The organism is Streptomyces sp. NPDC002787 (genome assembly GCF_053592095.1).
Map to the genome: position 1 here is coordinate 284,576 of NZ_JBSFVC010000005.1, position 56,281 is coordinate 340,856.

The window sequence follows — 56,281 nt, forward strand, 5'->3', positions numbered from 1 at the left end:
AGAGCGACAACGGGAGCGACAACGCGAGCGGCAGGCGGGACATCCGTCGCGCGCTCGTCAGCGTCTACGACAAGACGGGCCTCGAGGACCTCGCGCGCGGCCTGCACGAGGCGGGCGTCGAACTCGTCTCGACCGGGTCCACCGCCGGGCGCATCGCCGCTGCCGGCGTTCCCGTCACCAAGGTCGAGGAGCTGACCGGCTTCCCCGAGTGCCTGGACGGCCGGGTCAAGACCCTGCACCCCAAGGTGCACGCCGGCATCCTCGCCGACCTCCGTCTGGAGGACCACCGGCGGCAGCTCGCCGAGCTGGGCGTGGAGCCGTTCGACCTCGTCGTCGTGAACCTCTACCCGTTCCGGGAGACCGTCGCCTCCGGCGCCACCCCCGACGAGTGCGTCGAGCAGATCGACATCGGCGGCCCCTCCATGGTCCGCGCCGCCGCCAAGAACCACCCGTCGGTCGCCGTGGTCACCAGCCCGGCGCGGTACGCCGACGTCCTGGCGGCCGTGCGGGGCGGCGGTTTCGACCTCGCCACCCGCAAGCGGCTGGCCGGTGAGGCCTTCCGGCACACGGCCGAGTACGACATCGCGGTCTCGTCCTGGTTCGCCTCCGCCTACGCGCCCGCCGACGACTCGCAGTTCCCCTCCTTCCTCGCCACCAGCCTGGAGCGCGCGCACACCCTGCGCTACGGCGAGAACCCGCACCAGCCCGCCGCGCTCTACACCGCCGGCACGGGCGGCCTGGCGTCGGCCGAGCAGCTGCACGGCAAGGAGATGTCGTTCAACAACTACACGGACACGGACGCCGCCCGCCGTGCCGCGTACGACCACGACGAGCCCGCCGTCGCGATCATCAAGCACGCCAACCCGTGCGGCATCGCGGTCGGCGCCGACGTGGCCGAGGCGCACCGCAAGGCGCACGCCTGTGACCCGCTGTCCGCGTTCGGCGGCGTCATCGCCGTGAACCGGCCGGTCAGCAAGGAGATGGCCGAGCAGGTCGCCGAGATCTTCACCGAGGTCATCGTCGCGCCCGACTACGAGGAGGGGGCCCTGGAGGCCCTCGCCAAGAAGAAGAACATCCGCGTGCTGCGCTGCCCCGACAGCCCCGCGCACCCCGTCGACGTCAAGCCGATCGACGGCGGCGCGCTCCTCCAGGTCACCGACCGGCTCCAGGCCGACGGTGACGACCCCGCCAACTGGACCCTCGCGACCGGTGACGCCCTCTCCGCCGACGAGCTGGCCGAGCTGGCCTTCGCCTGGAAGGCGTGCCGTGCGGTCAAGTCCAACGCGATCCTCCTCGCCAAGGACGGCGCCTCGGTCGGCGTTGGCATGGGGCAGGTCAACCGCGTCGACTCCTGCAAGCTGGCGGTGGAGCGGGCCGGGGCCGAGCGGGCCGAGGGCTCGTACGTCGCCTCGGACGCGTTCTTCCCCTTCCCGGACAACATCGACGTCCTGAGCGCGGCCGGCGTCAAGGCCATCGTGCAGCCCGGCGGTTCGGTCCGTGACGAGCAGGTCGTCGAGGCCGCGCAGAAGGCGGGGATCACGATGTACTTCACGGGGACGCGGCACTTCTTCCACTGAGCCGCGCCGCTGATGACGTAGGACGAAGGGCCCGTCGGACACACCGACGGGCCCTTCGCCGTACGGGTCCGACAGCCCTTCGCCGTACGGTTCCGCAGCGGGTGCTCGCTTCGTCGTGCCGCGCGGCTCGTTACGTCGTGCCGCGCAGCGCCGCCCAGGTGTTGGGGCCGACCTGACCGTCGACCTCCAGCCCCTTCGCGCTCTGGAACTGTCTGACCGCCGACTCGGTGTCCTTGCCGAACTTGCCGTCCACGCCGGAGCCGCCGACGCTGTAGCCGCGTTTGTCGAGCATGCACTGCACCTGTACGACACGTTGGCCCTCGTCGCCGCGGTCGGTGAGTTCGGTGCCGGAGTAGTAGGTGCACTGGGAGATCCAGGCCGGGGTGGCGGGCTTCGTCGCCGTCTTGGTGGGGGCGGGGGCGGGTGTCGCGGCTGTGCCAGGGTCGTCGCCGCCCGAGGAACCGCCGCCGGAGGTGGGGTCGGCCGCGCCGCTGGGGGTGGGGCCGGTGGCCCCGCGCGTGGGCTCGGCGGACGGGCTCTCCTCGCCCTCCTCGTCCTTCTTCTCCTCGCTGACGGAAGGGGACGGCGAGCCTGAGGACCCCGGAAGCGGCGACGCAGCGTCCCCGTCCGGCACCGTCGTCACCCCGCCCGTGGGCCGGGTGGCCACGGAGTCCCCGCCCGCCGGCCGCGTGGCGAAGTACGCCCCGGCAGCGACCACGCACACCGCCACCACGGCCAGCGCGGCGACCACCGCGACGTACGGCTTCCTCCGCCGAGCCTTCCCCGACACGACCGTGGGCCCATGCCCCCCGCCCGCCCCCGAGGGCAGCGCGTACGCGTCGGCCGACGCCGCGGCCGGCCCGTACATCCCGGCCGACGCGGGCACCCCGTAGGCCCCTGCGGGCGGCGGAGGCCCGTACGCCCTCGGTGGTGTGGCCGGTCCGAAGGCCTGGGGTGGGGGCGGTGGCGTGGCGCGTTGCGTGGGGATGCGGAAGTGGACCGTCTCTCGGGTGGTGGCGCGGGCCAGTAACGCGCAGGACTCCTGGCGGGCGAGGAGGCGGGAGTCGAGGGGGGTGGGCCAGGGGTGGGCGGTGCCGGGGGCTGCCTCGGCTGCTTCGGTGAGGTGGGCCGCGGTGGGGCGGCCGGTCGGGTCCTTGGCGAGGCAGGTGGTGAGGAGGGCGGCCAGGGCCGGGTCGGCGGAGGCCACTTCGGCCATCAGGGCCGGCTTGGGTTCTTCGAAGGCGACCCGGTGCATGACGTCGACGCCGGTGCCGTTGCCGAACGGGGCGTGTCCGGTGACGGCGTACACCAGTGTCCCGGCCAGGGAGAAGACGTCCGACGCGGAGTCGCAGCGGCCGTCCCGGAGGTACTCCGGTGACATGTACGCGGGCGTGCCGACCCGGCTTCCGGTGGTCGTGATCGCGCTGCTGTCCACCGCCTGCGAGATGCCGAAGTCGATGACGTGGACGCCGTCGGACGAGAGGAGGACGTTGGAGGGCTTGAGGTCGCGGTGGACCACTCCCGCGGCGGCCAGTGCCGACAACGCGCGGCCCAGTTCGCCCACCAGGCGCCAGGCCGCGGCGGGAGTCAGCGTGCCGCAGTCGCGCACCGCGTCCGCGAGGTTGAGGCCCGGGAGGTACTGCGTGGCCATCCACAGCAGTTCGTGACCGTTCTCGTCCGCGGGTTCGAGGCCGGTGCCGAGCAGGCGTGGCGCGTACGGCGTACGGACCCGGTCGTGCACGCCCGCCTCACGCTGGAACCGGCGCCGGAACTCCGTGTCCTCCGCGTACTCCGGGCGGATCACCTTCACCGCGGCCAGCCCCGGCGTCTCGTCGACCGGCCGTGCCAGATACACCCGGCCCATCCCGCCGCTGCCGAGCAGCCCGAGCGGCACGTACGGTCCGAGGCGTCCGGGGTCCGACGGTCTCAGCGGGGTCGCGCCCGTTTGCTCCAGCGCGGCGTCACCCGACGCCGGGGAGTACGGAGGCGGCTTCGGCCGCTGGTCTGACATGGGTCCCCCGGGTGGTGTTCTCTCTTGTCGTGCGCTGCCTCAACGGTCCCAGTGGCAACGCGAGTTGACGAGAGACTACCGTGCGGGCGAAGCCGGGATCGGGCCGCCGGAGAAGGTCCGGCGGGCCGATCCCGGGCCCGGGGCCGGGTCAGCGGTTGGCACCGGCTTGCGGTGGCTCTGGTCGGGATGCCGCTGGTGGTAGTACGCCGCGTACCGGCCGCCGCCGTGGCCGTCCCCCCCCCGTGCGTGTCGGCGGCCTGAACGCGCCCGAAGGGCCGTACCCCCTCCTGCGGGGGCACGGCCCTTCGGGCGCGGCGCTCGGTCGCTCAGTAGCGCGGGCGGTTGAACCACGCCTTGCCGTTGGCGTTGCCGACGAAGACGGCGATCAGGACGCCCAGCACCAGGTGGACCAGGCCGATCAGGAAGAACGGGAAGATGCCCAGGACGGCCGTGATGATGCCGAAGACCAGCGCGGCGACGCGTACGCCGTTGCCGCCGGACTTGAACTTCACGGCCAGCATGATCGCGTAGACGAGCCAGGCCACCGCGAAGATGGCGATCGCCACCATCTGGCCGGTGGGGATGTTCCCCAGTGCCTCCGCGAGAGCCGGGTCCTCGGTGCTGTCGCTGGCCGCGCTCACGCCGACCGCGCCGATGCCGTACAGCAGCACGCCGATCACCTGCAGGCCGACGATGACCCAGAGCATGATGCGGGCCGCGTTGACCGTGCTGGGCATGGTCTCGGGGGCGTTCGGGTAGCCGCCGTACCCCTGGGAGACCGGTGGGGCGGTCGGGTAGCCGTACCCCGGCTGCTGGGGCTGGCTCTGCTGCGGGTAGCCGTAGCCCTGGGCGGGCGGCTGCTGCTGGGGCTGGCCGTACGGGTTGTTCGGGTCGCCGAAGCTCATGGCGGGATTTCCTCCGTTGCCTGGTGCGGGGACGCGCGGCACGGGTCGGAGGAATGCCCTGATCTCTTGAAGTGGTCACGCCCCCCGGCAGTGCCCGCGGCACTGTGCCCCAATCGTTTTATATGTCCGCCCGGATGTCCAGGGCGATTCCCCGGTGTTGTGCAAGTGCAACACATCCGATCTTGTCGGGAACGGGGGCCGGAAGGTGAGGGGAAGGCGGTGCGAAGGGGCTGCGACGGCGGTGGGAAGGGGGTGGCGGGCGGTGGGACGTCCGTGGGAAGGCCGTGAGGAGGCGTCCGGCAGGTGACCGGATTGGAACCCGGCACCGGTCATCCGCGAAGATTGGGGCCATGAGCGCCCAGATTCTCGATGGCAAGGCCACCGCAGCCGCGATCAAGTCCGATCTGACCGCCCGCGTGGCGGTGCTGAAGGAGAAGGGCGTCACGCCCGGACTCGGCACGATCCTGGTCGGCGACGACCCCGGCAGCCAGAAGTACGTCGCGGGAAAGCACCGTGACTGCGCGCAGGTCGGCATCGCCTCCATCCAGCGTGAACTGCCCGCGACCGCCACCCAGGAGGAGATCGAGGCGGCGGTGCGGGAACTCAACGAGGACCCCGCCTGCACCGGCTACATCGTCCAGCTGCCGCTTCCCAAGGGCATCGACGAGAATCGCATCCTCGAACTGATGGACCCCGACAAGGACGCGGACGGCCTCCACCCGATGAACCTCGGGCGCCTGGTCCTCAACGAGCCCGCGCCGCTTCCGTGCACCCCCAACGGTGTCCTCACGCTCCTTCGCCAGTACGGCGTCGAGATCAAGGGCGCCGAGGTCGTGGTCGTCGGCCGCGGTGTCACCATCGGCCGCCCGATGCCCTTGCTCCTCACCCGGCGCAGCGAGAACGCGACGGTGACCCAGTGCCACACCGGTACCCGTGATCTGGCCGCGCACCTGAAGCGGGCCGACATCATCGTCGCCGCGGCCGGCTCCGCCCACCTCGTCCGGCCCGAGGACGTGAAGCCGGGCGCCGCCGTCCTCGACGTCGGTGTCTCCCGCTCCGCCGAGGGCAAGATCGTCGGCGACGTCCACCCCGGCGTCGCCGAGGTCGCCGGCTGGATCTCCCCCAACCCCGGGGGCGTCGGCCCCATGACCCGCGCCCAGCTGCTCGTCAACGTGGTCGAGGCGGCGGAGCGCAGTGTCGGCTGACGGCGAGGCGGAAGGGGCCTCGGGTCGGTGGGGCGCTTCGGGTCGGCCGGGGGCTTCCGATCAGCGGGGTGCTTCGGGCCGGCCGGGGGGTTCGGGCCGGCAGGGCACCTCTGACCGGCCGGGGGTCTCGGACCAGCCCGGGATGTCGGAGCGGACGGGATCGTCGGGCCGGGCGGGGAAGTCGGACAAGTCGGCGGCGTCGGAGAGGGCGGAAATGTCGAGGACGACGAAGACGACTGAGACGACGAAGACGACTGAGACGACTGAGACGACTGAGACGACTGAGACGACTGAGACGACTGAGACGACTGAGACGACCAGGGTGACTGAGGCGACAGGGACCGCCAGGGCGGCCGAGGCCGCTAACGCGACCGGCTCGGCTGGGGCCGTTAGTGCGACCGAGGCGACCGGCACCACTAACGCGACCGGCGCGACCGGAACCACTAACGCGACCGGGGCGGCCGGGACCGCTGACGCGCCCGGCTCGGTCGGGACCACTAAGGCGACCGAGGCGACCGGGACCGCTAACGCGACCGGGGCCGCCGGTACGGCGAACACGGCTGAGGCGACCGGCGCCACGAGGTCGGCCGGCGCGGCGGCATCGACCGGCGCCGCACGGTCGGCCGACGCGGCGGCATCGGCCCGTGCGGCAGGGGCGGCCGACGCGGTCGGGGAGATCGAGGTTCGGGATCCCATCAGTGTTCCGGACGCCGACGGCAAGCCCGTTCGGGCGACTCGGCGGTTCCCGATGTTCACCAGGGACACGGCGCGGCCCGAGGGCGGCGGCCGGGCGGCGTCGCGGGAGGCGCCCGCCCCCGTCCGGCAGTGGCCGATCCTCGCCGTGCTGAGCACCGTGGGGCTCGGGCTGCTGCTCACCGCACTGGACGTCTTCCGGGCCGGCACCATCCTGATCGGGGCCGCGCTGCTCGCCGGCGCGGTGCTGCGCTGGACCGTACCGGACGTCGGCATGCTCGCCGTCCGCTCCCGCTTCACCGACATGGTCACGTACATCGTCCTGGGCACCGCCATCGTGCTTCTCGCGCTGATGGCGCAGCCCAAGCCGCTGCTGGAGATCCCGTTCCTCAAGGACACCCTGCACTTCACCGTGGGCGACGAGGCAGGCTGATGTCCCTGGACCCGGCCCACCGGTCTTCCGTACACACGGCGGCGGCCCGTCCCCTCCCCCGAGTAAGGACGGACCGCCGTCTGCGCTCCACACTCCTGCACGGCGAACGGCCTGTTCAACACCTGTCAGCCCGCTGTGGCACGGAAGTGACCATTCCGGCAAGGTGTCCGCACCGGGCCACGACGACGGCGGGCGTCATCACCGTGCGCCGTCAGCCGCGTGACCCGACGCCCGCTTCCGCACCACCTCAACGCCGCCGTGCGCCCCCGGCCCGGCGGGAACCGGCTCGCCCACCCCCTTCGTCACCTGCTCAGACCCCCACACTGAGCACAGGAGGCAGCCGATGGGTGCCTGGCAGCCGCTGCCCGACGGACTCCCCCCGGAGGTACAGCACTTCGTGGAGCAGCTGCGCCTGCTGAAGGACCGCACGGGGCTCAGCCTCGTCGCGCTGGGCGCGCGCACCGCGTACAGCAAGTCCTCCTGGCAGCGGTACCTCAACGCGACCCAGCCACCGCCCCGCCAGGCGGTCGTCGCCCTGTGCCGGGTCGCGGGGGAGGACGCCGAACGCTTCGGGGCGCGCTGGGAACTGGCCGTACGGGCCTGGCCGCGCCCCGCGACGCAGACCGTGCCCCCGACCCCGCCGCAAGCCACCGGGAAGCCGGGTGCGGAAGCAGGCGCAGGGGCACAAACGACGGCGGGGGCAAGCACCACGGCCGGGACGGAGGCCGGCTCGGAGGCGTACGAGGACGACCCCACGCTCCCTTGGTGGGACATTCTCGCCGAGGAGCCGACGCCCCGCCCGCCCGGCCGTATCGCCCTCTACGCCGCGCTCGCCGTCCTGGTCGCCCTGGCTCTCGTCGGCGCCGCGCTGATAGGGGCCGTCACACTGTCGTGACGGCCCCCACCCAGGCATCCCGGCTGCCCAGGCACTCACCCCCGGAGCCCTTCACGCGCCCGGGGCCGCGGGCTCCCTCAGCCGCGCCACTTGTACGCGGCGAGCTTCCACTTCGAGCCGATCTTGACGTAGTACTGCCCGTCGATCCGCTTGAAGGTCACGTTGTTCACCAGGCCGGAGTAGGTGACGGTGCCGTCGCCGTTCGGGCCGTCCAGGAAGCCGTCGGCCTGCCCGAAGGTCTCCTTGCCGACGACCCCGTCGACGTCCTCCAGTTCCTCCTCCGCCTGCCAGTACTCGGTCGCCGAGCGGGTCTTCCAGCCGAAGATCCCGTCGATGTCCGACGCGGTGAACGTGTGCTGATTCCCGCTGGAGTCCTCCCACTTGGCGCCGTCGGCGTACAGCACGCTCTGCCACAGCCGCGTCGCGTTGCTCTTGGAGTGCTTCTTGACGGACAGCGTGCCCTCGTCGCCCCAGTCGTTGTACGCGGCTCCGGAGCCGTCGACGACGTGCGGTCCGGAGGCCGCGGCGAGCGGAGCGGTGGCGCCGAGCGCGAGCCCGGCCGAGGCCGTCACGGCGACGGCCGCGAGCAGCAGCCTGGTCCTGTGTGGCATGTGATCCCCCTGGTCCCCGTTGATCTTCCGACATTCACCGACGCACACGATCCGCACGAGCCCCCGCCGACCCGCTGAGGCGTTCGACGAGGTGTGCGAGTCGTGCGAGCGTACGAAGCGTGCGAGCCCTCGTTCGACTCATGTGGCTGCGCATGTGTGCTCGTTGTGTCGATGTGTTGACAGGTTCGAGGATTCGGCGTCGACTCGCTCAACACCAGGGCTAACGTGAGCATTTGGGACGGTCCGGGACGTCCCGTGCGCGGACCTGCGATTCCGCCCGGAAATCCGGGAAGCCGGTGGGACACTGGGACCACAGGCCGTTGGGGGGTGTGCAACGGCGCGCGCTCCGGCCCGAAATGCTCCCGCACGCCCCTTTCCAGGGAACTGACATCCCGGCCGGGCGCATCCCAGTGGGTAGTCCAGAACGGGGCTCCGAGAGGGCCTCGGACTCGGCCCCGGAACAGGATTCAGCGAGGGCGACATGCGACGCGGCAGCGGCACGGGGATGGCGGGCCCGGGAATAGCGGGTGCGGGGACAGCGGGCACGGGGGGAAAGTTCAGAGACGTACGGGGGGAAGAGGGGGGAAGCAATGCCTCGTTGGAGGGCCTTGCCCGATGAACTCGATCCACAGGTCAGGGAGTTCGCGGGCCAGCTGCGCCGGCTCGTCGACCGCAGTGGACTGAGCATCGCCGCGGTGGCCGACCGCACGGGCTACAGCAAGACGTCCTGGGAGCGGTATCTCAACGGCAGACTGCTCGCGCCGAAAGGCGCGATCGTCGCGTTGGCCGAGGTGACCGGTACCGATCCCGTCCATCTGACCACCATGTGGGAGCTGGCCGAGCGTGCCTGGAGCCGTTCGGAGATGCGCCACGACATGACCATGGAAGCGATCCGTATCTCCCAGGCGCGCGCCGCCCTGGGCGAGACGGGGGGCCAGTCGACCGTCAAGGGCGGCAGGAACGGCCGGGGGAGCCGGAGTGCGACCGCCACACCGGGTGTGGCCGGCCCGGCGGGCGTCTCGCCGACGATCCCGCCGCAGCCGCGCTCGCCGGGCGAGGAGCGCACCTCGCGCCCGCCGTACGGGGGCCCGGCCACCGGCGCGCCACGCGTCAGCTGGGGAGCCGCGCCGCCGTCATCGCCCGCGACGCCTGCACCGTCGCCCTCGGCGCCCGCGGGTACGGCGGGGGGCAGCCCACCGGCGTCGGCCTCCTCGTCCTCGTCGGCGTCGTCGGCCCGCGTACCGGCCGGCGGGCCCGGTCCCAACAGTGCACAGGCTTCCGGGAGGTTCCAGGCTTCCGGCGGCGCCTCGGCTCCCTCCGGTGTCTTCGGTCCACCGCCGGACGGGGGCGGCCGTCCCGACGACGGTGATTCCCAGCCGAAGCGGCGCGTGACGATGTTCCTCGCCGGAGCCGTCGGCGCGCTCGTCGTGATCGCGGCGGCCTTCTTCCTCACCAACGGTGACGGCCGGAACGATGCCGGGGGCAAGCAGTCGGTGTCCCCGTCGGTCTCGACCGGCGCCGACCCCGACCTTCCGGCCGGCGTGAAGTGCAGCGGCAAGACCTGCGACGGCAAGGACCCGGAGACCATGGGGTGCATCGGCAACCTCGTACGCACCACCGACGAGGCCACGGTGGGCACCACGAGGGTCGAGGTCCGCTACAGCAAGACCTGCCAGGCCGCCTGGGCCCGCATCACCGGCGCCGCCCAGGGGGACGAGGTCCAGGTCGCGGTCGGCACGACCAAGCAGACCGCCGCCATCGAAGCGGCCGGTGACAACATCGCCTACACCCAGATGGTCGCCGTGAAGGACGCGGGCGAAGCCACGGCATGCGCGACGCTGGCCACGGGGCAGAAGGGGTGCACGGGGTAGGGGAGTCCCACGGGGAGTCCGGGCCGTTGGCAGCATCCCGCCCGCATGACTCACCGTGATCCCTACTACCCAAAAAGTAATCCTGGTGTAAGTGGCATGCCCGCCGAACTCCGGGGCATGCGGACAGTACCCCCACGGGAGTCCGGCCCGCCCGGGAGACGACACCCCCTCCCGGCCCGGCACCCCCATATGGCGGCCGCCCTGGTCCCCCTCTCCCGGACCGGCGGCCGCCTCTTCATGTCTTCCTGCCCGGCAGCGCGACTTGTGGGGTGGGCCACACGAACCCCGGCCGTCCGGGATCCCGGATGCGCGATAGCCTGACCAACGATCTCTCTTGACGCCAAGAGATCGATCATCTGTACGTCCCACCAGGGGCAGGGACGCCCCACCGCCAGCTGTCATACGGAGAACGCCATGACCCGCACTCCCGTGAACGTCACCGTCACCGGCGCGGCCGGCCAGATCGGTTACGCCCTGCTCTTCCGCATCGCCTCCGGCCAGCTGCTCGGCGCGGACGTGCCGGTCAAGCTCCGCCTGCTGGAGATCACGCCGGCGCTGAAGGCCGCCGAGGGCACCGCCATGGAGCTCGACGACTGCGCCTTCCCGCTCCTTCAGGGCATCGACATCACGGACGACCCGAACGTGGCCTTCGACGGCGCCAACGTAGGCCTGCTCGTCGGCGCCCGCCCCCGCACCAAGGGCATGGAGCGCGGCGACCTCCTCGAGGCCAACGGCGGCATCTTCAAGCCGCAGGGCAAGGCCATCAACGACCACGCCGCGGACGACATCAAGGTCCTGGTCGTCGGCAACCCGGCCAACACCAACGCCCTCATCGCCCAGGCCGCCGCGCCGGACGTCCCGGCCGAGCGCTTCACCGCGATGACCCGCCTGGACCACAACCGCGCGCTGACCCAGCTGTCGAAGAAGACGGGCGTCCCGGTCGCCGAGATCAAGAAGCTCACGATCTGGGGCAACCACTCCGCCACCCAGTACCCGGACATCTTCCACGCCACGGTCGCCGGCAAGAACGCCGCCGAGGTCGTGAACGACGAGAAGTGGCTTGCCGAGGACTTCATCCCGACCGTCGCCAAGCGCGGCGCCGCGATCATCGAGGCCCGTGGCGCCTCGTCCGCCGCCTCCGCCGCCAACGCCGCCATCGACCACATCTACACCTGGGTCAACGGCACCGCCGAGGGCGACTGGGCCTCCATGGGCATTCCGTCCGACGGTTCCTACGGTGTGGCCGAGGGCCTCATCTCCTCCTTCCCGGTCACCGTGAAGGACGGCAAGTACGAGATCGTCCAGGGCCTGGAGATCAACGAGTTCTCCCGTGCCCGTATCGACGCCTCGGTCCAGGAGCTGGCGGAGGAGCGCGACGCGGTCCGCGCGCTCGGCCTCATCCAGTAACCCCCGGCTCGCTCACGCGGGTACACATGCACGCAGGCCCCGTCCCGGTCTCGACCGGACGGGGCCTGTTCGGCGTACACGCCTGTCGTTGCCACACGCTTGCCGCGCTACGGGCCTATCGCCGCCACGCGCTCATCGCGCTACGGGCCTATCGCCGCCATGCGCTCATCGCCGCCACGCGCTTATCGTCGGCCTCCCCGCTAGACGAGCCGCGTGTCACCGTCGAGCCGGAGCCGCTTCTCGAAGAAGTGGGCCCCGTACACGTCGTCGTTGTAACGGGGGATCTCCGTGTAGCCGCACGCCCGGTACATCGCCTGGGCCTCCGTCAGCGAGGCGTGCGTGTCGAGCCGTACGACGCCGAGACCGCGCTCGGCGGCCGCCCGCTCCAGCTCGCCGAGCAGTCGCCGGGCGAGGCCGAGCCGCCGGGCGCCGGGGTGCACCCACACATGCTTGATCTCCCCGATCCCGGCCCCGGGATCGAGCGTCCGCAGCGCACCGCAGCCCACGGCACGCTCCTCCTCGTAGGCGATGAGGAAGACCCCGGAGTCCCCCGAGACCTCATGGGCCGGCACGAGGGTGGCCGGGTCGTACCCCTCGGGAAACCGCTCGTCGATGTCGGCGGCGTAGGCGTCGAGGCAGGCGCGGGCGTCCTCCGACCCGCCGTCCACGGCCTCGACCCGGATCGCGGCGAGCCGCAGCAGCCGCCGCGCCGCCCCCAGCGCATCGGTCAACTCGCCCCGCTGTGCCGGACTCAGCCCCCGCAGCAGCCCCTCGGCCAGCGCGTCGGCCCGCCGGTTCTGCTCGTCGACCTCGGCGCGTCCCGCCGGCGTCAACCGGGCGACCCGCACGCGGCTGTCCCCACCATGCACGCCGACCCGGACCAGCCCCTGCCCCTCCAGAGCCCTGACCATCCGACTCAGATACCCGGCGTCCAGCCCGAGCCGCGCCCGCAGCTCACGCAGCGAAGCACCCTCGTCGTCTCCGCCGACCTCCCCGATCTCGAAGAGCAGCCGTGCCACCCCAAGTGGCCGGTCCTGCCCGAGGTAGTGATCGTCCAGTGCCCCGATACGACGAGTGAAGTACCGGTTGAACCGCCGCAGGCTCCGTACATCCCGCGTGGCGACCGGCTCGGACTGCTGCTTGGCCTCCATATTTCTTTGACTTTAGTCAAGGGAATCTCGGATGTCGACGGGGCGGGGCATCGCGCGCGTGGCTCGGCGGAGTGCAGGCGGCTCAGTCGGGGATCCCGCCCTGCCATTTCCTCCTCAAGCCCCCTGCCAGGGCCGTCAGCAGTTCCGCCGTCCGGCGCTGCAGGCCCGGCCCGAACGTGATCCGCGTGGCCCCCAGTTCGCCGAGCCGCCGCGGGGCCAGGCCGTCCAAGTGCGCGAACACATTGATCGGGCCCGGGATCTCAGCCCTCAGCAGCGGGAGTACGTCAGCCGGGGCGCCGATCGGGTACACGCAGTCGGCGCCGGCGGCGACGTACAGCCCGGCCCGCTCGATCGCCTGTTCCGCGGCCTCACGCACCGCTCGCTCGGGCACCGCTCGCTCGGGCGCCGCTTGCTCGGGTGCTGCTCGGTCGGGCGCCGCTCGCTCGCGTACTGCGCGGTCGGGTGCCGCCGACGGCGTGCCGTACTTGAAGACGTCCACGCGCGCGTTGACGAACAGGCTCGTGCCCGCGGCCGCCCGTACCTCCGCCAGCCGGTCGGCGTGCCGGGACGGGTCCTTGAGGACGCCGCTCTCCGAGTCCTCCAGGTTGCAGCCGACGGCGCCGGCCTCCAGCAGGCGCTCCACCAACTCCTTCGGCGGGAGCCCGTAACCGCCCTCCACGTCCGCCGACACGGGGACGTCCACCGCTCGCGCGATCCGCGCGACCGCCGCGAACATCTCGTTCGCCGGCGCGGCCCCGTCCGCGTAACCGAGCGAGGCCGAGACCCCGGCGCTCGGCGTCGCCAGCGCCGGGAAGCCGGCCTCCGCGAACACGCGTGCACTGACGACGTCCCACGGGCCGGGCAAAATCAACGGGTCGTCCTTGGCGCGCCTTTGGTGCAGTGCGCGAAAGGCGTCGACCTTGCCCGTCGTGCCCATCGCGGCCGCCTCCCGAGAGTTCGTCGCGGTCACTTGTGCGAGCCCGTCGGAACTTTGTTCCGCCCCAACAGATCGCACCTGCCACGGCCTGGGTACTCACTCATGTGCACCAGAATCGCTTGTACGCAGACAATCGCCAGCAGTCCGCAGCCCCACCGGACCACGCATGGGCAGGCGCCCTCGACGCCCTCTGCGCCGTCCTGCCCTGACCCCCCTCGAATTCCCCTCACCGCACCCGGCGTCACCGCACCCCCGTCACCGCACCTCGCGGAAGAACTCACGGAGGTCCCGGACGAGCGAATCCGGAGCCTCCATGGCCAGGAAGTGACCCCCGCGGTCGAGTTCCGTCCACCGCACGACGTCATGGTCCCGCTCCGCCCAACGCCGGATCGTCACATCGTGCGTGGAGACGAGCACGGCGGTGGGCGGAGCGGTGGGCCGGGCGGTGGGCACTTCCCCGCGCCCACCGCCCGTCTCACCGCCCCAGTCACCCCCGGCGTCCGCATCTCCACCCCAGGAACTCGCGGAGATCTCCTCGTAGTAGATCTGGGCGGCAGACGCGGCCGTGCCGGTGAACCAGTACAGCGAGACATTCGTCAGCATCCGGTCCAGGTCGACGCTGTCCTCGGGCAGCCCCTCCTCCGGATCGGTGAGCTCCTTGAACTTCTCCACGATCCAGGCCAGCTGGCCGACGGGAGAGTCCGTGAGACCGTACGCCACCGTCTGTGGCCGCTTCGCATTGCACTGGAGATAGCCGTCGTTGAAGTCCTGCATGGCCTGCCAGCGCCGCTGCTCGACCTCGCTGAGGCCGTCCAGCTCACCCTCCGCCCCGACGGGAAAGGTGATCATTCCGTTGACGTGGACCCCGATGACCCGCTCCGGCGCCTGCTTCCCCATCTCGGGAGCGATCCACGAACCGGTGTCATATCCCTGAACCCCGTAACGCCCGTACCCCAGACGGGACATCAGCTCCGTGAGCACCGTGGCCGTACGGGCCGCGCCCATGCCGGGCCCCGCCAGCGGAGTGGAGAAACCGAACCCCGGCAGCGACGGGACGACCACGTGAAACGCGTCTCCCGGGTCGCCCCCGTGTGCCCGTGGATCGGACAACGGCCCGATGACATCGAGGAAATCCACCACCGAGCCCGGCCAGCCGTGCAGCAGCAACAACGGCGTCGCCCCCGCCTCCGGCGAACGCACATGAAGGAAGTGGACGTTCTGCCTGTCGATCTCCGTCGTGTACTGGGCGTACGCGTTGACCGCGGCCTCCTGCGCCCGCCAGTCGTAGCCGGTACGCCAGTACTCGGCGAGTCCCTTGAGATAGCCCACCGGCACGCCCCGACTCCAGCCGACGCCGGGCAGTTCGTCCGGCCACCGCGTCTCGGCCAGCCGCCTGCGCAGATCGTCGAGCCGATCCTGCGGGACGTCGATCCGGAAGGGGCGAATCGGCCCGCTACCGTCGCCCATGGCACCCGGATCAAGCTGTTCGGGACGGAGGGACTGAACCGGCTGAACCGGCTGAACCGGCTGAACCGGCTGAACCGGCTGAACCGGCTGAACCGGCGGTGCCGGCGGTGCCGGCGGTGCCGGCGGTACGGGCTGAACGGGCGGTACCGGATGGACTTCAGGTGTCGGCTTCGTCATGCCCCGACGCTACGAACCGGTTAGGTCACCTACGGTCCTAACACTGCGGCACTCTCACACCCATGCTGGAGACCTCCGGGCGACTGCTGAAACTGCTCGCCCTGCTGCAGACCCACCGCGACCGCGACCGCTCCGGCGCCGAACTCGCGGAGCACCTCGGCGTCAGCCGACGGACCCTGCGCCGGGACATCGACCGACTGCGCGAACTCGGCTACCCCGTGCACGCCGCCCGAGGCGCCGCCGGCTACCGGCTCGGCGCCGGGGCGAGCCTGCCGCCCCTGCTGCTCGACGACGAGGAGGCCGTCGCGGTCGTGGTGGGGCTCCGCACCGCCGCCGACGGCACCGTCGCCGGCATGGAGGAGGCATCGCTGCGCGCCCTCACCAAGCTGGAGCAGGTGCTGCCCTCCCGGCTGCGGCACCGGGTGACCACCCTGCACACCGCCACCGTACGAGCCGGCGCGGCTCCGGCCCCCAAGGTCTCACCGGACACCCTGATGACCATCGCCGAAGCCTGCCGCCGCCACGAACGCCTCCGCTTCGACTACACCACCCCCCACCCCGCCACTCCACACCCCACGGCCCCCCACCCCGACAACCAGCTCCCCACCACGCCCGGCCAAACCAGCGCTGCCGCCCCCACAAGCCCTCCACCCGAACGCCCCCACCCCGCCCCCGCCCTCCGCACCGTCGAGCCGCACAGCCTCGTCAGCTTCGACCGCCACTGGTACCTCGTCGCCTGGGACACCGACCGCGCGGACTGGCGGACCTTCCGTGTCGACCGTCTCGTCCCGCGCACCCCGACGGGCCCGCGCTTCACCCCGCGCCGACTCCCCGACGCAGACGCGGCGACGTATCTCGCGCACCGCCTCTCCTCCCGGGCCTGGCCCTTCCGGGCCACCGTCACCCTGCACGAGTCCGCCGACTCGGCCGCCGACCGGGTATGGCCCGGCATGGGTGTCCTCGAACCCCTCGACGACCACCGCTGCCTGTTGTACCTGGGCGCCGAGACGCCCCGGGACCTCGCCTGGATGATCACCTCGGTGGACACCGACTTCACCCTCGACGACTCCGCCCCACCCGAACTCGCCGACGCCCTCCGCGCCCAGGCGATCCGCTCGCTGGAGGCGATCCGCGCGTGGGAGGCGATCACCCGTCCGTAGCCGCCCCTCCGTACCCGATTGGCCCCTCCAGAGACTCGATCACTAGTCTGAGCGCCGATAAAGCGCACATAAGACGGCGGCCGGACGTCGAGAACCGCATCGCGCGTCGTATCGCGAACCGGCCCCGGTACAGCGGGGCCTATGAGCCCGACGGGGGAGCACACATGGGAGAACAGCGCAGGCGACTGCGGTCCAGCACGGTCGTACTCGGTGGGATGGGCGTCGTCGCGGCGGCCCTCACCTCCTGCGGCTCCGATCCGGACCGCCGCTGCGTGGACCGCGACAGCTACGACTACGCCAACGGCTACAAGGTCATCGCCGACAAGAACTGCAACTCGGGTTCCAGCTCGTCGTCGTACGGCAAGAACCGCAAGAGCAACAGCAGCGGCAACAGGAGCCGGACCGACTCGGTCGACGCGGCCTGGTACTACGACGCGGACGTCAGCCGCGGCTACGCCGACTACGGCACCTTCAGCCGCAGCGAGGCCGTCGACCGCGACGGCTTCGGCTGTTCGGGCGACGGTGACGGCGACGGCTCCGGTTCCAGCGGCGGCTGACCCGGCGGACGAGGCAGAACCATGGAACGCCGCACCATCGAACCCCGGCCGGGCTGGCAGGAGACCGTCGAGGAACAGGGGCTCATCTATCCCCTGACCCGCCACCCGGACGGTTCCCTGCGCCCGTACTGGGACGAGAGCGCGTACTACGTCTTCTCGCTCCCCGAGGTCGAGGCGCTGGAGGAGGTCGTCGAGGAACTGCACGGCATGTGCCTGGCCGCGGCCGCGCACATCGTCGAGCGGGACCGCTTCGCCGACCTCGGCATCACCGATCCGCGCCTCGCCGGCCTCGTCGCCGAGGCATGGCGCCGGCGCGCCGAACTGCCCTCCGTCTACGGCCGCTTCGACCTCCGCTACGACGGGACCGGCCCGGCCAAGCTGCTGGAGTACAACGCCGACACCCCGACCTCGCTCGTCGAAGCGGCCAGCCCCCAGTGGTTCTGGATGGAGGAACGCTTCCCGGGCGCCGACCAGTGGAACTCCCTCCACGAACGCCTCGTCGCCGCCTGGAAGAAGCAGTCCCCTCTCCTCCCTCCGGGCAGCCCCCTCTACTTCGCGCACTCCGCCGGTGACGAGCTCGGCGAGGACCTGATGACGGTCGCCTATCTGAAGGAGACCGCCGAACAGGCAGGCCTCGACACCGACTGGATCTCCATGGAGGACATCGGCTGGGACCGGCTCTCCGACCGCTTCGTCGACAAGAAGCTCCGCTTCATCCGCAGCATCTTCAAGCTCTACCCCTGGGAGTGGCTCACCACCGACCGCTTCGCCCCGCACGTCCTCGCCACCCTCGACAACGGCGGCGGCACCGGGACCACGATGTGGATCGAGCCCGCCTGGAAGATGCTCCTCAGCAACAAGGCCCTCCTCGCGATCCTCTGGGAGCTCTACCCCGGCCACCCCCACCTCCTCCCGGCCTATCTCGACGGCCCCCGCGAACTGGCCGGCACCACCGGCTACGTGTCCAAGCCCCTCCTCGGCCGCGAGGGTGCCGGCGTCACCGTCCACGACCCGGGCACCGACCCCGTCCTCCGCGAAGAACCCTGCTGCTACCAGGAGTTGGCACCCCTCCCGACCTTCGACGACAACCACGTCGTCCTCGGCGCCTGGGTCGTCGAGAACGAGTCGGCGGGCCTCGGCATCCGCGAGTCCTCGGGCCTGGTCACGGACGAGTACGCCCGCTTCCTGCCGCACGTGATCCTCTGACGCGCGCCGTCTCCTCCCGTCGTTCGAATGGTGGACGTCCGGGCCCGCTGCTCCGACCCGCCCGATAGGGTTGCCGGTGGGCCGTGACTGGCGTGCTGGGATGGGATGGACCATCGGGGAGCGGCCCGGGGAAGATGAGTGCCGTGCGCCTGGGCCGTACCGTGAACGCTGAACGCAACGTCCGGAGGTCCCCATGTCGCCCGAGCCCCTCTCCAACGAGTCCACCGCCTTCCGTGCCGCCCTCGATGTGATTCGCGCCGTCGAGCCGCGCGTGGCCGACGCCATCGGCCAGGAGGTCGGCGACCAGCGCGAGATGCTCAAATTGATCGCCTCCGAGAACTACGCCTCCCCGGCCACCCTCCTCGCGATGGGCAACTGGTTCAGCGACAAGTACGCCGAGGGCACCGTCGGCCGTCGCTTCTACGCCGGCTGTCGCAACGTCGACACCGTCGAGTCCCTCGCCGCCGAGCACGCCAAGGAACTCTTCGGCGCACGCCACGCCTACGTCCAGCCGCACTCCGGTATCGACGCCAACCTCGTCGCCTTCTGGTCCGTCCTCGCCGACCGAGTCGAGGCCCCCTTCCTGGAGAAGACCGGCGCCCGCCAGGTCAACGACCTCTCCGAGGCCGACTGGGCCGAGCTGCGCCAGGCCTTCGGCAACCAGCGCATGCTCGGTATGTCCCTGGACGCCGGCGGCCACCTCACCCACGGCTTCCGCCCGAACATCTCCGGCAAGATGTTCGACCAGCGCTCCTACGGCACCGACCCCGCCACCGGCCTCATCGACTACGAGGCCCTGCGCGCCTCCGCCCGTGACTTCAAGCCGCTGATCATCGTCGCCGGCTACTCCGCCTACCCCCGTCTCGTGAACTTCCGGATCATGCGCGAGATCGCCGACGAGGTCGGCGCCACGCTCATGGTGGACATGGCGCACTTCGCGGGCCTCGTCGCCGGCAAGGTCCTCACCGGCGACTTCGACCCGGTGCCGCACGCCCAGATCGTCACCACGACCACCCACAAGTCGCTGCGCGGCCCGCGCGGCGGCATGGTCCTGTGCGACGACTCCCTCAAGGACCAGGTCGACCGCGGCTGCCCGATGGTCCTCGGCGGCCCCCTCCCGCACGTCATGGCCGCCAAGGCCGTGGCCCTCGCCGAGGCCCGGCAGCCCGCCTTCCAGGACTACGCGCAGCGCATCGTCGACAACTCCCGCGCCCTCGCCGAGGGCCTGATGCGCCGTGGCGCCACCCTGGTCACCGGCGGCACCGACAACCACCTCAACCTGATCGACGTCGCCACCTCCTACGGCCTCACCGGCCGCCAGGCCGAGGCCGCACTGCTCGACTCCGGCATCGTCACCAACCGCAACGCCATCCCGGCCGACCCGAACGGCGCCTGGTACACCTCCGGCATCCGTATCGGCACGCCCGCGCTGACCACGCGTGGTCTGGGCACCGCCGAGATGGACGAGGTCGCCGGCCTCATCGACCGTGTCCTCACCACCACCGAGGCCGGCACCACCAAGTCGGGCGCCCCCTCCAAGGCCCAGCACGTCCTCGACGCGAAGGTCGCCGACGAGATCTCCCGCCGGGCCACCGACCTCGTCGCCGGCTTCCCGCTCTACCCGGAGATCGACCTCGGCTGACCCTCGTCAGCCCTCACACGTCGATCAGCTGCCGACGTGGCTCTCGTGGCGGTCCGGACTCGCGTCGGGCCGCCACGCGGCGCAGCAGGAGCATGGCACCGGAGCCGAGGAGCACGCCCAGGACCAGGGCGGGTATCGCCCACCGGGCCCGGTCGGTCAGGTCGGGTGTGCTCGTCACGGCCCCGACGTCGGCGGGCGTCCCGTCGGTGCCGGCCGGGGCCTCGGCCGATGAGCCGGCCGACGGCAGCTCGCCCCGCGCCGGGTCGCCGGAGGACGTGCCCAGGACTCCGAGGCCGGAGAGCAGCTTCCGCAGCTGCTCCGGCTGCTTCGCCCTGTGCCAGACGCCGCTGCCCGGAGCACCCATGGCTTCCTCACCGGTGGTCAGTGTCGTATGGACCCAGACGTCCCGTGTGTCCGGCACGGCCGTGTACACCCGGTCCAGCCGCCAGGGCGACACGTCGTGCATCATCCACGTCACGCTGACCATGTCGCCGATCCCCTCTCCCCATATGTCCTCCATCCCCCACTCCGGGGTCTCCTCCCGGCTCCGGTCGAGCTCGGAGCCCGCGGGGGCGAGGAGCTTCTCCAGGCGGCCGTATTCCTCCTGTGTGCCGTACAGCGACGCCGTCCGCTGGGCGGTCGGCGAGGCCAGCAGCACGCTGGTCGGCCCTCCGGCCGCCGAGGGCGGTGCTCCCAGCAGGAGCAGGGCGAAAGCCGTCAGCAACGCGCCCATCAGCGCCGCCATGTGTCGCGGTCCACGCATCCGACACCCCCCGATCGATCCCGGTGCGGTCCTCCCGCACTCGCGGTGTCATTCCTGGTACACCGCTCGAACCGTCGGGGTTCCCACCCCGGCGGGACCGATTTCGAGGCCCGCCGACACCATCGGCACCCGCCGACACCATCGGCCCGCCGACACCGTCGGTGCGCCGAGGCGGAAGCGCCCTACTCACTCTGCTCGTCCTGCCCCAACGACTCCGCGATCTCCCGCGCCCGCGCCTTCGACTCCACGCCCTCCAGCCGCAGCGTGAACTCGTCCTCGTGCACCCACAGCAGCGTGGGCCCCGCCGTGCGCTCGGAGCGGGTGAGGCGGGTGCCGTCGGCGGAGGTCATCCAGAAGCGCAGAAGATGCGGCTCGGGGAACCACAACGCGTCGGAGGGGCCCCCGCTCAGCTCGACCCACTCCAGCGCCCGCTCACCGGCCACGAGCTTGCCGTACTCGGGTGCCAGCCGGGCCGCGTACTCGTCGAGCCGGACGGTCTCGCCGCGCTCGTCCCAGCAGAGGGTGATCACGAAGCGGTCCTTCGGCACGCGGGTCACGGACACGGCGTCCGGAGTGCCCAGCGCGCCCGGCACGAGGGGAGCGAAGCCCGCCCGCCGCCCGGCCTCGGTGAGCGAGACCGGGTCCGGGCAGCCGGGCACCCTCGCGCCGGGCGAAGGCGTCGCCGACGGGTCGTACCGCACCTCGACCCCGCCGAAGTGGAACCAGTCGGCCACCGCCGCCCGCACCGGAGGCGTGAGGACGAGGACGGTGAGGAGCCCGCACAGCGCGGCGGTCAGCGCACGCCGGCGCAGCCGGACCCAGCGGCGCAACGCCCGCAGTCGCTCCCCGGACGCCGGCGGCTCCACCACGGGCGTAGGCACCCGCTCGGCGAGTATCTGCTGCAGGACCCGCTCGACCATGGTCTCGTCCCCATCGGCCCCCGGCCGGTCCAGCGCCCGCCCGAGCGACCGCAGCTCCTCGGGCAACCGGACATCACGAGCATCACCCTCCGTGATCCCACCCTCCCGTGCCCGGTCCCGTCCCCGGTCCTCGTCCGGCTCACTCATCCCCCTCACCTCCTCCCCTCCCCATCGCATCCCCCGGCTCGAACTCCGGCAGCAACCGGCCCAGCTTGCGCAGTGCCCGGCTCAGGCGGGACTTCACCGTGCCTCGGGGCCAGCCCAGGGCGGCCGCCGTCTCCGGCTCGTCCATCTCCAGCAGATAGCGGTAGGTGACGACCAGCCGGTGCTCCTCGCTCAGCTTCTCCAGGGCAGTCAGGAGGGCGACGCGGCGCTCTATCGCCAGCGCGGCCACCGCCGGGTCGGCCGAGGGCGGTATCAGCGGCTCGGCCTCCGCCAAGGCCGCCTCGCGGTCGGCCAGGGACCGCTGACGCCCCGCTGTCCGCACTGTGTTCCTCGTCTCATTGGCCACGATCGACAAAAGCCACGGCCGGAACACGGCGCCGTCCCGGAAGCGGCCCAGGGAGCAGTACGCCTTGAAGAAGGCCTGCTGCACCACGTCCTCCGCGTCCGCACCGGCGCCGAGCGCCCGGGCCGCCCTGAGCGCGATGCCCGTGTGGGCGCGCACCAGCTCCGCGTACGCCTCCGGCTCACCGGCGCGTACGCGTGCGATCACCGCGGCCTCATCGACGATGCGGCCCCCCTCCCGCGTTCTCACAAAATGGGTACACCGCCCGGCCCGGATCGGTTCCCACCCGTGCCACATCTGTTTCCGGTCGGTTCCGGAACGGGCCGTCACACCTGAGAGAATGGTGAACATGGCCTCTGATCGACCCCGTGTGCTCTCCGGCATCCAGCCCACCGCCGGCTCGTTCCACCTCGGCAACTACCTCGGCGCCGTCCGCCAGTGGGTGGCCCTGCAGGAGTCCCACGACGCGTTCTACGTGGTCGTCGACCTGCACGCGATCACCCTCCCGCAGGACCCGGCTGACCTGCGCGCCAACACCCGGCTCGCCGCCGCCCAGCTGCTCGCCGCCGGTCTCGACCCCGAGCGGTGCACGCTCTTCGTGCAGAGCCACGTCCCCGAGCACTCCCAGCTCGCCTGGGTCATGAACTGCCTCACCGGCTTCGGCGAGGCCTCCCGCATGACCCAGTTCAAGGACAAGTCCACCAAGCACGGCGCCGACCGCGCGAGCGTCGGCCTCTTCACGTACCCGATCCTCCAGGTCGCGGACATCCTGCTGTACCAGGCGAACGAGGTCCCGGTCGGCGAGGACCAGCGGCAGCACATCGAGCTCACCCGTGACCTCGCCGAGCGCTTCAACGGCCGCTTCGGCGAGACCTTCACGATCCCGAAGCCGTACATCCTCAAGGAGACGGCGAAGATCTACGACCTCCAGGACCCGGCGATCAAGATGAGCAAGTCGGCGTCGACCCCGAAGGGGTTGATCAACCTGCTCGACGACCCGAAGGCCACCGCCAAGAAGGTCAAGAGCGCGGTCACCGACACCGACACGGTGATCCGCTTCGACACCGCCGAGAAGCCGGGCGTCAGCAACCTGCTGTCCATCTACTCGACCCTCACCGGGGCGGGTATCGCGGAACTGGAGCAGAAGTACGTCGGCAAGGGCTACGGTGCGCTCAAGACGGACCTCGCCGAGGTCGTGGTCGAGTTCGTGACGCCCTTCCGGGAGCGCACCCAGCAGTATCTGGACGACCCGGAGACGCTCGACTCGATCCTGGCCAAGGGAGCCGAGAAGGCGCGCGCCGTCGCCGCGGAGACGCTCTCCCAGGCGTACGACAAGGTGGGCTTCCTGCCCGCCAAGCACTGAACCGCGCCCCCCTGGGCACCCGAGCGCCGATCGCACCACCGTTCGCACCACCGACAGCGCCGCACATCACTCCCGCTGCGCCTGCCCGGAACACCGCCGTGGCCGTACAGTCGATAGCCGGTGCGACGGACGCGACCAACAAGGACATACGACGACTCGCATGACACGACGACAGGAGACGACGTGGGGACCGTAACGATCGGTGTGTCGATCGCGGTCCCGGAGCCCCACGGCAGCCAGCTCCAGGAGCGGCGCGCGGGCTTCGGCGACGCCGCGGCTCACGGCATCCCCACGCATGTCACGCTGCTGCCGCCGACGGAGGTCGAGGACACCGACCTGCCGGCGATCGAGGCCCACCTCATCGAAGTCGCGGCGGCCGGACGGCCCTTCCCGATGCGACTGTGCGGCACGGGCACCTTCCGCCCGCTGTCGCCCGTCGTGTTCGTTCAGGTCGTCGAGGGGGCCGAGGCCTGTACCTGGCTGCAGAAGCAGGTCCGGGACGCCTCGGGTCCGGTCGCCCGCGAGCTGAACTTCCCCTACCACCCGCATGTCACGGTGGCGCACGGCATCGCCGAGGAGGCGATGGACCGGGCGTTCGAGGAGCTCGCCGACTACGAGGCCCAGTGGCCCTGCACCGGCTTCGCGCTCTACGAGCAGGGCGCCGACGGGGTCTGGCGCAAGCTGTGCGAGTTCGCGTTCGGGGGGTCCGTCGTTCCGCCGCAGGCGGGGCCGCCGGCGGGGGACACGGTGACGTTGCCGCTGGGCGGGCCGGGCGCCTGACAGCTCGGGGGTTCGGACTGTTCGGCGGGTGCGGACAGGTGGGGGTCTCTCACGCAGTTCCCCGCGCTTCAAAGAGAGGTGCCCGGCCCTCCTACAGCGGCAGGCGGCGGAAGACCGACCTCGGTACGTGCCTCAGGGCGCTCATCACCAGGCGCAGCGAACCCGGTACCCACACCGTCTCCGAGCGTCGGCGCAGGCCCAGTTCGATGGCGGCCGCCACCGCCTCCGGGGTCGTCGCGAGAGGGGTCTCCGGCAGGCCGGCGGTCATGCTCGTACGGACGAAACCGGGGCGTACGAGCATGACGTGGACGCCGGTGCCGTGGAGGGCGTCGCCGAGGCCCTGGGTGAAGGTGTCGAGGCCCGCCTTGCTGGAGCCGTAGATGAAGTCGGAGCGGCGGGCGCGCTCGGCGGCGACGGAGGACAGGACGACCAGGGAGCCGTGGCCCTGCGTCTGGAGCGCCCGGGCGCAGACCAGGGCGGACGAGACGGCGCCCGTGTAGTTGGTCTGGGCGACGCGCGCGGCGGACACCGGGTCGCGTTCGTCGTTCGCCTGGTCGCCGAGTACGCCGAAGGCGAGGAGGACCATGTTGATGTCGCCCTCGGCGAAGACCTTGCCGAGGATCGCCTCGTGGGACGTGGGGTCGAGCGCGTCGAAGGCGATCGTGTGGGTCTCGGCGCCGAGGCGGCGCAGGTGGACGGCCGCCTTCTCCAGATCGGGCGAGGGGCGGCCCGCCAGCCACACCGTCCGGGTGCGGCGGACGATCAGGCGGCGCGCGGTGGCGAGCGCGATGTCCGACGTACCGCCGAGGATCAGCAGGGACTGGGGGGTGCCGAAGGCGTCCTTCATGACAGCTCCTGAGTGTGGTGGGGGGAGGGGGGCTCCATGGCGCTCACAGGGCCCAGGCGGCGGGCCAGGCCGGACACGAAGACCCGCCTGGGTCCAACTCCCGCTGCGCCGCGTCCCCGTACGCCCGCCCCGGCCCCCGGGCGACCGCGCCGCGCGACCCGCACGCCCGTACGGCGGCCGCGACCTCCTCGTACGTACGCGGGCGGATCAGCCGGGCGGCGGTCGGGGCGGTGCGGCCCCAGCTGGTGACGGGGGTGGTGCGGCCGGGGGACGGGGACGGGAGAGGAGGAGCGGGGGAGGCTGATGGGGCGTCGGCGTCGGCTGGCATGCTCGCGACCGTATCGCCGCGTATGCGAAGGAGCCGGGCGCGTCGGCGCGGCTGCTCTGGCACCTCACCGAAATGGGTGATCAATGGGTGTCGCGCCCCTCGTCCGCACTGCCGGACGGCCGGAGAGGGGGGCAACTCCGCCGGTGCCGTGACGAGTTCCGCGTAGGCGACGGCGACGGCGACGGCGACGGCGACGGCAACGGACACGGTCACGGTCACGGCAACGGTGACGTACGAGTACGGCTCCCGGGCCGCGGTGAGGCAGGAGGGCTCGGGCACGCCGGTGACTTCGGCGGAGGGCACCGACACGCAGGGGGTGGATCTCGGCGCCCGTGTGCGGGTACGCGGTATCGGTCGGCGGCAACCGGGGCAGAGTTCGGATCATGGACTGGCTGAAAAAAATCCCCGGGGTCGGTCCCCTGGTCGAGCGCCTGATGACCACGCACGCGTGGCGCTCGTACGAGCGGCTGGAGCGGGTGAAGTGGACGCGGCTGGCCGCGGCGATGACCTTCATCAGCTTCCTGGCGCTGTTCCCGCTGCTGACCATGGCCGCCGCCATCGCGGCGGCGACCTTGGGCAAGGAGCGGCAGCAGGACCTGGAGGACCGGATCGCCGAACAGGTGCCCGGCATCTCCGACCAGCTCGACATCGCGGGTCTCGTCGACAACGCCGGCACGGTCGGGGTCATCGCCGGCGCGCTGCTGCTCTTCACCGGCATCGGCTGGGTCAGCGAGATGCGGGGCTGTCTGCGCGCGGTCTGGGAGAAGCCGGCCCCCGACGAGAACCCCGTCCTCGCCAAGGCCAAGGACACGGGCGTGCTGGTCGGCCTCGGCGGGACGGTCCTCGTCTCCCTGGCCGCCTCCACCGTCGCCTCCTCAGCCGTGGGCCGGATCGCCGACCAGCTCGGTATCGACCGGGACGGCTGGGGCGGCATCCTCCTGCGTGTCGCCGCGTTCGCCGTAGCCGTCCTCGCCGACTTCCTGCTCCTGCTCTACGCCCTCACCCTGCTGCCCGGCGTCCAGCCACCCCGCCGCCGCCTCGTCGTGGCCGCCCTCATAGGAGCCATCGGCTTCGAACTGCTCAAGCTCCTGCTCAGCGGCTACATGCAGGGCGTGGCCTCGAAGAGCATGTACGGCGCCTTCGGCGTCCCCATCGCCCTCCTCCTCTGGATCAACCTCACCACCAAGCTCCTTCTGTACTGCGCGTCATGGACAGCGGAGGGCAGCAAAGGCAGTGGCAGCTCAGACAGTGACAGCGAAGACGGTGGCAGTGAAGCCGGTGGGGATGATCTTGGTCCACCGGTCGAGGGCATCGCCCCCTAAGGGGTGCGGGGCCGTCCTCGATGTGCGGCTCCGCCGCCTACTTCCGCCGCAGAGGCCACTTCCGATTCACCAGGAACACCGCACCGGCCACCAACACCAACACGCCGCCCATGATCCCTAGCGCGACTCCGGCTCCCCCCGCCCCGCCGGAGGCGCTCGCGGCCACGGACTTGCCCCCCGCTCCACCGGAGGCGGACGCCGACGCCGTGGCCCCCGCCTGCGCGCTCGGCTCGGCGGCGTCCTCATCGGAGGTGTCCACACCCTTGGGCGGCACCAGCTCCCCCACCGGCGTGACCTTGCCCGCCGCCTTGAACCCCCAGTCGAGGAGGCTCGCCGTCTCCTTGTAGACCTGGTTGGGCTCGTCCTTCTCCGGGTGCATGACGGTGACGAGCAGCACCTTGCCGTTTCGCTCCGCGACCCCCGTGAACGTGGCGCCCGCGTTCGTCGTGTTGCCGTTCTTCACACCCGCGATGCCCTGATAGGCGTCGATACCGCCGGCACCCGTGAGCAGCCGGTTGGTGTTCTGGATCTCGAAGGACGACCGGGTCTCCTTCCCGTTCTTGCCCTTCTTGGTCTCACCCGGGAACTTCGCCCGCACGGTGGAGCAGTACTCCCGGAAGTCCTTCTTCTGCAGCCCCGACCGGGCGATCAGCGTCAGGTCGTAGGCGGACGACACCTGCCCCTTGGCGTCGTAGCCGTCCGGGCTGACCGCGTGGGTGTCGAGGGCCTGGAGCTCCTCGGCGTGGGCGTTCATGTCGGCGACGGTCTGCTTCACACCGCCGTTCTTCGCGGACAGGACGTGCACCGCGTCGTTGCCGGAGCGAAGGAAGACACCGAGCCACAGGTCGTGGACGGTGTAGGTCTCGTCCTCCTTTATCCCGACCATGCTGGAGCCCGAGCCCACGCCCGCCAGATCGGCGGGAGCGACCTTGTGCTTGTCGTCCTTGTTGAACTTCGGCAGCAGGGTGTCCGCGAACAGCATCTTCAGCGTGCTCGCCGGGGCCAGCCGCCAGTGCGCGTTGTGCGCGGCCAGCACATCACCGGTCTCGGCGTCCGCGACGATCCACGACCGCGCGCTGATGTCCTTGGGCAGCACGGGCGCCTCGCTGCCCAGACTGGCCTGTGTGCCCGGCTTGCCCAGGAGTTCGCCGCCGACGGTCGACATGGTCGCCGGGGGAGTCGCGGACGGCGTGGCGCTCGGACTCGGTGACGGCTTGGCCGCGAAGGCCGGTGCGGCCGTCAGCGTCGACAGTGACGTCAGTGAGAGGGACAACAGGGTGGCTGAGGTGACCAACAGGGGGCGCCTGGCGGTCTTCTTGGAGGCGGACACGATCGAGAAAGTACATGGCTCCGACCGGTAAATCCCACTACCGCCCCCGGTGGCGCGCTCTTCGCTGCTCACGCCCCCGCTCGCACCCCGGCGCGAGAGCCGTACCGTCGGCGGCGATACTGAACGCATGAAGCTCAGCCGCCCCCTCTCCTGGTTCCTGCTCGCCTTCGGGGTGTGGAGCTGGGTCATCTGGACCACTTTCATCAAAAACCTATGGCAGGACGGCAGCGGGCTCGCGTTCGACGACGCGGGCGATCCGACGGCGTACTTCTGGGTGCATCTGACGCTCGCCGTCGTCTCCCTGGCTCTTGGGACGGCCATCGGCGTCATCGGGTTGCGCGGAGTGCGTGCCCTTCGCCGGACCGCGTGACCTGGAGTACGACGTGATGATCATCGTCTTCGTCCTTGTCGCCCTGCTGGTGCTGGGCGCCTTCGGGGCCCTGCACTGGTACGCGTGGCGCCGCCTGGTGCGCGACACGACACGCGGGCCGGGTCTCGCCAGACGCGCGGGCACGGTGGTGTTCATCGCCGGGCCCGTGCTGATGTTCGCCGGCTTCGCGGCCGAGCGCGGTGGCGCCCCCTTCTGGCTGCAGCAGACGCTGACCTGGCCGGGCTTCATGTGGCTCGCCCTCTCGCTGTACCTGCTGCTGGCCCTGCTGGCGGGGGAGCTCGTACGTCCCGTCGTACGCCGTCTGGTCGAGCGGCGTGCCCCGGCGCCCGCACGGCAGCCGGAGCCGGTGGTCCGCGAGCCCGAGCCCGAGCCGGAGCCGGAGCCGGTCCCGGCAGGTGCTCAGCCCGCCGAGGCCGCGCAGCCGACGCTGCCCGCCACGCCGGAAGTACCCACCGCGCCGGGAGGGCCCACCGCGCCGGACGCGTCCGGCGGGTCGGAACCCCCCGCATCAACCCCGGCCGGCCCCTCCCGCCGCCTCTTCGTCTCCCGTGTGGTCGGCGGTGCCGCCGCCGCGGCGGCGCTCGGCACCGTCGGCTACGGCACCTACGGCGTCGTACGCGGGCCCAAGGTCAAGCGCGTCACCGTGCCGCTGGCGAAGCTCCCCCGCGCGGCCCACGGTTTCCGGATCGCGGTGGTCAGCGACATCCACCTCGGGCCGCTGCTCGGCCGGGGCTTCGCGCAGAAGGTCGTCGACACGATCAACTCGACCCAGCCCGACCTGATCGCGGTGGTCGGCGACCTCGTCGACGGCAGCGTGGCGGACCTGGGCCCGGCGGCGGCACCGCTCGCGGGCCTGAAGGCGCGGCACGGCAGCTACTTCGTCACCGGCAACCACGAGTACTTCTCCGGCGCCGAGCAGTGGGTGGAGGAGGTACGGCGACTGGGCATGACCCCCCTGGAGAACGCCCGCCGCGAGCTGCCGTACCTCGATCTCGCCGGGGTCAACGACGTGTCGGGCGAGGACGAGGGCATGGGCCCCGACTACGCCAAGGCGCTCGGCGACCGGGACACCTCGCGGGCCGTCGTCCTCCTCGCCCACCAGCCCGTCCAGATCCACGACGCCGTCGACCACGGCGTCGACCTCCAGCTCTCCGGCCACACACACGGCGGCCAGATGTGGCCCATGACCTACGTCGCCGCCGCCGCCAACCCCACCCTCGCGGGCCTGGAGCGCTACGGCGACACCCAGCTCTACGTCAGCCGGGGTGCGGGCGCGTGGGGGCCGCCCGTGCGGGTGGGCGCGCCGTCGGACATCACGGTCGTGGAACTGGCGTCGAAACAGGCATGACAGGGCGTCAGAAACCTTTCGGACACCCGCCGAAACACGTTTGCCGAGTTCTTTCTCAAGTCAACAAAACCTGTCTTCCGTCAACACAGGCGACTGTGGTTAGGTGATCCGCGCCACCGAGGAACCACTGTGCGTAGTGGGCCGGGTGGGGTCCTTGGAAGGGGCGCCGATGCGGTCGGTTCGCTGGCGGATACTCGCGTCGCTGCTGGTGCTGGCGACGGCGGCGATGGGTGGCTGGCAGTTGCTGCCGGCCCAGCGGGACGAGAACAGGACGATCACCGTCGGGACGACCGACACGGTCAGCTCGCTCGACCCGGCGGGGGCGTACGACGCCGGGTCCTGGGCTTTGTTCGGCAATGTGTTCCAGTCGCTGCTGACCTTCCCGCCGGGTGGTGCCGCACCCGTCCCGGACGCCGCCCGGAGCTGTGAGTTCGTCGGGAACGCGCTCACCGTCTACCGCTGCACGCTGCGCCCGGGCCTGACGTTCCCCAGCGGGCGCGCGATGGACGGGAGGGACGTGAAGTTCTCGTTCGACCGGGTCAGGCGCATCAACGCGGACGTCGGCCCCGCCGCGCTGCTCGACACCCTCCAGTCGGTGAGCGCGAGCGGGCTCAACGTCAGCTTCCGCCTCTCCGCGCCGGACGCCACCTTCCCGTTCAAGGTGGCCACCGGCGTCGGGGCGATCGTCGACCGCACGGCGTACCCGACGGACCGGCTGCGCACCGACGGCGGCGCCGACGGCACCGGGCCGTACCTGCTGACCTCGTACACCGCCGAGCAGGCCCGCCTGAGACCGAACGACGACTACCAGGGGGCCGGTCAGGACACCGGCAGCCCCGTCCTCATGCGCTACTACAAGGACTCGGCGGCGCTGGAGCAGGCGTGGCAGGCGCGCCAGGTCGACGTCGTCACGCGCGCGCTGTCGCCCTCGGCGCTCGCCGGGCTGTCGCCCGGCGACCCGGACCAGCGGGTCACGGAGGCCGACAGCACCGAGACCCGCAACCTCGTCCTCAACGTGCGCGCGAACTCCCCCTTCCACGACCGCCGGGTACGGCAGGCGCTGGCCGCGCTGGTCAACCGCGAGAAGCTGGTCGCCGAGGTCCACCAGGGCACCACCGACCCGCTCTACTCGCTCATCCCGGCCGGCGTCACCGGCCACACCACCTCGTTCTTCGACACGTACCCCAAGCCCGACCCGCTGCGGGCCCGCGCACTCCTCGACGAGGCGGGCGTGAGCATGCCCGTGCGCTTCACCTACGGGTACGCCGAGGGCCGGGGCTCCTCCGCCGCCGAGGCCGCCGAGCTGAAGCAGCAGCTGGAGGCGAGCGGGCTGTTCTATGTGACGACCAAGGCGTACGAGTGGACCGCCTTCCAACGGCGGTACTCCGACGGCAAGCTGGACGCGTACGGGGTCGGCTGGGTCGCCGACTACCCCGACCCGGACACCTTCGGCGGGCCCCTCGTCGGCACCGGCGGCTCCCTGAACAACGGCTACAGCAGCGAGCAGGCCGACCGTCTCGTCCAGGAGAGCCGGCGCTACGAGGACCGCAGCCGGGCCGTCGCGGACTTCAAGGAACTGCAGGAGGTCGTGGCCCGGGACATTCCGGTGATCCCCCTGTGGCAGCGCAAGGAGTACGTGCTCAGCACCGACGAGGTCGGCGGGGCACAGTACCTGTCCGACGGGACCGGTGTCTTCCGGCTGTGGCAGCTGGAATGGATATGACAGACGCCGCGTGACAGCTGACGCGAACTGGCGGGCTGGATCTTCGCGGAAGTGACAGGACGCGCTCGCACCACGCATCTTCTTGTGTCGGGGAGGTGTTCGGGGTGAGGAGCAAACGTGTTGAGACGCAACTCCTTCCGGCTTCCCCGCCACCCGGCGTCCGTGGGGCTCGCCCGGCGGCGCGTACGGGAACATCTGGTCGACTGGGGGCACGGGGAGGACTCACCGGCCCTGGAGGACGTCGTGCTCGTCGTCTCCGAGCTCGCGACCAATGCCGTACGCCACGGGCCCCTGCTGGAGCGGGAGTTCGAGGTCGCGGTGACCGCGTTGGCGGACGGGTCCTGCTTCATCGAGGTGTCGGACGAGGGGATGGCCGTGCCTCGGCTCAGGGAGGCGGGGGAGTGGGAGGAGACGGGGCGGGGGCTGTGGCTCGTGGAGCACGTCGCGGCGGCGTGGGGGGTGTGGAGCCGGGGGCGGCACGGGAAGACGGTCTGGGCATCGGTGGGCGCTTGATGACGCGGTCCGAGAGGGCGTGCTCCTGGGTCGGCGGCTGCGGGTTCGTCGTGATTGCTCGCGCCCGCGCGGCCGTAGCCGCATGCTCAGTGCTGCCCCGCGCCCTTCGGGTTCCCCGGTGTGACCGTCACTTTCAAGCCATCACCCAGGGCCGTGGTCACCCCCGCCCCGCGACGGCCCACTGCCGCGGACATCCCGTGCCTCCTGTGGGCTGGTGTCGAGACCATCGTTGTAGGCAGGAGCGGAGCCAGGTGTCCCGTTCGATCCCGTTCACCCGAAAGTGATCACCCGGCGGCCCGCCCTCTGACCCTCGGATCCGGTACGCCCTTCGTCATCCCCGGCAGAAAGTCGACGAACAGCTCGTGCACCTCGCGGACGAGCGGCCGCAGCGCCCGGAAGCGGGCGAGCGAGACGCCTCGGGCGGTCAGCCGGGCACCGCGCTCGGCGAGCCGGTAGCTGCGCGCGCGCCCCTCGCTCCGGTCGAAGACCCAGTACATGACGAGCCCCATCAGGGAGAGCCACATCAGCTCGGGGAGGGCTTCCCGGAGCTCCTCCGGAACCTTGGCCCTCGACCCGGCCAGCACCTCGCGATGGATGGCCATGGACTCCTCGCGCGGCCCCTCCGACTCGGGGGAGAAGGGGCTGAGCGGGCTGTCCGGATCGGCCGCGTTCTTGAAGAACTGCGCCGCGAACTCGTGGTACGGCTCCGCCACGTCCAGCCACGCCTTCAGCACCCCGGCGATCCGCGCCTCCAGCTCCGTCTCCCGCTCCAGCACCGGCCGCACCGCCGCCAGGTGCTCCGCGCCGATCCGGTCGTAGAACCCCTGGATCAGGTGCTCCTTGCCGGCGAAGTAGTAGTACGCGTTCCCGACGGAGACCCCGGCCTCCGTGGCGATCGCCCGCATCGTCGTCCGGTCGTACCCCCGCTCCCGGAACAGCCGCAACGCGGTCTCCAGGATCAGCGCCCGGGTCTGCTCGGACTTGGCGGTGCTCTTGGACCCGGGCTGGTCCGCCCCCGGCGAGGACGCTGGGCTGGTGGGGGTGTCGTCGTTCTCTGCGGGCACGGGCAGAGCCTAACGAGTCATCCGGTGCGCCCCAGCTCCGGCCGCCTGCTGTAGTCCGTGAGGCCGATGACGTTGCCCCAGGGGTCCGTGAACTCGACGGTCCACCCGGTGGCGACGGAGAACGGTGCGTCGAGGGGTGGCAACCCCGCCGCCGAGAGGGCCCGCGCGGCGGCTCGCGCGTCCCGCACCTCCAGCCACACCCGGGCCGACCCCCACACGGGCGGCCGGTGCCGCAGCTCCTCCTCCACGCGGAGCAGCAGCCCGGGCGTCTCCTTGCCGACCTTCAGCCCCGCGATCCCGGCCTCGTCCAGCCGGAAGGCCACGTCGAACCCGGCCCGCTCGTAGAAGGAGACGGCCTCGCCGAGGTCGCCGACCGGGAGGAGTACGTTGTCGAAGCCGAGCAGTTCGTACGATCCATTGTCTGACATGTCGTCAGATTAAGGCCGGGAGGGCTCGGGGTGCGGGAGCCTCGAAGGGGGCGTCTGGTGGTGGCGGGGCGCGGCGCTCGGGCAGGCTGTCCAGTATCGAACAAACGTCCCGTGATCTGGTCGCTCGTCAAGCCGACGGCGCCGCGATTCCCGCTGGGTACGCTGAGAGAAGAGGCGAGACTCCGCCCCATGGGAGCAATCATGTGCGCCGCATCCAACGACGATCTGGACGGTCGACACGACGACGAGCCGGAGTACCGCTGGCCGATTCCGCCCGCCGAGGGCTGGACCGCGGACGACCTCGACCGGATTCCGGGCCTCCCGCCCCACACGGAGTTGATCGACGGAAGTCTCGTCTTCCTGAGTCCGCAGACCCGGTTCCATTTCCGATGCCTGCGTCTGCTGGAGTACAGCTTGCTGGGCCAGGCCCCGGAACATCTGGAAGTAGACCGCGAATTCACTGTCAAACTGGATGACAGGAACAGACCCGAACCGGATCTCCTCGTTACGCGCGCGGCGGCTGACTCAGGACCCGACCAGACCTGGCACAGGCCCGAGGACGTCCTCCTGGCCGTGGAAGTGGTGTTGCCCGACTCACGCGAGCGAGACCGAGAGGTGAAGCCGCGTAAATACGCCGCCGCGGGTGTCCGGCACTTCTGGCGGGTGGAGAAGGACGACGACAACGGGCTGCCGGTGATCTACGTCTACGAACTCGACCCGGCTACCAAGTCGTACGGCCTCACGGGCATTCATCACGACCACCTCAAGATCACCGTGCCCTTCGACATCGAAATCGACCTGACCGCCATCAACAAACGCCCGGGCGCCTCCCAGGGCGACCGCCAGAGGTGACAGGCGAGGGGGCCGACCGCAGCCCCTCCTGCGGTCGGCCCCCTCATCGACGGCGCTGTCAGCCGATGGCGATCCGGGTCTTCCAATAGCTCGCGGGAGCCACGATCTCCGTGCCCGAGCCCGCCAGGACGGTCTTGCCGCCGGCGTAGAAGCGGACCGAACCGTCCGAACGCACCGTCCAGACGTCGGGAATGGCGTCCCCGTTCGCGTCCGGGGTCCCGATCAGCAGCGGGATGTTGGCGTTGGACCAGCCGGCGGAACCGTATTCGAGGTCGGTGCCACCGGAGGAGTCGGCGCCGGAGGACAGGGAGTCCAGGTCGGTGCCGCCGCCGCTCGCGGCCTTGCCCTTGCGGAGCATGAGCTGGGCGTGGACGTCCGTGCGGTACACCATGTCCGTCACACCGTCGCCGGTGATGTCCAGGACGGTGACGATGTCGCGCTCGGTCCAGGCGGAGCCCGACAGACGGATCGCCTGGTCGATGGTGGCGCCGTGGTAGCCGGTGAGAGCCCAGAGTTCGTCGCCCGCGGTGGCGAAGAAGTCGGTACGGCCGTCGCCGGTGGCGTCACCCGTGGACACGATCTGCGTCAGCGAGGCGGGGGTCGGGGCCCCCTCGGGCAGCAGGATCTCCACGCGTTTGTCGATGTTGACGGCGCCGTAGCCGTCGCCGGGGTACACCCACAGCCTGCCGCCGACGCGCACCACCAGGTCCTGGAGACCGTCACCGCCGTAGATGTCCCCGTTGTGGGTGATCAGGGCGCCCTTGAAGTGACCGGAGGGCGCGGCGACATACGGCGGCAGGTCGTCGCCGTTCGGATCCTTGGCCGGGTTGGACCGGTAGGCGCCGGCCATCGAGTAGTCCAGGTCGCCGGAGCCCTTGGTGAGGTCGTCGGTGGCCTGGGAGGGGTAGAGGGCCAGGTTGCCCGCGTCGGTGACGACCATCAAATCCGGAAGCTTGTCCCCGGTGAAGTCACCGGGTGAGTCGGCCTGGTCGCGGGGGCTGACGTAGAAGAAGTACTTCGACGGCTGCGACACGTTGCCCGCGCCGTCCACGGTTCGCACGTAGAGGACGTTGGGACCGGCGGTGGGCGGCTTGGCGTTCGTCAGCGTCGCGCTGACTGTGGTTGCGGTACCGGCCTTCCGGTCCAGGCGGAAGGGGTAGTTGGGCGCGTTGAACCCGTATTCGTACCGCACGACATCCGAGTTGAGAGCACGCACGGTGAAGGTGCCCGCCGTACCGAACTTCTTGGTGCTCCACTTCGAGTCGTCGGCACCACTGCCGAAGCCGTTCTCGTCGGTGTCGGCGTTGGGGAAGTCGGTGGAGCTGACCTTGGGCGACTTCGGCGCGGCCGTGTCGAGGACGAAGCGGCACGGTGTCTTGGCCGGGGAGAACCGGGAGGACGCCTCCGCGTCGTCCCAGGCGCGCACCCGCCAGGAGTAGAGGGTGCCGTTGGTCAGTTTGCTGGTGGAGAACTCCTTCGTCGTCCTGAGCGCCGTGTCCTTGTCCGATCCCACGGACACTTTGCCGGTCGCGCCGAGAAGATCACCCGTCGTCGCCCACTTGCCGTGCGGCCACAGGTCGAAGTCGAGGAAATCGAGGTTCTTGTCCTTGTCGGACGCCTTCGCGGTGAACGTCAGACCTCCCGATCCCATCCGGGCGTAGGGCTGGGTGGTGGTGCATTTGGCGTCGGGGCCGAGGTCGAGAGAAGTGGGAGCGGTGGGCTTGCGGTTGTAGACGAGTTCGAGCGCAGGCGGGTGTTGGCCGTTGGCCTGGAACTTCTTCCATGCGTACTGGGAGTTCTCGTCCCGGGCACGCATTCCGAACGTGATGGTGTCCCGGCCTTCGTCAGCCTTCTTCTGTGCCGCCTTACGGACGTTGAAGCCTTCCCACGCGTCCCGGCAACCGGACTTGTAGCCGTGCGCGAAGCTCTTGGTGGTGATCTTGTTGCCGTCGTGCAACTTCGGCGCGTTCTTCCAGTTGGTGCGTCCGTTGACCTTGCCGGTGAGGTGCACGCTCATCGAGCGGGCGCTGCACGACCAGGAGTACGTCTCCAGCATGTACAGCGTCGCCGACTCGATCTTCGTGCCCTTGAGGTCCTTGTCGAAGTCCATGTTGAAGTACGAGCGCGAGGTGCCCCAGGTGTCCGACTCGAACCCGACCCGGGCCTCGTGCGTACCGCCCTTGTTGAAGCCCCGGCCGTTGTAGAACGTGGCGTTGGGGTGCCGGCTGTACGCGGTGGTCCAGTCCTGAATGTCCTTCGTGACCGACGGGTCGATGAAGACCGGGTACGTGGTGGCCGAGTCGCGGAGGAAGTCCTGGTCGGGAGTGAGGAGCCAGTCCGCTCCGGACAGGTCGGCCTCGACCAGCTCGCCGCGGGAGTCGGGGGAGGGGCCGTCGAGACCGGGCAGGCTGAGGGTGGCGGCCGAGCCGGTCCGGGTGGGTTCGGGCGTCGGCTCGGCCGGCGCGGACGGTGGCGGGGAGGCCGAAGGGGTGGGCGCGGGGCCGTCGGTGGCGACCGGGAGTTCTTCCGGGTCGGGGTCGATCTGCTCGTCCGTCTCGACGAGTTCTTCCTCGGTGGGACTTGCGTCGTCGCTCGGCGTGGGGCTGGACGAGTCGACGGGATCCGGGCTCTCGTCGTCGGTCGGCTGGGCGGAGGCGCCGACCGAGCCGTCGGTGACCGCCGGAGTGCCGCTGCTGTCCCACATCAGCGGTGTCGGCGACAGCGCGACCTCCTCGCCGTCCGCGTCCTCGGCGGCGAGGATGCCCGTGACCGGGTTCAGCCGGAACGACAGGTCCGCCGAAGTGATCCCGTAGGTGAGCTGCTTGGCGCGCGGGTCGGCCGCGGCCTGCCGGTTCTTGAGGACGAGCAACTGCGCGAAGCCGTCGTCGTCGGCCGTGAGGACCAGATCGGCACCCGGGAAGATCTCCGGGTACAGGGCGCGGGAGCCGTCGATGATCGGTGCGGGTACCGCGCCGGGCCAGGTGAGGTGGATGTCGTGTCCGTCGACGGTGAGGGTGACGAGGGTGCTCGACTCGGCGGCAGCCGCTTTGAGTCCCTTGAGCAGGGAGACCCGGTGCACGGTGGACCGGGAGGCGCGCTGCTTGCCGTCGCGCGTCGCCCCGGAACCGGCCGAGAACACCATCTCGGTGTTGGTGGCCTTCGGTTCCCAGCCCTTGTCGGTGCGGTGGAGGTCGTAGTCGATGTCCTTCCACTCACCGTCCACCTTGGCCCGGATGGGAGAGGCGTAGAGCTTCTTGGCCATCTTGCCGTCGGGGCGTGCCCAGGTGGTGGACCGCGTGGTGCGCAGTGCCGTGACCTCGACGGACTTCCCGGTCTTCGTGGCCCGCGTGAGCGCGGTGGCTTCGGTGACCGGCTTCGCCTTCCGGCTGTCGGTCGACTTGCCACGTGAACCGGGTTCGTCGAGGCCCAGTCCGACGAACGTGATGCCGGTGGCCGCGAGCACCGTGGTGAGTACGGCGGCGGTCGTCCGTCCGCCGGGCACGCGACTCCGGTTCCGCTCCTTGCGCGTCATCGGGCGAGTTCCCCTTCCCCCCTTGGAACCGGCGCGGGACAGAGCTCGGCCGGGCCAGCCGATGATGGCTCAACAGAAGGCTGCCGTCACGCTTCGCAAGCGGAGGGGATCGATTGAGTCGGGCAAAGCGAGGACACGTAAAGGTGGTTGAAAGCTGGAGACCGTAACTGCCTTTTGGATATGCCCTATTGGGATAAAGGGCAGCAGATCGCGCATCAACTATCATGCATAGGTGCGTATTTGCGAGGGGAGCCGGTGAATTGCGCGCTTCATGGTAGAGGGGTGACGGATTCCGGTACCTCAGGTAAATGAAGATTGAAACTTCACCTACCGTTACGTTGCGCTACGTACCGTGTCGATCATCACATCCACACAGACGATCTAGCGGAACTCCACAAGGCCGACACAGAATCTCCCGCATCTGATACGCCATCACGCGTGGTCCGTTCCTGGTCCCGCCTCGAATGGTCCGGGGGGACCTCGCCGTGTTCGGTCGCTTCTTGCCTGTCCGCTCGCGTCGGCTGCGCCGGGTGCGCGCAGCCCTGGTGCCCACTCTCGGGGCGGCGCTGCTCGTAGGCCTTCTACCGGCGCAGTCGTTCGCGTTGCCACCCGACCCGGCCACCGCAGAGAAGGGCCGCGAGACCCTCGATCTGGAGACCCTCGACCAGGAAGAGACCGTCGCCGGGGCAACCTCCGAGCCCGACCTGGAGACCCTGAAGGTCGACGTCCCCCCGGACCAGCAGCAGGCCCCGACGGGCACGGTCACCACACCGGACGCGGGCACGGGGGCGGTCGACTTCGGCTCGGCCGCGAGCACGGCCCCCGCATCGGCCCGTACGACCACGGCCGCCCGACAGGTCGCCCTGACCCCTGTCGCGAACCTTCCCGTCAGCCTCGGGCAGGCTCCGGAACAGGCCGCCCCCACCGGTACCTGGCAGGTGCAGGTCTACGACCGCGCGGCCGCCGTGTCACAGGGCGTCGACGGCACGGTCGTGAAGGTACAGGCGCCGGCCACCGGCTCCGTGCCGATCGCGGTCAAGCTCGACTACGCGAAGTTCAAGAACCTCTACGGCGCCGACTGGGCCTCTCGCCTGCGCTTCGTCCAGTTTCCCGAGTGCTACCTGACCACGCCCGACGACGAGGCCTGCCAGGAGTACGAGGAACTGGAGACGACCAACGACATCCAGTCCCAGTCGATCACCGCCACGGTCGACACGGCGGCGGACGGAACCGTCACCGGCACCCCGGCTTCGGCGAAGACGACGCCGAGCGACGGACCGTCGATCGCCCAGGCGGCCTATCGCACTTCGGGCGCCGGGGTCACTCCGGTCGCCGCGACCGGCGACTCGGCGGTCGTCGGGGCGGTCGACTCCGGCGGCGGTGCCGGTGGCACGTTCAAGGCCACGCCGCTGGCCTCCAGCGGCAAGTGGTCGGCGGGCGGCTCGTCCGGCGCGTTCACCTGGACGTACCCGCTGACGGTCCCGGCGGCCCCCGCCGGCCCGGCTCCGAACATCGAGTTCACCTACAACTCCCAGAGCGTGGACGGCCGTACCGCCGTCGCCTCTCCCCAGGCCTCCTGGATCGGCGAGGGCTGGGACTACGACGCCGGTCACATCGAGCGCCGTTACCGCGCCTGCCAGGACGACCGCAAGAAGATGAAGTCCGGCACCGCCAACAACACCGCCAAGAAGGACAAGACGTCCGACCTGTGCTGGGTGTCGCACAACGCGGTGATGACCCTGGGCGGCAAGACGACCGAGCTGGTGCGGGACGCCGCCTCCGGCAGCAACCCGGAGACAGACACCGAGATCTACCGCTCCGAGAGCGACGACGGCACCCGGATCGAGCACCGCGTCGGCGGCACCAACGGCGACAACAACGGCGAGTACTGGATCGTCACGACCACGGACGGCACCAAGTACTACTACGGCCTCAACCAGGTCGGCGGCGGCCACGCCGACACCGACTCCGTCTCCACCGTCCCCGTCTTCGGCAACCACCCGGGCGAGCCGTGCCACGCCACCTCCTTCGCCGACTCCCGCTGTGGCACGGGCAAGAAGCAGGCCTGGCGCTGGGGCCTGGACAAGGTCGTCGACGTGCACGGCAACACCCTGGTCGTCACCTGGAAGCAGGAGAGCAACTACTACGCCGTCAAGAAGAAGTTCAAGTCGCCTGAGCAGTACGACCGTTACGCATACCCGAAGACCATCGAGTACGGCATGCGCTCGGACCTCTCCAAGCCGTCGGCGACCGTCGAGTTCGGCGTGGCGCAGCGCTGCCTGAAGTCGGCCACGGCCTGCGACGCGGCGAACTTCGCCAAGACGTCCGACCCGGGCGCGTACCGCCCCTGGTGGGACACCCCCGGCAACCTCAACTGCAAGTCGACGTCGAAGCTGTGCCCGGCCTTCCCGTCCTTCTGGACCCAGCTGCGCCTCGACTCGGTGACGACGAAGGCGGCACGCGCCGGCCAGACCGGGCTGGGCAAGGTGGACACGTACGAACTCCACCAGTCCTTCCCCGCCGACTGGTACTACTCGTCCCCAGGCCTCTGGCTGAACTCGATCACCCGTCGCGGCTTCGCTCCCGGTGACACCACCGGCACCCTCCAGCACAAGGACGGCGTCAGCTTCGGCGAGTACACGGTCGGCTCCTCCTCGCCCCTGCGGAACCGCCTCAAGGACCGCCAGCTCCCCAACCTGGTCGCGAGCGGCCCGAAGGATCAACGCCCACCCTTCACCCGCCCCCGCATCGGCACGGTCGCCACCGAACACGGCGGTGACATCGAGATCGAGTACAAGGGCGGCTGCGCGAGCGAGCCGTCGGAGGACAAGGGCAAGAGCAACGGAACCTGCTACCCGCTCCGTTGGTCCCCGGACGGGGACGAGAAGAAGCCCGCGAAGTCCTGGTTCAACAAGTACGTCGTGGACTCCGTGACCGAGAACGACAAGGTCACCCCGCGGGGCAAGCTCATCCGTACCACGTACGACTACACGGACCCGGCCTGGGCGAAGTCCGACGACGAGTTCACCCGCCCGTCGCTGCGTACGTACAACGTCTGGCGCGGCTACCGCCAGGTGGCGGTCACCAAGGGCAGCAAGACCACCTCCTCCACAGGAGCGACGCCGCAGGCACAGTCGTACTCCGAGACGCGCTACTTCCAGGGCGTCGGCGGCGAGGTCAAGGACTCCACGGGCAAGTACACGCTCGTCTCCGACGACGAGCCGCAGTACGCGGGCCTGACGGCGGAGAGCCTCACCTACCTCAACTCGGACAAGGGGACGCCGAAGAAACGCACCCTCAACTACCCCTGGTCGAAGCAGACCGCGTCCCGGTTCCGTGAGGCTGAGGACGGCGCGGACATGGATCCGCTCCTGGCCCACCGCAGTGGTGTGAAGCGCACCGACGAGATCCAGACGGTCGGCGACAGTTGGCAGACCGTCCGAACCCTGACGACCGTCGACGACACCTACGGCATCCCGATCCAGGTCGAGACGGCGGTGGTCAAGCCTGACGGACCCGGCGAGACCCTCTCCGACCAGATCTGCACGAAGACGTCGTACGTGCACAACACAACGGCCTGGCTCATCGGCCTGCCCAAGCAACAGCGCACCACGGGCACCACCTGCGCGGCCCATGACATCGCCGACCCGGCCACGAAGCTGATCAGCGCGACCCGCACCACCTACGACAACCAGTCGTACGGTGACGCTCCGACGAAGGGGCTGGTGACGGCCGCTGCCGGTGTGGACGGCGCCGGGACCTCGTACTCGGTCGTCACGAAGACGACGTACGACCCGCTGGGCCGGGTCCGTACCGTCGCGAAGCCGGGCGCGGGCACGACGGAGATGCAGTACACCCCCGGGGACACGGGTGGCCCCGTCACGTCCGTGACGGCGATCAACGCAAAGGGCCACTCCGTCATCACGACCTTCGACCCGGGCCGCAGCCTCGCGCTGACGGTCACCGACCCCAACCGCCGGGTCATCCGGAACGAGTACGACGCACTCGGCCGATTCGTGAAGGGCTGGTCCCCGTCCCGCTCCTCGGGCGGCAAGTCACCGAACGTCGAGATCGAGTACCAGCCGGCTATCGCCACCTCGGACGAGTCCCGACCCGCCGCCGTCACCACCAAGACGCTGAAGGACGACGGCACTTACAGCCGTCAGGTGACGATCTACGACGGCCTGATGCGCCAGGTCCAGACCCAGGCGGAGGCGCACGGCCCTGGCCGCGTAGTCACGGACACCACCTACAACGATCACGGCCTGGTCGACGAGCAGACCAGCGCCTACCTCGCGAAGAACGAACCGGCCGCCGAACTCTTCGCCCCCAAGTCGAAGTCGCTCGTCCCGAGCCGGGTCAAGTTCCGGTACGACGGCCTCGAACGGCCGGTGAGCGAGTCGAAATACCACGACGAGAAGGTGGTGCACGCGACCAAGACGGAGTACGGCGACACCAGCACCTACGTCGACGCGGCCGGTTCGACGTCGCCGCGGACCCGGACACACACGGACGCCCTCGGCCGAGTCAGCTCGATCGTCCACTACAAGGACGACAGCGCGACCGCCGGACGCACGACGACCTATGGGTACGACGCCCGTGGTAAGCGCACCAGCGTCAAGGATCCCGCCGGCAACGAGTGGACGTACACGTACGACGCCCGCGGGCGCGTCGTCTCCACGACCGACCCGGACGTGGGCAAGACGGAGACCTGGTACGACGAGGCCGACCGGCCGTACAAGGTCACGGACGCGAAAAAGCGGACGACATACACGGAGTACGACGAACTGGGCCGGATCAAGTTCGTCCGCGAGAACTCCGAGACCGGCACGCCGGTCAAGTCGTTCACGTACGACTCCCTCTCGGGCGCACTCGGACAGCCGGTCGCCTCGACCCGGCACACCGTGAACGGCGACTACATCAGCCGTGTCACGGGTTACGACACCGAGTACCGCCCGACGGGTACCGAGACGGTGATCCCGGCCAACACCATGACGACGGGGGTCTCCGGGACGTACGCGTACAAGTACACGTACACGCCCACCGGAAAGCCGCAGACGGTCACGCTGCCGTCCGTGGGCGGGCTGGCCCAGGAGAAGGTCGTCACCCGCTACAACAGCGACGGCCTGACCGAGTCGACCTCGGGTCTCGCCTGGTACACGTCCGACGTCACCTACTCCCCGTACGGCGAACCCCTTCGCACGGTGTCCGGCTCCCAGCCGAACCGCGTCTGGACGACCAACTTCGTCGACCCGTACACCGGCCGTCTCCAGCGCACGGTCGCGGACCGGGAGACGGCGGGCCCGCACCGTATCTCGGACAGCTACTACGCGTACGACAAGTCCGGCATCATCACGTCGAACGCCCGTCAGCTGTCGGACGCTTCGGGCGACACCTGGGACACCCAGTGCTTCACGTACGACGTGATGGGTGAGCTGGTCAACGCCTGGACGTCGAACATCGCGCCCACCGGCAACGGCACGGGCTGCAAGTCGGCGGACGGGACGACGTGGGGCCCGCGGACGGATTACGCGGCCTCGTCGGGCCCGGTGGCCGACGCCCCGGACAGCGTGACGGACGCGTCCAGCCCGGACACCTCGCTGAAGTCGACGCTGACGGCCACGGCCCCGGCGGCGAACACGGTCAGCACCGGCGCCACCGCCTACCACCAGTCCTTCACCTTCGACTGGCTGGGCAACCGGGCGACCCTGACGGAGGCCGACCCGACGGACGCGACCAAGAACGTCACGTTCACATACGGCTACAACCCCAAGCAACCGCACACGATGACGTCGATCGGCTCCAACCCGGCGGGGCAGGGGAGTACGTACACGTATGACGCGGTGGGCAACACGGATACACGTGACGTGGTGTCCGGGAACCAGGACCTGGACTGGACGACTGAGGACAAGCTCGACACGATCACAGTCGGCGGCAAGAAGACGACGTACATCTACGACGCCGCAGGTAACCGCCTCCTGGAGAACTCGCCCACGGGCTCGACGCTTTACCTGGGAGAGACGGAGGTGACGACGGATTCCGTGGGCCTGATCACTCGGGCCTCCCGTACGTACGCGCAGTCGGCTGCTCCGGCGGTGGTGCGTACGACGGCAACCAGCGCCACGACCGGCCACAAGCTCACCGCTCTCCTGGTCGACCACCTCGGCACGGCGGACACCTCGGTGGAGTTGTCGAGTGGTCAGCCGGTGACTCGCCGCGCCCTCAAGCCATACGGCGAACTTCGCGGACCGAAGCCGGCGTCGTGGCCCAACAAACGTGGCTACCTGGGCGTGGGCATCGACGACTCGGCCACGGGCCTGACTCACATCGGCGCTCGGGAGTACGACCAGAACTCCGGCCGCTTCGTTTCCGCGGACCCGCTCATGGACATCGCGGATCCGCTGCAGATGAACGGCTACGCGTACAGCAACAACAGCCCTGTGAGCAAGAGCGACCCGACCGGGTTGATGAACGCGGATGTGGGGAGCTCGGGGCCAGCGTCGGAGAAGGTAGTCACCAGTGTCATCTACAACTACGAGAAGAGCCAGGGCACGGACCCATACAGGGCCTATCAGATAGGCCTTGGCTACTGGAACTCGATTAAACCGAAACAGCAGGTCAAGAACGTCATCACGATCTTCCCTGGCCTGACCATCAAGAAGAACTACCCCGGAGCCGAGGAATACGCGAGGTTCATCCGACAGGATGCCGATGACCGGAATCTCTTCTACACCCCGCCCACCGAGGACCACATCGGTAATCCGGCCTACACCAAGGCTCTGACCGGCCTGCACTTGAGAGCCTGCATAGAAACCGGGATTTGCCCCGACGGCAAGGCAAAAGCGATCGCCCGGGATGGGGCGGCCACCGTGGCCTTTGGAGTCACTGGGGGAGTCAGTGCTGCACGAGGGCTTAAGAAGCTGAACGGCGATTGTACCAAGTGCTTTTTGGCGGGCACGGATGTCCTCATGGCTGACGGTACAACCAAGGACATCGAGGACGTCGAACCCGGTGACGAAGTGGAGGCCACCAACCCAGTGTCGGGTGAGTCCGGCCCCCGCAAGGTCACTCGCCTCATCATCACCGATGACGACAAGCGGTTCAACGAGCTGTCCATAGCCACGCCGGATGGCATTGAGAAGCTGACGGCCACCCATGAGCATCCGTTTTGGTCCCCATCAGAAGGCCACTGGGTCGAGGCGTCCGATCTTAAATCAGGCATGACCCTGCTCGCCAACACGGGTGACACGGTCATCGTCACAGGGAATCGCGCCTTCACGAGGCGAGCTCGCACATACAACCTCTCGGTTGCCGACGTGCACACGTACTATGTGCAGGCGGGGGGCACACCAGTCCTGGTTCACAACTGCGATGGCGACGTCAATTGGGTCAATGAGAACGCAAATATGAGTTCCATGGCGCGGGCTTATGATGCTGGGGCGGTGGGTTCTAGGGCTGGTGTGGCTCCGGCGCTGCAGTATTACAAGGCTGACGGAAAGAGCCTTTCTCAGATCAAGTTCGATGGGTTTGATGCGGCCAGCGGCGTGATGATTGACCGAAAGGTGAGCGTCACAACCTTCAATAAGACCTACCGGCAAGCTATGAATCAATCTCTAGCGCTTCAACAGAACGGTTACAGCGGCCGGTGGGAAGTCCCCACTGCGGCTGAGGCCGCGCGGGCTCGCAAAGTCCTCGGCGGCCTCCTGATCACCAACATTCGAGTGAGGGTCGTACCCTGATGGATGTCAACAAGGTCCTGGTTCGCGCATTTGTAAGCGTCGTCGTTTCGATCGATTTGACGGACGATGAAGATATCGATCCGGATATCGCAACAGACATTCTTGAGCCTGCTGTCGCCCTGTTTCGTGATCTCTCGGAAGAGGGGCGTCGGAAAGTTACTTCCCTGATTCTTGAGTGCGCCGAACTGGAAGAGAATCCGGAGCGCAGGAGGGCAATTCTGGGGCTTCCGGAAGCTATTGGTCTTCTCGGTGAAGACTGATCAGTGGGAAGTGAGGCAAGGCTTCGGCGTAGTCGGGTGCTGTCCGGTTCACGCTGATTTGCCACACCTCGCGGTGCTCCGAGAGTGGATGGGGGCATGGCCTTGACCAGCGACAATGATCCTCATGGACATTGTCGTTGAGATCCATGTGCCCCTCAGGGAAGCCCCGGGCGCTCCGGAAGGTTCCTATCCCTTCCCGTGATTGACCAATCGAGGACTTCCTCGTTGAGCAGGACGCAGCGGAGGTGTATGACGATGGCGAGGAGTACGACGGGGTGTACGTCTTCTTCATCACCGGGGCCACTGAGGAGGTTCTCCTGGCTGTGGCGTCTGGCACGGCTGGGCTTGCGGGCATCCCGAGCGGAGTGTTCGCGATGGTCACGAACGATGAGGCGGAGGAGATCGGCCTCGGACGACGTGTCGAACTGCCACTCGGTTAGGCCCTCTGCAGAACCGACGGGCGACCAGGGAATCCTCGCTCTGCCGGTTTGACGGCTCCTGGCGAATAGGACAGGCACGGCTTCCAAGATCATGGAGTTCTCTACGCCCTGTGACCTGCCTGGAAGACCGTGCCTGCCGACGCATCATCGCTGATACCACCTGCCCTTGAGCTCCGCGAGCGGCCCCAGGTTGACCAGGGGAGGTGCCGGGTCTGCTGGAACGGCTGGCCGACGTGCCAGATCCTCGCGATCCGCGCGGGGTTCGGCACGCCCTGGCCGTCGTGCTCGCGCTGGCCGCGTGTGCGGTGTTGGCCGGGGCCACCTCACTGCTCGCGGTCGGCGAGTGGATCGCGGACGCACCACCGCAGTGCTGGAACAGCTCGGCGTGCAGCCTGATCCGGTACTGCCGCGGCGGCTGGTGCCAGCAGAGGCGACGGTCCGCCGGCTGCTGACCCGCATCGACGGCGACGCGCTGGACCGGGCCGTGGGCAGCTGGCTCGCCGACCGCCGCCCCGAGAGCGCCGGACTGCGCGGGCTGTCAGTGGACGGGAAGAGCCTGCGCGGCGCGGCCAAGGCCCGCGGCCGCAAGGTCCATCTGCTCGCCGCTCTGGAGCACACGTCCGGCTTGGTCCTGGCCCAGCTCGACGTGGGCGAGAAGACCGGCGAGACCACCTGCTTCCAGCCGCTGTTGGACACTGTCGCCGACCTGGCCGGAACCGTGGTCACCAGCCACGCGCTCCGCACCCAGCGCGAGCAGGCCGGATATTCCTGGGCTGCCGGGCCCACTACATCGCGATCGTCAAGGGCAACCAGAAGAAGCTGCGCAAGCCGCTCAAGTCCTCGCCCTGGCAGGAGATTCCGCTCCAGGGCCGCACCCGGGGCAGCGGCCACGGCCGCTCCGAGATCCGCCGGATCAAGGTCGCCACCGTCAGTAACCTGCTCTTCCCCGGGGGCCTGCCAGGCGGTCCAGATCAAGCGCCGCCGCCCCGACCGCAAGACCGGCAAGGTCACCATCGCCACCGTCTGGCGTCGACGACCAGCAACTCGTCAACGCCCAGGTCTGGGGCATCAACGCCTACGCCGCCCCCGTATGGCATCTACGCCGACACGAGACAGGCAGCATGTTCGACACCTACGCCGAGAGCTTCGACGCTGCGTGGACGACGGCAACCCCCGTACGAGAGGAGGGCTGACCGTGGCGCAAACCGAGTAGTACGACGAGCCGAATGCGCCCAAGCCGAACAGCATGGTCGTCGCCGCCTCCGCCGTCGTTACCGATGACCACGACCACGGGCGCATCCTTCTCCAGTGCCGCCGCGACGACGACCTGTGGGCCCTGACCGGAGGCGGCATGAACCACTCCGACTCCCTGCCTTGGCACGGCCGTCCGTGAGGTCAAAAAGGAGGCCCGACCTCGACGTGGAGATCACGGCCCTGGTCGGCACTTACACCAACCCGAAACACATCATCGCCTACAACGACGGTGAGGTCCGGTGCCAGTTCAACGTCTGCTTCATCGCCAGCATCACCGGGGGCCGGCTGGAGATCTCCGACGAGTTCGCCGAACTCCGGTTCGTGCCGCCGGAAGAGATCGATAAGCCTGGAACAGCATGAGAAGCCGCACCTGAGAGCTGTCCCGCAAATGGTCGGTGGGGCGCCTCACCAGGTGGTGAGCGGATACTCGCGAGACTCCGACGTGGCATCTGTGGCAGCCTGCGGACATGCCAGAGCTGCGCGTTCATGCAGGCCGCCACTACGCCATTCAGTTCCACTACGCCTTGCCGGACGACGCCTGGTGCGTGGAGCTGAGCGAGGCCGTACCGGCGCCGGCTGCGTGGGCTGACATTCCTAATGCAGAGACTCACCTCCCCGGAACTGCTTTCGCGGTGGCCGTGATACCCGACGAGGACCCAAGCCAGGAGCCGGCCGTCCACATCCACAGCCACGACGAGCACGTCATCCCCTACGCGATCATGAGCTGGTTCATGGAACAGGTGGCCGAGCAGGTTGAACGCTGCCGTCTCGCGTTCGAGCAGGGAGCACCTGAAGCCGTGGAATGATCAGGCAAGTGACTGGCGTGATCACGGCGTCGGAGCCCTCCTGAGTGGCCCCGATCAGCGGACTGAGCCCGCGGCAGTTCGGCACGCTGATCACTGCGTTACGACGCGAGGGCGCAGACCCCGTTTTCAAGGGACGGCCATGGAACCTGCCACTGGAGATATGCCTCTCCGCGTCGTGTGCAGCAGGGCGGTGAGTTCCCGGGGCTGGAAGGTCAGAGCGACAGTGGGGTCGTCGGACTCGCGGAGGTGGATGGCTCCGTCGTTGCTGGTGGCCAGTTCGAGGCAGTTGTTTCCCTCGCTGCTGTAGGACGACTTCTGCCAGTGGAGGGTGGGCACTTCGGAGCCTTTCAGAGGTTGTTGATGATCTCGCGGATCAGGTCTCGGGAGGCGGACTCCTTGAGGGCGACCGCCTCGAAGCGGGTCATGAACGTGCGGTACTTCTCCAGCTGGAGGTCGGCGTGGAGGAATACGGACCCATGTTCGGCGTCGAGTTGCACGGTGTCCAGCTGTGGGACAGGGCCGTCGGCGTACAGGACGGTCTGCCCGGCACCGGGGAAGATGCCGGCGGCGTACGGGATGGCCAGCACGGTCACATGGTTCAGCTCGCTCATTTTGATGACGTGTTCCAACTGTTCGCTCGTCACGTCTCGGTCGCCGAATCTCATGCGCAGAGCTGCCTCGTGGATGACTGCGATGTACGGGGTCGGGTTGGCCGCAAAGAGGATGCCCTGGCGCTTGATGCGGTGGGAGACGCGGTACTCGATCTCTGGTGGGGACAGTTGCGGGATGGACTGCCGGAAGATCAGGCGCGCGTAGTCGACGGTCTGGAACAGGCCTGGGATGTGGGCAACTTGGGCGGTGCGGATCGCCGTCGCGTGGTGTTCGAGCTCGGCCAGGTCGAGCAGGCCGGACGGGAGGGTGTCGCGGTACTCGTCCCACCAGTTGCGGGCCCGGCCTGCGGTCATTGCAGCCAGGGCCTCAATGTATGTCTCGTCCGAGCAGCCGTAGCTGTGGGCGAACATGCGGACCCGGTCCGCGCTGACCCCGAAGCGCCCTGCTTCGATGGAGCTGATGCGCGCCGCGTTGACGTTGAGCAACTCGCCTGCCTCGCGGGAGTTCAGGCCGGCACGTTGCCTCAGTTTGCGCAGCTCAGCGCCTAGACGCTGCTGTCGTTCGGTCGCTGCTGCCCTTGGCGGCATGCTGCCCGCCTTTCACTCATTGGGGTAATGGTTTTCCGAAGTAGGTAGTAACCCTACTCCTGAGCCTCTACTTTCAGTGTTGCGGCAGCTACTTAACGTGGCGATGGGTTTCAGGAAGTGCACCGCCTTGCCCGCGCCGAGCGCAGCGTATGGCGGCAGAGCCACCGCCCACGTCACCCGAGTCATCCGTCCATCTCGGCCCGCTTGTGCCCCCTCCGTACATGTCATTCATCCCCTTCGTACCTCACAGAGGAGTTGCATCCATGACCGAACTCGCCCGCAGGGCACCCTTCGTAGGCGCCCCATTGGCCAACGACTGGGAGTACGCCCTCCGAATCCCCCACACGCCTCTCGGCCCTGGCATCGTCCGCGCCCATGTGCGAGCCGTACTCACCCGCTACCAAGCCGACCTCACCGTCCTCGACAACGCCCAACTCGTCGCCTCCGAGTTGGTCACGAACTCCCTTGCTCATACGGGGGATTCGGTCGCTGTACGGCTTCTACGCGCCGATGGGCGGCTACGGCTGAGCGTGTGGGACAGCAGCCCGTATCTGCCGCGAGAGAGGCCGGGACCGGGGCTCGATGCCGAAAGCGGACGGGGGCTGTGGCTGTCGCGGGCTTGCGCCGACGAGTGGGGGCACCACCTCGTCGTCAACGGGCGGACTAGCGGCGGTGGCAAGGAGGTGTGGGCGGAGTGGCGTTTCCCGGGCGTATAGGTGAGCGGGGCCGTCAGTTCGCGGAGAACGGGCGGCCCCCTTGGGGGCGGCTTCGGCTTCGAGGACAGCAGAAGCGTGGTGCGGCCCTCTCGTTCAGGCCTTGCAGCCGCCCACGCGGTGGCTGCTCACCGCGATGTCGTCCATGCGCATCTCGAACGCCGGCGGAGCAGGGTTCGCCTGGTACAGCTGCCAGCCCAGCTTCAGCTTGTCGAAGGTGGGAAAGGCGAAGTCGTCCGCCGTGCCTCCGTGGTTCTTGGTGGAGACGGTCAGGTCGCGCTGTTCGGTGCCGTCCAGGTAGACCGTGACCCGGTTGTCTGTGGCGTCCAGGTGGAACTCCACGCAACTCCACTTCCCGGCCACCGCCGGGGCCGACGTCTTCCAGTTCGTCCAGTCGCCCGTCGGGCCCAGGTCCGAGCCGACGCCCCAGAAGTTGCCCTTGTCGGTGGGGGCGTACTGGCCGCCGAGGGGGCGGACCAGGGTGGGGGAGTCGGGGCCCGAGGCTTCGGCCAGGGTCCAGTGGGCCCAGTCGGGGGCCGTGGGGAACTCGGTCACGCGCAGCCGCATCCGGGCCCAGAAGCTGTTGCCGCGCGGGGCGAGGTCGGACAGGACCATGAAGGCGCGGCCGTTGCCCTCGGTGCGGAGGTGGAGTTCCCGGCCGTGGCCGTCGGCGCTGGATGCGACGGTCATAGTGCCGTCGGAGGTATCCGTGGTCCAACCCCGGCCACGCGTCACCGGGCCGAGGGGGAGGCGGTCGAAGTTCTCCCGGACGAGTGTGCCGCCGTATGCGCCGCCGTATGTGCGGTCGGACGTGTCGTGCGGGGCGGGCGTCGCCGAGGCTGTGGGGGGTGTCGCGATCAGGATCGCGGCCGCGGCCGTAAAGGCGGCCGCGGCTTTCCTCAGGAGGTTCATGGGGTCAGTGTGTGATCAACCGCCCCATCCGTCACGGGAGTTGGGCGCGATCCAGCCAAGGGGCGCCGCTTGGCGCCTGCTGGGCCGGTGCTACTGCGGGAAGCTCGGGTGCAGGCTCGACTCCGTCACCCCGTCGGTCGTGATCCCCGACGCGCTCGCCCGGAGGAACACGCTCGTGGCGCCGTTCACGCTCGCGGCCAGGAGGTCCTTGTCTCCGTCGCCGTCGAGGTCGCGCAGGCGGATCGCGGAGCCGAACATCTCGTACTCCCGGGGGTTGCCCGGAACTCCCGCAGTGGCCCGGCTGAACCACTTGGAGTCGGTGCCGGTCACGCCCTTTTTGCCGCCGCGCAGGACGTGGACGCCGCCCGCGTCCCCCGCGGAGCCGACCTTCTCCCCGCAGACTCCGACCGCGAGATCCGGGTAACCGTCCCGGTCGGTGTCGCCGGCGGAGAGGGCGTACCCGAAGCAGTCACCCTTCGACGCGGCCGTGGCGACTCCCGAAGTGGCCTGCGTGAGGCGGTACTTGGTGGTGGGGCCGGTCTTGCCGCCGCGTACGACGACCACCGAGCCCGCACCCTTGTTGTACGACGTGTCGCCGACCGCCAGGTCCCCGTAACCGTCCCTGTCGAAGTCGGCGATGATGCCGCTCGGGTCGTAGTCCGGCTCCGTGTCGTTGATCGCGACCAGCTTGCTGCTCCACGTGACCGTCTTGCCGCCGCGCAGCAACCAGGCGTCCTGGGTCATCTTGTTCTTGCGGTATCCCTGGCCGAGGACGTACAGGTCGGTGGCCTTGTCCTTGGTGACCTTTCCGGCGACGAGCCCGGTGGGTTCGAGGGTGCGGGCGTGGTTCGAGCGGGTGTGCCTCGTGACCTTGCCTGTCTTGCCTGTCTTGGTGAAACCTTCTCGGTAGACGTAGACGGTGTCGAGGCCGTCGGCGACCGCCAGGTCCGCCTTGCCGTCGCCGTCGAAGTCGCCGGTCTCCAGCTCGTTGCCGAAGCTCAGGTGGGACTTGGCCTTGAGGGGGAGCCTGGTCGCCTTGGTCCCGAGACCGGACTTGGCTCCCCACATGATGGTGACCGCGCCCGCGCTGACCTTCCCGCCCACCTTCTCGCTGCGGTCGGCGACCGCCAGGTCGGCGTAGCCGTCGCGGTTGAGATCGGCGGCGGCGAGATCCTCGCCGAAACCGTCCACGTAGCCGCCGGCGTCACCGGACTTGCCCGGCACGCCCGCGCTGTTCTGGGTGAACCTCTTGGTCCGGGTGCCGGGACCGGTCGCCGTCCCGTACGTCACCGTGAACGACCCCCAGTCGGTGGTCGCGTAGTCCCGGTACCCGTCGCCGTTGAAGTCGTCGGCGTACTTCGCGGGGGCGGCGCTCGAGGCGCCTGCCGAGAGGCTGAGCAGTCCGCCGGTCAGTGACACGGCCGCGGCCGTCCCGAGAACCAGGCGGGATTTCCTGCGCGTGAACATGCGTCTCCTGCGGTGTGCACCGGGGCCTGCTGGACGGCCCCGCGCTGCTGTGGGTGCCTTGCCCGGTATCTGCACACAGGTGCACGCGTCCGCGAGGTGACGCCGAGAGGAACGGCCCTATCGCGATGCGCCGAACAGGCGTACGGAGAAGACCTGTTGGGTGTCGTGAGGGTTGTACGCACGGGGGAGGAATCTTTTTTGATTGTTCCAGGTCACCGCCCTGTGTCGTACAGTACGCGGACATGTCAGGCCCCAGGGGGTTCGAGGCGAGGGCGACGGATGTCGAGGGAGGGGAGCCGCGCAGGCTGTGATCCGGCCCTTCGGTGAACGGGGAAGGGGCGTGCGTCGATGGTGGGTACGCGGAGAAGACGGATGACGGCCGTGGTGGCCGTCGCTGCTCTACGCCAACCAGCCGGAGGAGATCGTCGACGGCTTCACCGACGCGTATCTGCTCGAACTCGCCGCCGAGGTGAAGGGGCTGCGCGGTCCGGCGTTCGACTCCGCCGTCAGGACCATGAAGTACCGCGACTTCGTGGCGAGGTCCCAGAAGGCCTTCGATCGTGTGGCCTCCGGCACGCCCACCGCCGACATCAACGGGAACCGCGCCCGTGAGGCCTACTCCGGCGTCCTCTACGAGGAGGTGGCGTTCGGCCGGCTGCTCGACGCCGTGGAGAAGGACCTGGAGGGGTGGGAGGAGTACGGGCCCATGTCGGAGGACCTGGACTGACCGTCGGTCCGGAAGCGCGGCCTGACTGTCGTCCGGAGGCGCCGCCTGACTGTCGTCCGGCGTTGCGGGCTGACTGTCGGTCCGGCCGTGCGCTGCTGGAGCGGTTCGTGCCGCGGCTCGCGATCGGCGACCGGTGCACGCCGGAAGGGCGGTTCCTCCAGGTCGAGGGCCAACTGCACACGTATCGGATCCATCTCGGGTCCGGCAACATCTCGATGTCCCCGAACGACCGCTATCTGTGCGTCGTTCCCAAGTCGGCCGTCACCGACGGGAACGGAACCACGCAGACCGGCTATCTCCCCTTCGAGGGCGACCGTATGCTCGCAGTCATCCTCAGCAAGGCGATGCTGCTCGCCAAGGACACGGAGATCACGGACCACACGATCTTCAGCCAACTGTGATCGCAGGGCTGTGACTCCGCCCACATGCGGGAGTCGGGTGGGGGCCGGTCGAAGTAACAACTTCTCTCCGGGCCCTTCCCTCCTGCAATATGACGGACAGCCCATATTCAGCTATTCAGCCGCTCAAGCAATCAACACGCAGGAGTCAGCACCGTGACCGAGCAGCCTCAGCAGCCCGCTCAGCCCCCGCAGCCGCCGCAGCCCGGATACGGCTACCCCAACCAGGCTCCGGGGCAGGCGCCGGGCGCCAACCCGTACGGCGCCTCGAAGGCCGGCGACCCCTACGGCGCCCCGCAGGGCGGCTACCAGCAGCCGGGTGCGGGCCAGCCCGGTTACGGCTACCCGCAGCAGGGCGGCTACCCGCAGGGCGGATACCAGGTGCCCCCGACGCCGGGCGGCGCGTACACGGGCGACCCCAACGCCCCGTACGGGTACGACCCGTACGGCCGCCCGTACTCCGACAAGTCGAAGATCGTCGCGGGCATCCTCTCGCTGTTCCTGGGGTCCTTCGGCGTCGGCCGGTTCTACATCGGTCACGTCGGCCTCGGCCTCGCGCAGCTCTTCACCTGCGGCGGCCTCGGAATCTGGGCCCTGGTCGACGGCATCATCCTGCTGACGAGCAGCAACACCACGGACTCCAACGGACGTGTCCTGCGTGGCTGAGCGCGGCCTCCACGCCCTCCGGCACCCGGCGGCGGCCCCCCTCGCGGTGGCCGCCGCCGGCCTGGCGGGCGCCGCGTACCTGTACGGCACCAACCCGCACGAGCCCGGCCATGTGCTGCCCCAGTGCCCGTTCCGCTATGTCACGGGGCTGCTCTGCCCCGCCTGCGGTGGCACCCGCATGGCGTACGACCTGATGCACGGCCAGTTCAACGCGGCCTGGCACGACAACCGCGTCCTGCTGCTCGCCGCGCCCTTCGCGCTGGCACTGCTGGGCCGCTGGTTCGTCGAGGGCCTGCGGGGCCGCCGCTGGCGCCCCCGACTGAAGCCCCGCACCCAGGCCTTGATCCTGGGCATCGCCGTGACATGGACGATCGTCCGTAACCTCCGCTGAGCCGCCTTCACGGCGCCGGCGCAGCCGAATCCTGGGTTCTTCCCTCTCCGGGCCCCCGTAAATCCCTTACGCCCGCTTTATGTTGCCCAGTTGTCGCAAGTTGGCTGGAATCGGATCACGGAATCGGAACGATCGCTTGGCCCCCCTCCCGCCCGTCCCCTGAGTCTCACTAGGCTGCAACGGCGACAGGGGGGATGACGGGGGATTACGTCGTGTCTCGATCGTTGGCCGGTATTCGCCGTGCCCGATTGCTGCCGGTATTGGCCGCGCCTTCTCTCCTGCGATTCCCCCCGGAGCATCCGCTTCGGTTTTTCAGTCAGTACATCCAGGAGTTACTTCCATGACCGTCCCCACCCCTGACGCTCCCTTCGGCCACGACCCGCAGGGTCGCCCGTACTCCGACAAGTCGAAGATCGTCGCCGGCATTCTGCAGCTCTTCCTCGGCACGCTCGGCATCGGTCGGTTCTACGTCGGTTCCGTCGGCGTGGGCGTCGCCCAGCTCCTCACCTGCGGTGGTCTCGGCTTCTGGTCCCTGATCGACGGCATCCTGTTCCTCACGAGCAACGACCGCACCGACGCGCAGGGCCGTGTCCTGCGCGGCTGACGTCGCTCCGGTTCCATCACGCTGAGGGCCCCGCTCCGATCCCGGAGCGGGGCCCTCAGCGTCGTACGGCCCGGAAGCCTAGAAGCGGCGCGTGATGAGCGCCCGCTTCACCTCCTGGATCGCCTTGGTGACCTCGATACCGCGCGGGCAGGCGTCCGTGCAGTTGAACGTCGTACGGCAACGCCACACGCCGTCCCGGTCGTTGAGGATCTCCAGGCGCGTCTCACCGGCCTCGTCACGCGAGTCGAAGATGAAACGGTGGGCGTTGACGATCGCGGCCGGACCGAAGTACTGGCCGTCGTTCCAGAACACCGGGCACGAGGACGTGCACGCGGCGCAGAGGATGCACTTCGTGGTGTCGTCGAAGCGCTCGCGGTCCTCGGCGGTCTGGAAGCGCTCACGCGTCGGCTCGTTGGTGTCCTTCGTGATCAGGAAGGGCATCACGTCCCGGTACGCCTGGAAGAACGGCTCCATGTCCACGACCAGGTCCTTGAGGACCGTGAGGCCCTTTATGGGCTCGACCGTGATCGGCTTCTCGGGGTTGATGTCCTTGATCAGCGTCTTGCAGGCCAGACGGTTCTTGCCGTTGATCCGCATGGCGTCCGAGCCGCAGATGCCGTGCGCGCAGGAGCGGCGGAAGGTCAGGGTGCCGTCCACGTCCCACTTGATCTTGTGCAGACCGTCGAGGACGCGCTCCTTGGGGTCGATCTCCAGCTGGAAGTCTTCCCAGGTCGCCTCGGCCGAGACTTCGGAGTTGAAGCGACGGATACGGAAGGTGACCGTGATGT

General features: G+C 69.6%; 50 protein-coding genes, 4 pseudogenes and 1 riboswitch (2 of these 55 cut by a window edge). Of the genes and pseudogenes, 32 read left to right on the forward strand and 22 right to left on the reverse strand.

Annotation, left to right across the window (positions count from 1 at the left end; all coding sequences use genetic code 11):
• A protein-coding gene (gene purH / locus ACWD26_RS09270) for a bifunctional phosphoribosylaminoimidazolecarboxamide formyltransferase/IMP cyclohydrolase (RefSeq protein ID WP_451267824.1) crosses the window boundary here: on the forward strand, window positions 1-1,577 show its 3' portion. It extends 28 nt beyond the left edge of the window; the window shows 1,577 of its 1,605 coding nt (coding positions 29-1,605); its start codon lies beyond the left edge, outside the window; it ends in the stop codon at window positions 1,575-1,577.
• Window positions 1,578-1,707: 130 nt separating this feature from the next.
• Here purH and ACWD26_RS09275 read toward each other — a convergent pair whose 3' ends face one another.
• On the reverse strand, window positions 1,708-3,588 hold the full coding sequence (locus tag ACWD26_RS09275; protein ID WP_451267826.1) for a protein kinase domain-containing protein: 1,881 nt from the start codon (window positions 3,586-3,588) through the stop codon (window positions 1,708-1,710).
• Between the two features lie 326 nt (window positions 3,589-3,914).
• Entirely contained in the window at window positions 3,915-4,493 is a 579-nt protein-coding gene (locus tag ACWD26_RS09280; RefSeq protein WP_451267828.1) for a hypothetical protein, read from the reverse strand.
• A gap of 350 nt (window positions 4,494-4,843) precedes the next feature.
• On the opposite strand from ACWD26_RS09280, the gene ACWD26_RS09285 reads away from it, so the two are divergent.
• Window positions 4,844-5,698 carry a bifunctional methylenetetrahydrofolate dehydrogenase/methenyltetrahydrofolate cyclohydrolase gene (locus ACWD26_RS09285; RefSeq protein WP_451267830.1) on the forward strand — a complete coding sequence of 285 codons (855 nt, stop codon included), beginning with the start codon at window positions 4,844-4,846 and terminating at the stop codon, window positions 5,696-5,698.
• 60 nt (window positions 5,699-5,758) lie between these two features.
• Here the strand turns inward: ACWD26_RS09285 and ACWD26_RS09290 are convergent, their stop codons facing one another.
• On the reverse strand, window positions 5,759-6,454 hold the full coding sequence (locus ACWD26_RS09290; RefSeq protein WP_451268047.1) for a hypothetical protein: 696 nt from the start codon (window positions 6,452-6,454) through the stop codon (window positions 5,759-5,761).
• Between ACWD26_RS09290 and ACWD26_RS09295 the strand changes: the two genes are divergently transcribed.
• Window positions 6,375-6,824 (forward strand): DUF3017 domain-containing protein, encoded by a 450-nt coding sequence (locus tag ACWD26_RS09295; protein ID WP_451268031.1) that lies wholly within the window; start codon window positions 6,375-6,377, stop codon window positions 6,822-6,824. The two genes, ACWD26_RS09290 and ACWD26_RS09295, sit on opposite strands and share 80 nt — an antisense overlap.
• 343 nt (window positions 6,825-7,167) lie before the next feature.
• Window positions 7,168-7,719 carry a helix-turn-helix domain-containing protein gene (locus ACWD26_RS09300; protein ID WP_451267832.1) on the forward strand — a complete coding sequence of 184 codons (552 nt, stop codon included), beginning with the start codon at window positions 7,168-7,170 and terminating at the stop codon, window positions 7,717-7,719.
• 77 nt (window positions 7,720-7,796) lie between these two features.
• Here ACWD26_RS09300 and ACWD26_RS09305 read toward each other — a convergent pair whose 3' ends face one another.
• Entirely contained in the window at window positions 7,797-8,330 is a 534-nt protein-coding gene (locus ACWD26_RS09305; protein WP_451267834.1) for a peptidoglycan-binding domain-containing protein, read from the reverse strand.
• Between the two features lie 590 nt (window positions 8,331-8,920).
• On the opposite strand from ACWD26_RS09305, the gene ACWD26_RS09310 reads away from it, so the two are divergent.
• Entirely contained in the window at window positions 8,921-10,201 is a 1,281-nt protein-coding gene (locus ACWD26_RS09310) for a DUF2690 domain-containing protein (RefSeq protein ID WP_451267836.1), read from the forward strand.
• Window positions 10,202-10,615: 414 nt separating this feature from the next.
• On the forward strand, window positions 10,616-11,608 hold the full coding sequence (locus tag ACWD26_RS09315) for a malate dehydrogenase (RefSeq protein ID WP_451267838.1): 993 nt from the start codon (window positions 10,616-10,618) through the stop codon (window positions 11,606-11,608).
• A 200-nt stretch (window positions 11,609-11,808) separates the two neighbouring features.
• Here the strand turns inward: ACWD26_RS09315 and ACWD26_RS09320 are convergent, their stop codons facing one another.
• From ACWD26_RS09320 to ACWD26_RS09330, 3 genes are all read right to left on the reverse strand, one after another.
• Window positions 11,809-12,759 (reverse strand): GNAT family N-acetyltransferase, encoded by a 951-nt coding sequence (locus ACWD26_RS09320; protein ID WP_451267840.1) that lies wholly within the window; start codon window positions 12,757-12,759, stop codon window positions 11,809-11,811.
• Between the two features lie 82 nt (window positions 12,760-12,841).
• Entirely contained in the window at window positions 12,842-13,696 is an 855-nt protein-coding gene (locus ACWD26_RS09325) for an isocitrate lyase/PEP mutase family protein (protein WP_451268033.1), read from the reverse strand.
• Window positions 13,697-13,951: 255 nt separating this feature from the next.
• A complete protein-coding gene (locus ACWD26_RS09330) occupies window positions 13,952-15,163 on the reverse strand; it encodes an epoxide hydrolase family protein (protein ID WP_451267842.1) in 1,212 nt (403 codons plus the stop codon).
• 239 nt (window positions 15,164-15,402) lie between these two features.
• Between ACWD26_RS09330 and ACWD26_RS09335 the strand changes: the two genes are divergently transcribed.
• The 4 genes from ACWD26_RS09335 (at window position 15,403) to ACWD26_RS09350 (ending at window position 19,905) form a co-directional block, all read left to right on the forward strand.
• On the forward strand, window positions 15,403-16,500 hold the full coding sequence (locus tag ACWD26_RS09335; protein ID WP_451267844.1) for a helix-turn-helix transcriptional regulator: 1,098 nt from the start codon (window positions 15,403-15,405) through the stop codon (window positions 16,498-16,500).
• A 164-nt stretch (window positions 16,501-16,664) separates the two neighbouring features.
• Window positions 16,665-17,057, forward strand: coding sequence for a hypothetical protein (locus ACWD26_RS09340; protein WP_451267846.1), 393 nt, complete (start codon window positions 16,665-16,667; stop codon window positions 17,055-17,057).
• 21 nt (window positions 17,058-17,078) lie between these two features.
• Window positions 17,079-18,263, forward strand: a complete 1,185-nt coding sequence (locus ACWD26_RS09345) for a glutathionylspermidine synthase family protein (RefSeq protein WP_451267848.1) — start codon at window positions 17,079-17,081, stop codon at window positions 18,261-18,263.
• A 73-nt stretch (window positions 18,264-18,336) separates the two neighbouring features.
• Window positions 18,337-18,425, forward strand: a riboswitch (ZMP/ZTP riboswitch).
• A 31-nt stretch (window positions 18,426-18,456) separates the two neighbouring features.
• Window positions 18,457-19,905: a glycine hydroxymethyltransferase gene (locus ACWD26_RS09350; RefSeq protein ID WP_451267850.1), complete on the forward strand. Its 1,449-nt coding sequence runs from the start codon at window positions 18,457-18,459 to the stop codon at window positions 19,903-19,905.
• 13 nt (window positions 19,906-19,918) lie between these two features.
• Here ACWD26_RS09350 and ACWD26_RS09355 read toward each other — a convergent pair whose 3' ends face one another.
• The 3 genes from ACWD26_RS09355 to ACWD26_RS09365 all read right to left on the reverse strand — a co-directional run bounded on the left by ACWD26_RS09355 (window position 19,919) and on the right by ACWD26_RS09365 (window position 22,345).
• Entirely contained in the window at window positions 19,919-20,668 is a 750-nt protein-coding gene (locus ACWD26_RS09355) for a hypothetical protein (protein WP_451267851.1), read from the reverse strand.
• Between the two features lie 182 nt (window positions 20,669-20,850).
• The gene (locus ACWD26_RS09360) at window positions 20,851-21,735 is read right to left on the reverse strand and encodes a hypothetical protein (protein ID WP_451267853.1); all 885 of its coding nucleotides are present in this window, start codon (window positions 21,733-21,735) and stop codon (window positions 20,851-20,853) included.
• Window positions 21,728-22,345 carry an RNA polymerase sigma factor gene (locus tag ACWD26_RS09365; protein WP_451267855.1) on the reverse strand — a complete coding sequence of 206 codons (618 nt, stop codon included), beginning with the start codon at window positions 22,343-22,345 and terminating at the stop codon, window positions 21,728-21,730. The genes ACWD26_RS09360 and ACWD26_RS09365 overlap by 8 nt, the downstream gene beginning before the upstream one ends.
• Window positions 22,346-22,445: 100 nt before the next feature.
• Between ACWD26_RS09365 and trpS the strand changes: the two genes are divergently transcribed.
• Both trpS and ACWD26_RS09375 read left to right on the forward strand, forming a co-directional pair.
• Window positions 22,446-23,459 (forward strand): tryptophan--tRNA ligase, encoded by a 1,014-nt coding sequence (gene trpS / locus ACWD26_RS09370; RefSeq protein WP_451267857.1) that lies wholly within the window; start codon window positions 22,446-22,448, stop codon window positions 23,457-23,459.
• 183 nt (window positions 23,460-23,642) lie between these two features.
• A complete protein-coding gene (locus ACWD26_RS09375; RefSeq protein WP_451267859.1) occupies window positions 23,643-24,239 on the forward strand; it encodes a 2'-5' RNA ligase family protein in 597 nt (198 codons plus the stop codon).
• A 91-nt stretch (window positions 24,240-24,330) separates the two neighbouring features.
• Here ACWD26_RS09375 and ACWD26_RS09380 read toward each other — a convergent pair whose 3' ends face one another.
• Together ACWD26_RS09380 and ACWD26_RS09385 are read right to left on the reverse strand one after the other, a co-directional pair.
• A complete protein-coding gene (locus tag ACWD26_RS09380) occupies window positions 24,331-25,086 on the reverse strand; it encodes a decaprenylphospho-beta-D-erythro-pentofuranosid-2-ulose 2-reductase (RefSeq protein ID WP_451267861.1) in 756 nt (251 codons plus the stop codon).
• A gap of 103 nt (window positions 25,087-25,189) precedes the next feature.
• Window positions 25,190-25,414, reverse strand: a pseudogene (locus ACWD26_RS09385) (decaprenylphosphoryl-beta-D-ribose oxidase); the annotation flags it as partial.
• A 383-nt stretch (window positions 25,415-25,797) separates the two neighbouring features.
• Between ACWD26_RS09385 and ACWD26_RS09390 the strand changes: the two are divergent.
• Complete coding sequence (locus ACWD26_RS09390; protein ID WP_451267863.1) at window positions 25,798-26,736, forward strand: YihY/virulence factor BrkB family protein; 939 nt, start codon at window positions 25,798-25,800, stop codon at window positions 26,734-26,736.
• A gap of 37 nt (window positions 26,737-26,773) precedes the next feature.
• On the opposite strand, the gene ACWD26_RS09395 is transcribed toward ACWD26_RS09390, so the two are convergent.
• A complete protein-coding gene (locus ACWD26_RS09395) occupies window positions 26,774-28,066 on the reverse strand; it encodes a D-alanyl-D-alanine carboxypeptidase family protein (protein ID WP_451267865.1) in 1,293 nt (430 codons plus the stop codon).
• Window positions 28,067-28,193: 127 nt separating this feature from the next.
• Between ACWD26_RS09395 and ACWD26_RS09400 the strand changes: the two genes are divergently transcribed.
• The 4 genes from ACWD26_RS09400 (at window position 28,194) to ACWD26_RS09415 (ending at window position 32,041) form a co-directional block, all read left to right on the forward strand.
• Window positions 28,194-28,436 (forward strand): SCO4848 family membrane protein, encoded by a 243-nt coding sequence (locus tag ACWD26_RS09400; RefSeq protein WP_451267867.1) that lies wholly within the window; start codon window positions 28,194-28,196, stop codon window positions 28,434-28,436.
• Between the two features lie 16 nt (window positions 28,437-28,452).
• The gene (locus ACWD26_RS09405; protein WP_451268035.1) at window positions 28,453-29,805 is read left to right on the forward strand and encodes a metallophosphoesterase; all 1,353 of its coding nucleotides are present in this window, start codon (window positions 28,453-28,455) and stop codon (window positions 29,803-29,805) included.
• Between the two features lie 169 nt (window positions 29,806-29,974).
• Entirely contained in the window at window positions 29,975-31,528 is a 1,554-nt protein-coding gene (locus tag ACWD26_RS09410) for an ABC transporter substrate-binding protein (RefSeq protein WP_451267869.1), read from the forward strand.
• Window positions 31,529-31,645: 117 nt separating this feature from the next.
• A complete protein-coding gene (locus tag ACWD26_RS09415) occupies window positions 31,646-32,041 on the forward strand; it encodes an ATP-binding protein (protein WP_451267871.1) in 396 nt (131 codons plus the stop codon).
• A gap of 284 nt (window positions 32,042-32,325) precedes the next feature.
• On the opposite strand, the gene ACWD26_RS09420 is transcribed toward ACWD26_RS09415, so the two are convergent.
• Window positions 32,326-33,003 (reverse strand): TetR family transcriptional regulator, encoded by a 678-nt coding sequence (locus ACWD26_RS09420; protein ID WP_451268037.1) that lies wholly within the window; start codon window positions 33,001-33,003, stop codon window positions 32,326-32,328.
• Between the two features lie 119 nt (window positions 33,004-33,122).
• Window positions 33,123-33,533 (reverse strand): VOC family protein, encoded by a 411-nt coding sequence (locus tag ACWD26_RS09425; protein WP_451267873.1) that lies wholly within the window; start codon window positions 33,531-33,533, stop codon window positions 33,123-33,125.
• Window positions 33,534-33,722: 189 nt separating this feature from the next.
• On the opposite strand from ACWD26_RS09425, the gene ACWD26_RS09430 reads away from it, so the two are divergent.
• Entirely contained in the window at window positions 33,723-34,385 is a 663-nt protein-coding gene (locus tag ACWD26_RS09430) for a Uma2 family endonuclease (protein ID WP_451267875.1), read from the forward strand.
• 58 nt (window positions 34,386-34,443) lie between these two features.
• Here the strand turns inward: ACWD26_RS09430 and ACWD26_RS09435 are convergent, their stop codons facing one another.
• On the reverse strand, window positions 34,444-37,917 hold the full coding sequence (locus tag ACWD26_RS09435) for a DNRLRE domain-containing protein (protein WP_451267877.1): 3,474 nt from the start codon (window positions 37,915-37,917) through the stop codon (window positions 34,444-34,446).
• Between the two features lie 485 nt (window positions 37,918-38,402).
• Here ACWD26_RS09435 and ACWD26_RS09440 point away from each other — a divergent pair, with 485 nt between their 5' ends.
• From ACWD26_RS09440 to ACWD26_RS09455, 4 genes are all read left to right on the forward strand, one after another.
• On the forward strand, window positions 38,403-45,656 hold the full coding sequence (locus ACWD26_RS09440) for a polymorphic toxin-type HINT domain-containing protein (protein WP_451267879.1): 7,254 nt from the start codon (window positions 38,403-38,405) through the stop codon (window positions 45,654-45,656).
• On the forward strand, window positions 45,656-45,916 hold the full coding sequence (locus tag ACWD26_RS09445; RefSeq protein ID WP_451267881.1) for a hypothetical protein: 261 nt from the start codon (window positions 45,656-45,658) through the stop codon (window positions 45,914-45,916). Before ACWD26_RS09440 ends, ACWD26_RS09445 begins: the two co-directional genes overlap by 1 nt.
• A 245-nt stretch (window positions 45,917-46,161) precedes the next feature.
• Complete coding sequence (locus tag ACWD26_RS09450) at window positions 46,162-46,356, forward strand: hypothetical protein (RefSeq protein WP_451267883.1); 195 nt, start codon at window positions 46,162-46,164, stop codon at window positions 46,354-46,356.
• A 233-nt stretch (window positions 46,357-46,589) separates the two neighbouring features.
• Window positions 46,590-46,808 carry a transposase family protein gene (locus tag ACWD26_RS09455; RefSeq protein ID WP_451267885.1) on the forward strand — a complete coding sequence of 73 codons (219 nt, stop codon included), beginning with the start codon at window positions 46,590-46,592 and terminating at the stop codon, window positions 46,806-46,808.
• An 86-nt stretch (window positions 46,809-46,894) separates the two neighbouring features.
• Here ACWD26_RS09455 and ACWD26_RS09460 read toward each other — a convergent pair whose 3' ends face one another.
• The gene (locus ACWD26_RS09460) at window positions 46,895-47,089 is read right to left on the reverse strand and encodes a hypothetical protein (protein ID WP_451267887.1); all 195 of its coding nucleotides are present in this window, start codon (window positions 47,087-47,089) and stop codon (window positions 46,895-46,897) included.
• 298 nt (window positions 47,090-47,387) lie between these two features.
• Here ACWD26_RS09460 and ACWD26_RS09465 point away from each other — a divergent pair.
• The 4 genes and pseudogenes from ACWD26_RS09465 to ACWD26_RS09480 form a co-directional block, all read left to right on the forward strand.
• A pseudogene (locus ACWD26_RS09465) lies at window positions 47,388-47,549 on the forward strand (XRE family transcriptional regulator); the annotation flags it as partial.
• A 53-nt stretch (window positions 47,550-47,602) separates the two neighbouring features.
• Window positions 47,603-47,955, forward strand: a pseudogene (locus ACWD26_RS09470) (NUDIX domain-containing protein); the annotation flags it as partial.
• Window positions 47,956-48,077: 122 nt separating this feature from the next.
• Window positions 48,078-48,416: a hypothetical protein gene (locus tag ACWD26_RS09475; RefSeq protein ID WP_451267889.1), complete on the forward strand. Its 339-nt coding sequence runs from the start codon at window positions 48,078-48,080 to the stop codon at window positions 48,414-48,416.
• 44 nt (window positions 48,417-48,460) lie between these two features.
• Window positions 48,461-48,574, forward strand: a pseudogene (locus tag ACWD26_RS09480) (IS5/IS1182 family transposase); the annotation flags it as partial.
• Here the strand turns inward: ACWD26_RS09480 and ACWD26_RS09485 are convergent.
• Complete coding sequence (locus ACWD26_RS09485; protein WP_451267891.1) at window positions 48,543-48,752, reverse strand: DUF397 domain-containing protein; 210 nt, start codon at window positions 48,750-48,752, stop codon at window positions 48,543-48,545. The pseudogene ACWD26_RS09480 and the gene ACWD26_RS09485 sit on opposite strands and share 32 nt — an antisense overlap.
• Window positions 48,753-48,763: 11 nt before the next feature.
• Window positions 48,764-49,615, reverse strand: a complete 852-nt coding sequence (locus ACWD26_RS09490; RefSeq protein ID WP_451267893.1) for a helix-turn-helix domain-containing protein — start codon at window positions 49,613-49,615, stop codon at window positions 48,764-48,766.
• 263 nt (window positions 49,616-49,878) lie between these two features.
• Between ACWD26_RS09490 and ACWD26_RS09495 the strand changes: the two genes are divergently transcribed.
• Window positions 49,879-50,331: an ATP-binding protein gene (locus ACWD26_RS09495; RefSeq protein WP_451267895.1), complete on the forward strand. Its 453-nt coding sequence runs from the start codon at window positions 49,879-49,881 to the stop codon at window positions 50,329-50,331.
• Between the two features lie 93 nt (window positions 50,332-50,424).
• Here ACWD26_RS09495 and ACWD26_RS09500 read toward each other — a convergent pair whose 3' ends face one another.
• Complete coding sequence (locus ACWD26_RS09500; RefSeq protein ID WP_451267897.1) at window positions 50,425-51,240, reverse strand: hypothetical protein; 816 nt, start codon at window positions 51,238-51,240, stop codon at window positions 50,425-50,427.
• A gap of 90 nt (window positions 51,241-51,330) precedes the next feature.
• Complete coding sequence (locus ACWD26_RS09505) at window positions 51,331-52,707, reverse strand: FG-GAP and VCBS repeat-containing protein (RefSeq protein ID WP_451267899.1); 1,377 nt, start codon at window positions 52,705-52,707, stop codon at window positions 51,331-51,333.
• 514 nt (window positions 52,708-53,221) lie between these two features.
• Between ACWD26_RS09505 and ACWD26_RS09510 the strand changes: the two genes are divergently transcribed.
• The 5 genes from ACWD26_RS09510 (at window position 53,222) to ACWD26_RS09530 (ending at window position 55,493) form a co-directional block, all read left to right on the forward strand.
• Window positions 53,222-53,434, forward strand: coding sequence for a hypothetical protein (locus tag ACWD26_RS09510; protein ID WP_451267901.1), 213 nt, complete (start codon window positions 53,222-53,224; stop codon window positions 53,432-53,434).
• Window positions 53,435-53,496: 62 nt separating this feature from the next.
• Window positions 53,497-53,835, forward strand: coding sequence for a DUF7737 domain-containing protein (locus ACWD26_RS09515; protein ID WP_451267903.1), 339 nt, complete (start codon window positions 53,497-53,499; stop codon window positions 53,833-53,835).
• Window positions 53,836-53,988: 153 nt separating this feature from the next.
• Complete coding sequence (locus ACWD26_RS09520; RefSeq protein WP_451267905.1) at window positions 53,989-54,498, forward strand: NINE protein; 510 nt, start codon at window positions 53,989-53,991, stop codon at window positions 54,496-54,498.
• Window positions 54,491-54,889, forward strand: coding sequence for a DUF2752 domain-containing protein (locus ACWD26_RS09525; protein ID WP_451267907.1), 399 nt, complete (start codon window positions 54,491-54,493; stop codon window positions 54,887-54,889). The genes ACWD26_RS09520 and ACWD26_RS09525 overlap by 8 nt, the downstream gene beginning before the upstream one ends.
• Before the next feature lie 340 nt (window positions 54,890-55,229).
• On the forward strand, window positions 55,230-55,493 hold the full coding sequence (locus ACWD26_RS09530; RefSeq protein ID WP_005481016.1) for a TM2 domain-containing protein: 264 nt from the start codon (window positions 55,230-55,232) through the stop codon (window positions 55,491-55,493).
• Between the two features lie 78 nt (window positions 55,494-55,571).
• Here the strand turns inward: ACWD26_RS09530 and ACWD26_RS09535 are convergent, their stop codons facing one another.
• Window positions 55,572-56,281 carry the 3' portion of a succinate dehydrogenase iron-sulfur subunit gene (locus ACWD26_RS09535; protein ID WP_451267910.1) on the reverse strand. It continues 70 nt past the right edge of the window, so 710 of the gene's 780 nt are visible here — the last part of the coding sequence; its start codon lies off the right edge, out of view; the stop codon is at window positions 55,572-55,574.

Coding starts and splice junctions, on each gene's coding strand:
- ACWD26_RS09275 (WP_451267826.1), bottom strand. CDS start 3,588: ATGTCAGACCAGCGGCCGAAGCCGCCTCCGTACTCCCCGGCGTCGGGT.
- ACWD26_RS09280 (WP_451267828.1), bottom strand. CDS start 4,493: ATGAGCTTCGGCGACCCGAACAACCCGTACGGCCAGCCCCAGCAGCAG.
- ACWD26_RS09285 (WP_451267830.1), top strand. CDS start 4,844: ATGAGCGCCCAGATTCTCGATGGCAAGGCCACCGCAGCCGCGATCAAG.
- ACWD26_RS09300 (WP_451267832.1), top strand. CDS start 7,168: ATGGGTGCCTGGCAGCCGCTGCCCGACGGACTCCCCCCGGAGGTACAG.
- ACWD26_RS09305 (WP_451267834.1), bottom strand. CDS start 8,330: ATGCCACACAGGACCAGGCTGCTGCTCGCGGCCGTCGCCGTGACGGCC.
- ACWD26_RS09310 (WP_451267836.1), top strand. CDS start 8,921: ATGCCTCGTTGGAGGGCCTTGCCCGATGAACTCGATCCACAGGTCAGG.
- ACWD26_RS09315 (WP_451267838.1), top strand. CDS start 10,616: ATGACCCGCACTCCCGTGAACGTCACCGTCACCGGCGCGGCCGGCCAG.
- ACWD26_RS09320 (WP_451267840.1), bottom strand. CDS start 12,759: ATGGAGGCCAAGCAGCAGTCCGAGCCGGTCGCCACGCGGGATGTACGG.
- ACWD26_RS09325 (WP_451268033.1), bottom strand. CDS start 13,696: ATGGGCACGACGGGCAAGGTCGACGCCTTTCGCGCACTGCACCAAAGG.
- ACWD26_RS09330 (WP_451267842.1), bottom strand. CDS start 15,163: ATGGGCGACGGTAGCGGGCCGATTCGCCCCTTCCGGATCGACGTCCCG.
- ACWD26_RS09335 (WP_451267844.1), top strand. CDS start 15,403: ATGCTGGAGACCTCCGGGCGACTGCTGAAACTGCTCGCCCTGCTGCAG.
- ACWD26_RS09340 (WP_451267846.1), top strand. CDS start 16,665: ATGGGAGAACAGCGCAGGCGACTGCGGTCCAGCACGGTCGTACTCGGT.
- ACWD26_RS09345 (WP_451267848.1), top strand. CDS start 17,079: ATGGAACGCCGCACCATCGAACCCCGGCCGGGCTGGCAGGAGACCGTC.
- ACWD26_RS09350 (WP_451267850.1), top strand. CDS start 18,457: ATGTCGCCCGAGCCCCTCTCCAACGAGTCCACCGCCTTCCGTGCCGCC.
- ACWD26_RS09355 (WP_451267851.1), bottom strand. CDS start 20,668: ATGCGTGGACCGCGACACATGGCGGCGCTGATGGGCGCGTTGCTGACG.
- ACWD26_RS09360 (WP_451267853.1), bottom strand. CDS start 21,735: ATGAGTGAGCCGGACGAGGACCGGGGACGGGACCGGGCACGGGAGGGT.
- trpS (WP_451267857.1), top strand. CDS start 22,446: ATGGCCTCTGATCGACCCCGTGTGCTCTCCGGCATCCAGCCCACCGCC.
- ACWD26_RS09380 (WP_451267861.1), bottom strand. CDS start 25,086: ATGAAGGACGCCTTCGGCACCCCCCAGTCCCTGCTGATCCTCGGCGGT.
- ACWD26_RS09390 (WP_451267863.1), top strand. CDS start 25,798: ATGGACTGGCTGAAAAAAATCCCCGGGGTCGGTCCCCTGGTCGAGCGC.
- ACWD26_RS09400 (WP_451267867.1), top strand. CDS start 28,194: ATGAAGCTCAGCCGCCCCCTCTCCTGGTTCCTGCTCGCCTTCGGGGTG.
- ACWD26_RS09405 (WP_451268035.1), top strand. CDS start 28,453: ATGATCATCGTCTTCGTCCTTGTCGCCCTGCTGGTGCTGGGCGCCTTC.
- ACWD26_RS09410 (WP_451267869.1), top strand. CDS start 29,975: ATGCGGTCGGTTCGCTGGCGGATACTCGCGTCGCTGCTGGTGCTGGCG.
- ACWD26_RS09425 (WP_451267873.1), bottom strand. CDS start 33,533: ATGTCAGACAATGGATCGTACGAACTGCTCGGCTTCGACAACGTACTC.
- ACWD26_RS09430 (WP_451267875.1), top strand. CDS start 33,723: ATGGGAGCAATCATGTGCGCCGCATCCAACGACGATCTGGACGGTCGA.
- ACWD26_RS09435 (WP_451267877.1), bottom strand. CDS start 37,917: ATGACGCGCAAGGAGCGGAACCGGAGTCGCGTGCCCGGCGGACGGACG.
- ACWD26_RS09445 (WP_451267881.1), top strand. CDS start 45,656: ATGGATGTCAACAAGGTCCTGGTTCGCGCATTTGTAAGCGTCGTCGTT.
- ACWD26_RS09475 (WP_451267889.1), top strand. CDS start 48,078: ATGCCAGAGCTGCGCGTTCATGCAGGCCGCCACTACGCCATTCAGTTC.
- ACWD26_RS09490 (WP_451267893.1), bottom strand. CDS start 49,615: ATGCCGCCAAGGGCAGCAGCGACCGAACGACAGCAGCGTCTAGGCGCT.
- ACWD26_RS09495 (WP_451267895.1), top strand. CDS start 49,879: ATGACCGAACTCGCCCGCAGGGCACCCTTCGTAGGCGCCCCATTGGCC.
- ACWD26_RS09500 (WP_451267897.1), bottom strand. CDS start 51,240: ATGAACCTCCTGAGGAAAGCCGCGGCCGCCTTTACGGCCGCGGCCGCG.
- ACWD26_RS09505 (WP_451267899.1), bottom strand. CDS start 52,707: ATGTTCACGCGCAGGAAATCCCGCCTGGTTCTCGGGACGGCCGCGGCC.
- ACWD26_RS09510 (WP_451267901.1), top strand. CDS start 53,222: ATGAAGTACCGCGACTTCGTGGCGAGGTCCCAGAAGGCCTTCGATCGT.
- ACWD26_RS09530 (WP_005481016.1), top strand. CDS start 55,230: ATGACCGTCCCCACCCCTGACGCTCCCTTCGGCCACGACCCGCAGGGT.